Raw genomic sequence first — 57444 nt, forward strand, 5'->3', positions numbered from 1 at the left:
GTAGGTCATCGTCAGGCACTTATACCGCAAAGAACCCAGCCAAACGGCTGGGTTTTTTGTTGCGCGCTCGAAAGCGCGCCATGACCAGCCCCGGGCATCCTGTGCTCGGGGCTTTTTGGTTGTGTGGGTGGTGTCAGACGTTGATGAAAGACGTCGTTACCACTCGATCGACTCGCCTGCCCAGTCCCAGAAACTGCCAGTCTCTTCCGGCGACCGTTTGGCCATCACGTCGATCAGCTGTTTCGCCACGAAGTCAGCGGTAAACAGCTTACCGCTTGGAACCCGGGCTTGGAACGGCTTCGAGAGAGACGTATCTGTCGTGCCTGGGTGCAGGCAGAGAACGATCGACTGCTTATTCAACCGTGTTAGCTCAATCGAGGCGGTCTTCATCAACATATTGTGCGCGGCTTTGCTGGCACGGTAGCTATACCAACCGCCATACCCATTGTCAGTGATGGAGCCGACACGGGCTGAGAGGCTAGCGATGATCGTGGGGTGCTTCCCTTGCAGCGAGGGCTTGAGCGCGGCAATTAGCAGCGCAGGCGTTGCCGCATTGATGTGCATGACGTGGGCGAATGCCTCGTCATCCAGTTGCTCTAGGCGCTTTTCAGGCTGTATACCTCGGAAATCATCATGGAGTAGGCCCACCGCATTGAAGAGTAAGTGAACCGGTTGGCCGTCTAAGGCGCTACATAGCGCCTCTCGGCCTGATGGAGTAGTGATGTCTGCAGCCAGCGCATCGAGTTTGGGGTGATGTGCAGCTATCGCTGAGCGGCTAACTGCGATGACACGCCCCGTTTGAGGGGATGATAAAAGGCATTGCAGCATTGCATGACCAATGCCGCCATTGGCGCCTGTAATGACTGCGTTAAAGCCTTCGGGGAGATGAGGAAACATGACACGCTCCAATAATGAACACTCTTGTTCTCATTGAAGCGCTTTGTATAGATTTTGTCTAGGATGGCCGTTCAAGCCGATGCATTGATACGACCTGGCTGGGCGCTGTTACGACCATTCGGCTTATACAGTGTTTTTTCGGCAATTTGTCGAATGTAGTCGAGCATCTCTTGGTTATGCTTCATGCGTAACGACAGCATTTGGCCGGTCAATGCATTCATTCGTGAGACGCGTTCACTCTTTTCGAGCAGGCTTTCCCATGTCGGTAGGCACGCTGCGTCAGTAGCGGCTTGGTTGGCTCCCAGGGCACCTTCCGGATAGCCAAGCTTGGCTTGGACGCCACGGCGCAACATTTCCATGCGCTCCAACTCGTCCAGTAGTGCCTGCTTTTTAGCAGCGATCTGCGTTAATACGTCACCGTCGATACTGCCTTTGGTCAGCTGCTCCTGCTCATTGGAAAGTAGCGCAATGAGATCTTCAAGGCGCTGCAACTGGCTGGAAAGAAGGCGTGAAAGGCTCATAGGATAAACGTTACAGGTCGTTCAAATTGGCGATAAGGCCATCTGCGATACGATCGGCACGCACTTCGAGTCGACCTTCACGGATGGCATCACGAATCTCTTGGACCTTAGCCATGTCGATGTCTTGGCTGTCATCGATACTAGATGGGCTAAGCTGAGTCGTTTCACGGGTCGAATTACCCGTTTCCGGTGGCTTAGTGCCACCAATTTTTTGAGCATCATCACGCTGCTGCGCGGGGGTGTTGCGAAGCAGCGGATTGAGATTATCGATTTTCACGTTGTTGGCCTCATCGTCAACGTTGGGGCGCCGCGCGCTATATTACTTTTATCGGCTTTCTATAGAGAAACTTTAGATGATCGACTAAAAATCCACCATTAAAGTCCCTTGGCCAATCACTCGCGCGTTCATGATGTCACGAGGACCAAAACGTACACGGATGGTTTCACCTTGGGCACCATCCGCAAGTGCCTCCCCCTCCCGGGACACGCGAAAGCCGGTACCTTCCGCTATGACCGTGACACGCTGGCCACGTTCCACGAGGCTAGGGGCTTGTAAAAAATGTGCTTGGAAGGTGCTGCCGCTGCGGATAGGCCGCTGCGCGACCTTGCCCACGACCTCATCTTCACTCGTGAGTGCTTGAGAGGAGAGATCGCTCAAGTTGCCTTCACGCTGAGTCAGCATGGCTGCTGTAATCAAGGCTCCGCGCTCGATATCTTGGCTCGCTACGATATAACGACCAATCACGTCCACCTGCGCCTGCAGATAGCGGGTCTGGCGGCCTGCTTCACCGCAGCGAACGCCCACAGATACACGACCGATAGGAGCCTGATCCGCATTGGGTAAAAATGGGGTGGGCTGCAAACAGGCGGGTAGGTGCGGTGACGGCGGTGCGATATCGATGACCACTTCCTCGCCCAGCGCTTGAGCTTCTTGGTACAAGAACTGCTGCACGGCATCGACCAGTGCTTGGTCTGTCGTTTGTGCCCAGGCGGGCTGAGGCGCGCCGACATACAAAAGTAATAACAAACCATTAAAAATTGCTGAGCAGCGTGCAGCAAAATGCAGCAAGTGGCGCATGGGAAAGTCGCTCAGGTTAGAGGAACAGACGGCTAGCATCAGCCCGGGAGTGTAATGCAAAAGTACCTCCCGCATCATGGGAAATGCTGGTGTAAACGGTAGCTGTTCCATGCTTTAAGGTGAAAGCCGCACGCCTATCATTCATCATCAACAATTTCCGATTTATTTTTGCCTCTCAGCGAGCGAGGGTCGGCATGATTGATCAGCTTGAATCTGCCTTTAACTTCCATCAGCAGGCACTGGGGTTGCGGCAGCAACGGCACCAAGTGCTAGCCGCTAACATTGCCAATGCCGACACGCCTAACTATAAGGCGCGGGACATCGACTTTGCCAGCGAGCTGAAGAAAGCCGTGGACGGCAGCCAGGCCCAGCAGCAGAACGGTGGGTTGGCATTGGCGCGTACCTCCGATCGCCATTTGGCGGGTGAGGGGCCTGCCTGGCAAGGCGCAGGAAGTGCAGATTTGCTGTATCGAATTCCTGACCAGCCAAGTCTCGATGGCAATACCGTCGACATGGATCGCGAGCGAACACAGTTTGCCGACAATGCGGTGCGCTATCAGGCTGCGCTCACCATCATGAACCGTCGTATTCAAGGCCTGAAAAATGCGATGCAGCCTGAATAACCTAGTGATAGGAGAAGAATAAGCGATGTCGATGTTTTCAGCGTTTGATATTGCCGGTTCGGCCATGAGCGCCCAAGCCCAGCGGATGAACGTCACGGCGAGCAACATGGCGAATGCCGATAGTGTGGCAGGGCCCGATGGAGAAACCTACCGCGCCAAACAGGTCATGTTCGAAGCTCAGGCCCAGAATAACCGTTATGGGGTGGGGGGCGTACGGGTCACGGAAGTGCTGGAAGACGACTCTCCGCTACGGATGGAGTACATGCCGAACCACCCCGCAGCGGACGAAGAAGGCTACGTTGCCAAGCCCAACGTCGAGCCGGTGCACGAGATGGTCAATATGATTTCTGCGTCACGCTCTTATCAAGCCAACGTAGAAGTTTTCAACACAACCAAGCAAATGATGGTTCAAACGCTATCGCTCGGTGAGGGCTAACGATGAATATTGACACGAGTGTCGTTAATAGCATTAACAGCAATGGTTCTACTTCCGGCCTCTCCACGCGTCAGTCCGCCGAACTGCGCGATAGCTTCATGACGCTACTGATCACACAGTTGCAGAACCAAGACCCGCTCAACCCGATGGAAAATGCGGAGATGACGTCTCAGCTCGCGCAAATCAATACGGTGAGCGGCATCGAAGAGCTGAACGATACCTTGAACGGCATTACCCAGCAGATGGATGCGGCGCAAACGCTGCAGGCGGCTGGGTTAATCGATAAAGCCGTACTGGTGCCAGGCAATAACGTGATGGTCAGCGTCGATCCTGACAATGGTTCGTACGCTACTCCGTTTGGCATTGAGCTCGATTCCCCAGCTGAGCAGGTAGAAGTCACGGTGACCAGTCAGTCCGGTGAAGTGGTTTATACCAATCAACTGGGCAGTGTAGCGGCGGGGGTAGAGTCATTTAGCTGGGGTGGCACGACCAACGGGGGCGATGCCGTTCCTGAGGGCGCTTATCGAGTTAATTTCAAAGCTACGAATGCCGAGGGTGAACTGCTGGAGTCGCGCGCATTGAATTATGCCTTGGTACAAGGCGTTTCGCCTGGAGCAGGTGGCAGTGACGTACGTCTTGACCTCGGTGCGATATATGGCCAAGTGACACTCGACCAAATCAAGCAAATTCTTTGATTACTCGCTAATCGATACTTTCTTCAGGGGAACATCATGAGTTTTACACAGGCACTTAGTGGCTTAAACGCTCAGCAGGAAAAACTCGGCGTCGTTGGCAACAACATTGCTAACTCTCAGACCGTTGGTTTCAAAAGCTCCAACGTGCAGTTTGCCGATGTCTTCGCAAACTCGCGCGTGGGCTTGGGGGTTCGGACCTCCGCCGTGTTGCAGAACTTCAGTCAGGGCAACATCGAGTCCACCAGCCGTAACATGGATCTGGCCATTGCCGGTGAAGGCTTCTTCCGTTACCAACAGCCTAATGGTGAAATTGGCTATTCGCGCAATGGTCAGCTGACCATGACGTCGGATGGTCGGCTCGTGAATGCCCAAGGGGCTCAGATCATGGGTTACCCCGCCGATGCCGAGGGCAACGTGCAAGAGGGCGGTAACGTGGTGCCCATGGAAATTCCACCTGGCGATTTGCCTGCAAACGCCACGACTGGGCTGGATATCTCGTTAAACCTGAACTCTGGCCAGCCAGTGATTGCTGCCGCGTTCGACGCGGATAATGCGAACACTTATAACTACTCTACCAACGCGACGGTCTTCGACTCCCAGGGTAACGCGCGTAACCTTTCCGTCTACTTTACTAAAACTGCCGCTAACGAGTGGGAAGTTAATGGGCGTTTGTCAGGTGGCCCCGCGGATGGCGGCACCTATGATGTGGCCCTGGGTAACCTGACGTTTACCCAAAACGGCACGTTACAGGCGGACAATTCCACCAATGCTTTGTTCAACAACAACGAATTTGGTGCCGGTAACCCGCTGGCAGCCCTGGATATCGAGCTGAGCTTTGAAGGGTCTACCCAGTTTGCCAGCGAATCCACGGTCAATGACACCGTACAGGACGGCTATACATCAGGTGCGCTCGTTGGTATCACCATCGAGGAAGATGGCACCATCATGCGCAACTACTCGAACGAAGAGTCGCGCGCTGCTGGCCAGGTGACATTGGTGACTTTCCGTAATCCAGAAGGTCTGCGCCCTGAAGGTGAAAACTTGTGGGCAGCCACTGGAACCTCTGGTCAAGAGCTGCTGGGTGCGCCGGGCGCTGGCTTGCGCGGTTTAATCCAGCCAAGTGCGATTGAAACATCCAACGTGGATATGGCCCGTGAGCTGGTCGATATGATCGTGGCTCAGCGTGCCTACCAGGCAAACTCACAGACCATCAGTACTCAGGACGAGCTCCTGCAAACCATCATTAATATTTAATGAGTGGGCCAACGGGTAAGGAGTAAACGTCTTGGATCGCATGCTATACACCGCCATGAGCGGCGCAAAACACACGATGGACCAACAGTCGGTAGTGAGCAACAACCTATCGAACGTGTCGACCGCTGGGTTCCGCGCTCAGCTTCAGGCCGTGCGCTCGGTGCCCGTGCAGGGCGATGGCGCACTACCCACCCGGGTCTCGGCAGTAGCCACGACGCCGGGAACCGATTTCTCACAAGGCCCTATCGAGCGTACTGGACGTACGTTGGACGTGGCCATGCAGGGAAATGCTTGGATGGCGGTGTTAGCAGACGACGGGACCGAGACGTATACCCGCCGAGGCGACTTGCAGCTCGACAGCGATGGGGTGCTGTTGAGCGTAGGTCGGCCTGTCATGGGAGATGCCGGTCCCATTGCGGTGCCGCAGGGCGCGCAAATTTCATTTGGGGCCGACGGTACGATCAGTGCCATTCCTCAGGGGGAAGGGCCTGAAGCAATCGTGGACGTTGGCCGTATCAAACTCGTCACGCCGGATGAGCAGGGATTAGAACGCGGCGACGACGGACTTTTTAGAGCGCCACCCGGTGAGGATGGTGCGCCTGGCGTGCTGCAAGCGGATGAGGATGCTCGTTTGGTCAGTGGTGCGCTGGAAGGCAGTAACGTGAGTGCCGTCGATGCCATGGTATCGATGATCGACGTGGCGCGCCGTTACGACATGCAAATGAAAATGCTCAGCTCGGCGGACGAGAATGCCCAGCGAGCCAACAGTATTCTCGCTATTCAGGGCTAATCGCAGCCACTCAGCCAAGGGAACCTACGTATGATCAAGTCTTTGTGGACTGCCAAAACCGGACTAGAGTCTCAGCAAACCAAGCTGGATGTCATTTCCAACAACCTCGCGAACGTCAGTACCAATGGCTTCAAGCGTTCGCGGCCTGTTTTCGAAGACCTGCTTTATCAAAACATGCGCCAGCCGGGCGCGCAGAATAACATTCAGGACCGTCTGCCTTCCGGTATGCAGATCGGTACCGGGGTGCGTGCCGTGGCTACGGAGCGCTTGCACACGCAAGGCGGCTTGGAAGAAACGGGCAACTCCCGCGATCTCGCGATCAATGGTGAAGGCTTTTTCCAAGTGCTTTTGCCAGACGGCACGATTGGTTATACCCGTGACGGCAGTTTCCAGCTGAACGAAAATGGCCAGATGGTCACGGCGAACGGCTATCCGCTCGAGCCAGCGATCTTCGTGCCGGCCAATGCGCTATCGGTGTCGATCGGTGAAGATGGCACGGTGAGTGTGCGTCAGCCGGGAATCGCTCAAGATGCCGATATTGGCCAAATTAACGTGGCTTCCTTTATCAATCCAGCGGGTTTGGAAAGCATCGGTGGCAACCTTTACCTGGAAACCGGTGCCTCGGGGGCGCCGAACCAAAACGCGCCGGGTAATAACGGTGCCGGTCGACTGTTCCAAGGGTACGTCGAGACCTCGAACGTCAATGTCGTCGAAGAGATGGTCAACATGATCCAAACGCAGCGAGCTTACGAGATCAACAGTAAAGCTGTCTCGACCAGTGACGAAATGCTAGCGCGCTTAAGCCAGCTCTAATGCCACTGTTCGTCAGAGCTTCTTAACGGATCGCGCTATGTTGAAATCAAACCTTATGTTACGCCGCGTCGTGCTGGCTAGCTTAGCGCTGCTGGTGCTGCTGGCCGCAGGGTGCGCGCAGATACCCCGCGCGTCCGTCGTGGGCGAGCAAGAGCAGATCACCATCGTCGATCGGCCACCGCCGGTGCCTAACGGCTCCATCTATCAGGCGCGCCGGGGCTATCAGCCGCTATTCGAAGATCGTCGCCCCCGTACCATAGGCGATATTCTCACCATCGTGCTCGATGAAGAGGTAAGCGCGAGTAAGAATGCCCAATCCAACGCCAACCGCTCCGGCAGTGCGAGTCTGGACTTAGCCCAGCTTCCGGATGTGCTGGATACGTTGGCCGAGTACGGTTTCGATATCGAGGGCGCCAGCGATTTTGCGGGCGGCGGCGGCTCTCAGGCGAACAATACGTTTACCGGTACGATCACCGTCTCCGTATTAGAAGTGATGAATAACGGCAACTTGCGGGTACGCGGCGAGAAACAGATCGCGATCAATCAGGGCACCGAATTCATTCGCTTCTCGGGCGTCGTGAATCCTCGTACGATCACCGCGCAAAATACCGTGCCGTCGACTCAAGTGGCCGATGCACGGATCGAGTACGTGGGCGATGGCTATATCAACGAAGCGCAGCATATGGGGTGGCTGCAGCGCTTTTTCCTGAATGTGTCGCCGTTCTAGGCGTGTTAACGAGCTCGACAACAGAGACCTGGTGAAATGGCTATGCAGTGGAAAGCGTATCAACGTCTAACAGCCACCGTGCGTGTCGCAGCGTTCGTGGCACTCTGTTTGGTGATGTTGCCGGCCCACGCTGAGCGCGTGCGTGAGCTGGCAAGCTTTGCAGGCGTTCGTGATAACCAATTAGTCGGTTACGGTTTGGTCGTGGGTCTCGACGGAAGCGGTGACCAAACGACCCAAGCGCCCTTCACCAGTCAGAGTTTGACCAACATGCTGTCGCAGTTGGGTGTGACGGTGCCGCCGGGTACCAACCTGCAGCTGCGTAACGTGGCCGCCGTCATGGTCACAGCAGATCTGCCCCCCTTTTCTCGTCCAGGCCAACGTTTGGACATCGTCGTGTCCTCCATTGCCAACGCGAGCAGTTTGCGCGGTGGCACGCTGCTCATGACGCCCCTCAAAGGTGCCGATGGTGATACGTATGCGATTGCCCAGGGCAATATGCTGGTAGGCGGTGCGGGGGCACAAGCGGGCGGCAGCAGTGTGCAGATCAACCAGCAGGCATCAGGCCGTATTCCCAACGGTGCCCTCGTCGAGCGAGAAGTGCCGTTGAACCTGGGAGGCAACGGGGGAGTATTGGAGTTGCAGCTCAACGATGCCGACTTTGGGACCGTGCAGCGTATGGTTTCTGCGATTAATAGCGAGTTTGGGCAATCCGTCGCCTATGCACGCAATGGCCGTGTTATCGCTTTGGACGGCCCTATGGATGCCAATGAGCGGGTCAACTTCATGGCGCGCGTCGAGAACGTCCAGGTGACACCGACCGAGGCGCCCGCCAAAGTCGTGCTGAATGCACGCACTGGCTCCGTCGTGATGAATAGTGCAGTGACGCTTCGTCGTGCTGCCGTCGCGCATGGCAACCTCTCCATCATGATCGATACCCAGTTTGGCGTCAGCCAGCCTAACCCCTTAGGGGAGGGCGAGACCGTGGTCGTGCCGGACGCGGATATCGATATCGAACAACAAGAAGCCTATCTACAAATCGTCGAAGGCGCGGATTTGGCAGACGTGGTGAACGCATTGAACGCGTTGGGGGCCACTCCTCAAGATTTGATGTCGATTTTGGAAGCGTTGAGAGCGTCAGGCTCTTTACGTGCTGAGCTGGAGATCATCTGATGAGCATGGGGGATATGACCAGCCAGTTTGCGCTGGATATGAACGGGTTCCAGCGGCTGCAGCACAATGCCCGCGTCGACCCTGAAGCCGGTGTGCAAGGTGCGGCACAGCAATTCGAAGCTTTGTTCATCCAAATGATGGTCAAAAGCATGCGTGATGCCACGCCGACCTCGGGACTGTTGGAGAGTCGCGATACTACGTTCTATCAATCCATGCTCGACCAGCAGTGGTCCCAAGTCATGGCTTCCCGTGGCATTGGTCTGGCCGATGCGCTAGTGGAGCAGTTGCAGCGTCAAGGCGCGGTTGGACAAGCCAGCAACCCGGACCAAGAGCTTCAGGCACTGATTGCAGGCATCCCCCGTGGGACGCCGCGCGTGTTAGACAATCCGCTACAGCCTAACAACGCCCAGGCGCCTGCCAGTACGGCCAGCGGGCGTTTTTATGACGAGCTGGACGCTATTCGCCAACAGGAAGAGGTGAGCAGCGCCCCCGCCGCGTTAGCAGACGCCCCGCGTCCGGCGGCGTCTTCACATGAGCATGTCGAACGGTTCGTGCAAACGCTGGCCACGCCTGCGCAGGCGGCCAGCGCCGCTACCGGTGTGCCTGCCGAGCTTATTTTGGCGCAGGCAGCCCTGGAGACAGGCTGGGGGCGGCATGAAATAGCCACCCAGCAAGGCCGCAACAGCTACAACGTATTTGGCATTAAAGCGGGTAGCCAGTGGCAAGGCAAAACCACCGATATCGTGACCCACGAGTACGTGGACGGTCGCCGTACGCAAGTCGTCGATACTTTCCGTGTGTACGACTCTTTCGAGCACGCCTTTACCGATTATGCCAACTTGATTGGCAACAACCCTCGCTATGCGGGTGTTTTGCAAGCGGCCAATGCCGAGCAGGCTGCACGTGAGCTGCAGCGTGGCGGTTATGCGACCGATCCGCGTTACGCCGATAAGCTGGTATCGGTGATGAATACCATGGGCCCATTAAATGCCGCAGGAAGCCTTCTAGCGGATTCTCGCTAGCGACACCTCAAGTTTGTCTGCGTATTGCCGATAAGTAGAAAATCGGCCTAAGGAATTGAACCATGAGCATGTTTTCGATCGGCTTAAGCGGCCTCAACGCGGCGCAGAATGCCCTCAATACCACGAGTAACAACATCAGTAACGTCTATACGCCTAGCTACAACCGCGAGCTGACCCAGCTTGGTGAAGGGCGTGTGGGTGGGGGTGTCCGAGTCGATGATATCGAGCGCCAGTTCAATACCTATGTGGCCGATCAGCTCAATAACGCCAAGACCCAGTCCAGCGCGTTAGATACGTACTACAACCAAGTCTCGCAGATCGATAACCTGCTAGCCGACCGGGATGCGGGTCTTTCCCCGCTCATGCAGACGTTCTTTTCTTCGCTGGAAGATCTGGCAAGCTCCCCCTCTGATCCTGCGGCACGCCAGGGAGTGCTTGGGACGGCGAACACGCTGAGTGCGCAGTTCCGCTCGTTCGATGGCTACTTGCAGGACATGCAGAGCAACATCAACAACCAGATCAAAGATGAGATCACTCAGGTCAACAATACGGTGGAGCAAATTGCCGGTCTCAATAAAGAGATTGCATTGGCTCGCGCACGTACGGGCGAAGCGCCCAACAGCTTGTTGAACCAGCGCGACTTTCTTGTCTCCGAGCTCAACGAGCGCATGGATTTACGGCTGAACGTGCAGGATGGCAAGACGTACAACATTAGCTTGCCTAACGGTCAGCCGCTCGTCACGGGGACCAGCTCGTTCAAATTAGAACCCGTGCAGGCCGACTACGATCCCCAACGGACGATCGTGGGATATCGCGATGGAGGCGGTAACCTGATTCAGTTGGACGAGTCCACGGTCAAAGGGGGCGCGCTGGGGGGATTGATGACATTCCGGTCAGAAACTCTCGATAAAACGCAGAACCAGGTTGGTCAGCTTGCCGTATCGCTATCCGTCGCATTTAACGAACAGCACAAGCAAGGCGTCGATTTGGACGGCGAGCAGGGCGGCGACTTCTTCAATGTGCGCGCACCACAAGCCTACAGTTACGAAGACAACAGCCCTGTAACGATCGACGCCATCGAATTTGATGCTGATGCTATCGATCAGCTACGTGCAACGGATTACACCGTCAGTTTTGCAGGTGGCGCACCTACCGTGACTCGTAACGATAGTGGTGCAGACGTCGATATCGGTACAGGCTGGGACGCTGCCAATAATACGCTATCGTTTGGCGGCATCTCCATGACGTTTAGCAATACGCCGGCCGACGGGGATCAGTTTGAGGTACAACCCGTTCGTCGAGCCGCTAACGGTATGGAAGTGAATCTTATTGATGCTGATAAAATTGCCGCGGGCTTACCTATTAACCCTAATGACGATCCTGCAGATTGGATTGCCGCAGGCGCGGGTGATAATAGCAATGCATTATTGCTCCAAGATTTGCAAGGTCAGGATATTGTTGGCGGCAGCGCGTCCGTAAGCGGTGCCTATGGCGCGCTTGTCAGTGACGTGGGTAATCGCACCAACATTACCCAGGTCAATCTGGATGCACGCCAGGGCCTGACGGATCAACTACGCGCCGTACAGCAGTCGGAGTCTGGGGTGAACCTTGACGAAGAGGCGGCCAACTTGATTCGTTACCAACAGTTCTATCAAGCCAATGCCCGTGTGATCGATACCGCCGGTACGATCATGGACACCATTTTGAATCTGCGTAATTAATAGGAGCTTAGGCGATGCGTGTCAGTACGGTCACGATGTATGAGCAGAGTACGGCTTCTATCAATCGTCAGCAAAATGACTTTTTGAAAGTGGGGCAACAAGTTGCCAGTGGGCGGCGTGTCGTCAATCCGTCGGATGACCCACAAGCGGCATCCCGTGCGGTAGGTGTCGACCAGTCGAAAGCCATCACACAGCAGTACGAAGACTCTCGTGTATCTGCGCGTAACTCATTGGCACAAACGGAAAGCATTCTCAACAGTATTAGCGATGCGGTGACTAGCGCCAAGACGCTGCTGATCCAAGCGTCCAGCGATACGTTGAGTGATGTTGACCGTGAATCTATTGCCAGTGAGTTGAAGGGTGTTTACGAGACGATGATCGGTCAGGCAAATGCCACCGATGGTAACGGCCGCTATATCTTTGGTGGTTACAAAGACGACGCTCCGCCCTTCGTTAAGTCTGCCGCTGGCAACGTCCAATACAACGGTGATACGAACGCGCGCGCTCAGCGCGTCGATGCGTCTCGCCTAATGCCCGTGACGGAAAATGGGGCGACGATTTTCCAAGGAGTGCCAAGCGGCGCAGGCTATATAGCCAAAGCCGAGTCAGCCAACCAGGGCAGCGTGACGTTCAGTGGTCCACAAGTGACCAATGTCAACGATCCAGATTATGGTGAAAGCTTCCGCGTTCTTTTCGACGAAGATGGAGGTGGTAACCCGACTTACACCGTCGAGCAGTTCGATGGGGCTGCTTGGCAGCCAGTCGCCGGTCTTGAGGATCAAGCTTACGACGAGTCAGCAGGCGAGCAAGTGAGTTTTGGAGGGGTGAGCCTGACTCTGAAAGGGGCGCCTGAAGTTGGCGATGAAATCCTAGTCGCTCAGCCTGGCAGTGATCAGCTTTCGGCCGATCTGTTTCAAACGATGGAAGCGGCTATCCGTGTACTAGAAACGCCAGCAGAAAATGGCACGCAGAAAGCAGCCCTGCGGAATACGCTGAACACGTCCATGCGTGAGTTGGATAACTCGTTGGACAACGTATTGACGGTCCGTGCCTCCGCCGGTGCCCGGCTCAACGAGCTAGACGTCATCGATGCAGTTGGCAGTAACCGCATGCTCAACTACGAACAAACGCTTTCGGACTTGGTTGATCTCGATTATGCCGACGCTATTTCCGAGTACAGCTTGCGCCAAGTAGGCCTTCAGGCGGCTCAGAAAGCGTTCGTAGACATCAAAGGCATGTCGCTGTTCGACTTCATGTAGTCTTCCAGCGTGTAACGTCTTATGGAAAGCCTCGGCCATCATGCCGGGGCTTTTTAGTTCAAGGGCGCCATCGTTTCGATAAGACTTTGGGTGAAGCTGATGCCTTGGCTAAACAGCTGTTGCAGAAAGCTGCCAATATCACTCATCAATACCATTAGCAGGACGATGCCAACGGTCAACGACGTGGGAAAGCCGATATTGAAAACGGTCAGCTGCGGCGCTGAGCGGTTCAAGATACCTAGCGATAAGCTAATAATCAGCAGCGAAGCCACCAACGGAAGGGCGAGCAGCATGCCGGAGGCAAAAATTGTCCCTGCATACCTTGCCAGCAGCTCGAAGGCATTCGGATTTAAACTGCCAACCCCGATGGGGAGCGTTTGAAAGCTCATCACCAGCGTCTCTAGTACCATCAAATGCCCATTAAACGCGAGAAACATCAGCAGCGTGATCATGTAGAGAATACGTGATAGCACCATGATGTTCGTGCCGCTCGACATGTCGAAAAAGCTCGCAAAGGCCAGACCCATCTGTAAACCGATAAACTCACCGGCGGCCTGCACGACAGCAAATACGACATGCATGACCAGCCCAATCGCGATGCCGATCAGCATTTGTTCGATGATGATGCCAAGGCCTGCCCACGACATGAGCGGTACGGCGGGCATGGGAGGCAGCACCGGCGCAATGACGATGGCAATGACAGCCGCTAACGACACCTTTGCTGGTGTGGGAATGCTGGAGTGTCCCCAGAGCGGGGTGGCCGTCATAAACGCCGTAATGCGTACGAAAGGCCAAAAGAAGGCAACCAGCCATCCTTGTAACTGTGCAAAGGTGACCTCGACCACTGCTTACATCACCATTGCAGGGATATTGGTGAACAGGCGCGTTGTGAAATCGGTAATCAAGCCAATGAGCCAGGGGCCCGCCAGCACTAAAACGGCAAAAACAGCCAGAATCTTGGGAATGAACGTGAGCGTCATCTCGTTAATTTGAGTGGCCGCCTGAAACAAGCTGATAATGAGGCCCGTAAAAAGGGCGGCGAGTAGCATGGGGCCTGCCAGGAACAGCGTTACGCGCATGCCTTGATAAGCGACGCTCATCACCATTTCGGGTGTCATGGATAGATGCTCCTTGCCGCGCCCCGCGACGTTAAATCATGTAAAAACTTTCTGCTAGCGAGCCAATGATGAGCTGCCAGCCATCGACCAACACGAAGAGCATGAGTTTGAAAGGCAGTGAGATGGTGACAGGAGGCACCATCATCATCCCCAGCGCCATCAGCGTACTGGCCACCACCAAATCGATAATCAAAAAAGGAATGAAAATGGTAAAGCCAATTTGAAACGCCGTTTTGAGTTCGCTGGTGACAAAGGCGGGGAGCAATACGCGCATCGGTAGCTCCTCTGGACCTTGCAGAGGGCCGATATCGGCGAGGCGAACGAACAAAGCAATATCAGGTTCCCGTGTTTGAGCCAGCATGAACTCACGAAATGGGAGTTGAGCACGCAGTAGAAACTCTTCGAAGTTGATCACCTCATCCGTTAGAGGCACCCAGGCGGTGTCGTACACCTGATTCAACACGGGAGACATGATAAAAAACGTCAGAAACAGTGCAATACCCAGCAGCACCTGATTGGGCGGCGTTGCCTGTGTGCCCATGGCGGTACGCAGTAGGCTAAGCACGATGATAATGCGCGTAAAGCTGGTCATCATCAACAGCATCGCTGGCAAGAAGGCCAGAGAGCTTAAAAAAAGCAGCGTTTGTAACGAGAGTGACCACTGCTGCCCGCCATCTTCGGTGGGCTGTGAGACGAGGCCGGGTAACTGCTGTGCTGCGGCGGGGAAGGCCATCAGACCGCCCGCAAGCAGTAGCGCAAATAGCCACCAGCGACGCGAAAAGAGCCGAGCAACATACGAAACGTGTGTCATGGTGAGTGCTGAGAGTCTGAAGGGGAGCGGTCGCTTTTGTCACGGTTCTTGGCCAGCGCATTGGCCAAGCGCTGAGCGAAACGAGACGGCGGAGTTTCGGGTGTGTGGGGGCGGTTTGCCGGTGCCGGCCGCTCATGCAACTTGCTGATGCGACCACTGCTCACGCCCAGTACCAGCCACGTGTCTTCCACTTCGACCACGACGACGCGTTCGCGGTTACCCACTGCGGTGGTTCCGACGATCCGCAATCGCGCGCCCTGGTCGAAACGATGCTGTTGCCAGCGCTTGAGCAGCGAGGTGCAGAGCAGAATGATCGCAATCACCAGCGCAAGCGCAGCGGCGGTTTTGCCCAGTGCCGCCATACCAATGAGAGCGTCGCCGCCGCTTAGTGCATCCACCGAGGATTGGGCGCTGGAGGTTGCCACGCTCATCGGTTGAGTTTATGAATCCGCTCGGAGGGCGTAATGATTTCCGTAATGCGGATACCGTATTTGTCTTCGATGACGACCACTTCGCCCTGGGCAATCAGATAACCATTGATCAGGATATCCATAGGCTCCCCGGCCAGGCCTTCTAGCTCGATGACGGAACCCTGTGCCAGCTCTAGCAGCTGTTTGATCGTAAGCTTCGTACGACCCAGCTCCACCGTCAGCTTGACCGGAATATCCATGATCATTTCGAGATCACGAGAAGGGGCGCTACCCTGCTCACCGCTCAGCGGGCGGAATACCTCGTCGCTGGCGGATTTGGCCTGGGGCGGCTCGGGTTCCGGCTCATCCTCTGCATCGGATTGCTCGGCTGCCTCCTGTTCCGCCATGGCGGCTGCCCAGGGGTCCTCGTCTTCGCTGGCGGCATCCGCGTCAGAGGAGGGCTCTTCTTGTTCAGACATGGCTTCCGCCCAATCGTCATCAGAGACTTTTTGATCGGGTTTGTTAGGGTCAGTCATGCTTTGGATTCCTTGGCTTTCTGTCGCGTTGAACCTTTAATAAAGTCCTTGGACGATACGTTATTCATAGCAGCATGGTCGATCATACGTAGCACCCGTAACGCGCGCTGCTGACGCTGACTACCGTACTCGCACTCCATGACGGGGACCCCATCAACGCGTGCAGTAATCGTGCTGGGAATATCCACCGGCAAGACATCCCCCTTTTTCAGTCCCATTACCTGAGCGATACGGCTGGGAATTTGTGCAAATTCCGCGACCAGCTCCACCTCCGACTGGCGTAGCTCGCTGGCCATTCGGCGTGACCAAGAACCGTCGCTATCGTGATTGCTGTCGTTGATCGGGTTGACCAGCAAGTCGCGCAGCGGCTCGATCATGGCGTAGGGCATGCAGACTTGGAAGCTGCTCGAGAGATTGCCAACTTCGATGTTGAACTTGGTATTCACCACGATTTCGTTGGGTGAATTGGTAATGTTGGCAAACTTCGACTGTACCTCGGAGCGTAAAAAGTGGACATCGATCGGATAGACCACTTTCCAAGCTTCTTGATACGCATCGATGGCAAGATTCAATAAACGCTGAATAATGCGCTGTTCGGTATTCGTAAATTCGCGCCCATCCGACTTGGTAACGAAGCGTCCGTCGCCCCCAAACAGGTTGTCTACCACCATGAAGACCAGGTTTGGTGGGAAAACGACAAGACCCGAGCCACGCAGCGGTTTCATCGACACGATGTTGAGGTTGGTCGGCACCGGTACGTTGCGTGAAAAGTCACTGAAGCTTTGGTAGCGCACTGACTCGACAGTAATGTCAGAGCTACGGCGAATCAGGTTGAACAGCCCGTTGCGGAAGTAACGAGCAAAGCGTTCGTTGATAAAGTCGAGCGCGTGCAGACGCTCGCGAATGACCCGGTGTTGTGTCGACGGGTCATAGGGGCGAATCCGCGACTCATCCTGGGTTGGAGACGACGTTGCCGACGGCTCGTCATCTCCGCTGACGCCTTTGAGTAAGGCATCGATCTCTTCCTGGGACAGTAGATCGTCCTGCGACATGAACGGCTCCCGTTCCCTAGGCTATTGCACAATAAATTCGGTAAACAGCACTTCCCGAAGATCCAAGGGAGGCTGGTTTTCCGTTAGCGGAACGCTCAATCGGCGAATGATCTCTTGGGCGAGCGTCTCTTTACCTTCGGTCGAAGTCAGCTGTTCTGCCTGCTTGCCGGATAAAAGAATCAGGAGACGGCTACGCACTTGCGGCATGTGCTCTTCGATGAGCGCCTTGCTCTCCTCGTTACCAACACGCAGGGTAATGCCTGTATAGAGAAGGCGTGACCCGTAGCGGTCATCCGCTAAGTTGACGGTAAAGGGCTCGATCTGGGTAAACACCGGAGGGGTGTGCTCCACCGTTTGCTGCTGAGCGTCACCCTCGGCGCTGTTATCGCGCTGGTCGAGTACGAGATAGATCGCTGCTGCTGCTCCTGCAGAGGAGAGCAAGACAAGAACGATCATTACCCAAAGCAGTTTTTTTGATCCGCCGCTTGATTCTGCCATTGTTGTTCCCATGATGTTCACGCATGACGCTAGCCAAGCATTATGCCTAACGCGAGTGATGGTGAAGAAACGAACAGGCTTCCTTGGGGAGCCTATCTTTTGGTTTAGCTAGTTAATCCGATCATTACTACGTACGTCATGACCAAGGCATACGTTGCTTTACGCATACAGGTCGACTCGCCCATCCAGCGTCACGGGCGTGCTTTCCGACGTAGGCGCTCCGATGTCGCCCTCTACGCTGCTGCCATCACCCGAGGCACCGCCACCGCTTTGTTGGGCGAAAGCTTGCTCGTTGGAGGCATTTTGCTCACCTACAGAGGTCTCTCCTAGCGAAATTCCCTGTTCTGCCAGCGCTTCGCGAAGCTGTGGAATCGCTTGCTCTACGACTTGGCGCACCTGCGCATGAGCCGACAGGAAATGTGCTTGAGCGCCATGCTCGGTCATCTTCAGTGAAATGGAGAGCGGTCCTAGCTCGGCTGGGTGCAGCTTCATTTGAATGTGTTGCTCACCGCCTCGCTGGGCAAATTGCACGAGCTGCTGACCAAGCTGTGATGGCCACGCAGGATGCGACACTGGCGTCCCAATGGATGAGGGCAGGGACGTGCTCGATGACGCGGCGATAGGTGTCGAAGCTGGGGTGGCACCGTTGGCGGTGCCCGGTAAGTTCAAGGCTAGCTCGCCTGCACTGCTAAACCGCGCAGTTCCCTCGCTTGCACCACTGCTGACCGCCAGAGCGCTCGCGATGGCCTCGCTACTGATCCCAGGGTGAGGCGGGGGTGTTGGCAGCGTCGGTGCCGTTAACGTGCCAGGGGTGGCTGGCTTGCCCTCCGTGGGGGAATGGGCGGGCGTGTGACTGAGTAGCGCGGCAATTTGCTGATTGAGTGTGTCAACACGCTGGCGAGACCCCGCCGTGTCCGTGTTTGCAGTGAGCTGTTGATAGGCGGTCACCAGGGCGGCAGCGTCCTGGTGGCTGATCGCTAACTGCTCTGCAATGTCGGCAATCGACAAGGTGTCTGTCGTGGATGCGCTCGATTGAGCTGGCGAATCGCTAAACGCTGCGACCAACGAGAGACGGCTGGCGATTTCATCCAGCGCTGACAGAGAAACATCGGTCGTGCCGTCGAGCACGCCTGGCAGCATCGCCAGCTGCTCTGCAGAGGGTTGCTCTGTGTTTTGCAGCTGCGCAAATAGCGCTGCCAAACCTTCTTGATCAAGCTCAATGCCCAGTGAGTCTAGCAGTGCCGCGAACTCTTTTAGATCGGTCGTTGCCTGCGAAGTAGGTGCCGAGCTGGCAGAAAGCGCTTGGGGCAATCGCGGTTGTCCTTCGTTGGCCTGCAGCATGGCTTGACGAAAAAGGCCGTTCGAGACGCTTTGAGCCCCCGTCGTCTGCGACGTCGACGCGCCACTTCCCTGACTAGGATTCGCAGAAAGTAACAGTTGAATATTCATGAATAGGCTTCCTGACGCGACGCTAAAGGGGTTTATCAGACTGCTGACGAGCCAGACGGTTAGTCACCATGTCATCGCTCACTTTTTGCTCGTGGCGTGCTTGGCGGCGGTGCTCCTCTAATAACCGACGCGAGGCCAGTGTATCGTAAGAGGAGAGTTTGCGCTGCTCCTGCTGCCAGTGCTGTTGGCTTTGTTGCACGCGTTTTTGCTGCGCCGCCAACGCTTGCCGGGCACGGCTCAGGGCGGCGTCCAGCGACGCCAAGAACTGTTGATAGTTGTACATGGTAGCGGGGTCGATACCGTCACGCATGGCCTGCTGTAAACGCTCGGCATACTCGACGCGATAGCGGTTGAGCGAGTGTAACTGTGCTTCGGTTTGCTGCTGCGTTTGACGCTCTTGCGCCAGCAGTTTGCCGGCTTGATCGCGCGCATCGCGCGCGAGATCTGTCAGCATATCGAGCTGTTGATGACTCATTTAGCCTCCCACTACCGTGTGCAGGGCTTGGCGTGACTCTTCAAGCGTCGCACACTCCTCGATATTTTGTTGAAGGAATCGCTCCAAGTCAGGAAAGCGATTGACGGCTTCGTCTAGCCGAGGGTCATGTCCTGGGCTATAGGCACCTACGCTAATCAGATCGCGATTGCGCTGATAGCGTGAAAAAATCTGTTTGAACGTGCGCGCCTCTTGCTGCTGCGCTGGCGTCACGATGGCGGTCATCGCACGGCTGATAGAGGCTTCTATATCGATGGCAGGGTAGTGACCAGCCTCGGCTAGCGTGCGAGACAGCACGATATGGCCATCCAAGATCGCCCTGGCCGAGTCGGCGATGGGATCCTGCTGGTCATCCCCCTCGGTGAGCACGGTATAGAACGCCGTAATCGAACCGCCACCTCGCTCTGCATTGCCGGCTCTCTCTACCAAACCAGGCAATTTGGCGAAGACGGACGGCGGATAGCCTTTCGTGGCGGGTGGTTCGCCAATGGCGAGAGCGATTTCCCGCTGAGCCATGGCATAACGCGTTAAGGAGTCCATGATCAGCAGCACGTTGCGACCGGCATCGCGAAACCCTTCGGCGATGCGCGTTGCATAGGCAGCCCCTTGTAAGCGCTGTAGCGGCGACGTGTCAGCAGGGGCGGCGACAACCACTGCTCGTCTACGCCCCTCTGGCCCCAAAATATTGTCAATAAAGTCCTGTACTTCGCGACCACGCTCGCCAATCAAGCCCACCACGATAACATCGGCTTGGGTATAGCGCGCCATCATGCCCAGCAGAACCGATTTACCCACGCCGGAACCTGCGAATAGCCCCATGCGCTGGCCACGACCCACGCTTAGCAGTGCATTGATGGCGCGAATGCCAACATCGATTTGTGATTCGATGGGCGCACGTGACAGCGGATTGAGCGGCCGAGATTGGAGCGTCGTGCGGGGAGCTTCCTCCACGCCTTCACGATCATCGAGCGGATTGCCATTACCATCCAAGACTCGCCCGAGTAGCTCGTCACCGATCGGGAAGCGGCGCGCACTGTGACCATTGCCATCGACCAGGGGAGTGACGCGTGCGCCCGGCATCAAGCCGGAAATTTCTTCGAGGGGCATCAGGTAGAGCTTATCGCCCGAGAAGCCGACGACTTCGGCTTCGGCATGCTTATCGCTGTCGTTCAAGCGGCCATCTGCGCCCGGAAGTTCGATCTGGCAGGCGCTGCCAACGGCGACGCGTAAACCGACCACTTCGATCACCATGCCCGTTGCACGCACCACACGACCGCTAGTGCGGTAATACGGCAGCCGACCAACGCGCTGAGTCGTGCGCTGAAGGGCTTTTTGCCATCGCTGTTGATGGGGGCAACGGAGGTGGTTCATCGCATTACCCCGAGGATGCCGCGCTATGGCGTTTACGGAGCTGGGCCTGAACGCTGTGCCAACGGCTCTCGAACGTGGCATCCAGTTCGCCCTGGGCACTGGTCAGGCGGCAACCACCCCGAGTCAGTTGGTCGTCTGGTTGCAGCGTCCAGCCGGCGGCTTCCAGTTCGCTGCCTAAGTGCTCGGTGACCAGCTCGTGATCGGCGGGGTTGAGCCACAGTCGCTGTTTACCCACCAGTGGAGGCTCCGTGTGCAGCAGTTCCCGCACGATGGCGAGGATATGCTCGGGGTGCGCGTCTAGTGCGTCGCCTGCTAGCTGCTTACCGGTGGTCAACGCCAGCTCTGCCAGATCGTGGGCGATGGTTTCGTCGAGACGCTCGAGGGCCTCCGAAAACTGTTTGGCCAAAGCCGCTAGCGGGGTCACGCTCTTGCGAATCTGTTCATTGAGTTCTTGCGCGGCGTGCTCACGCCCTTCGCTTAGCCCTTGGGCATAGCCCTCGTCGTGGCCACGCGTCAACCCTGCCTGATACCCCTCCTCTTCGGCAGCTTGGCGAAGACGTTCGTAAATCTCTTGGCGCTCTTGCTCTTCACGGGCACGCGCCTCTTCTGCGGCGCGCCGGGCGGCCTCGACTTTACGCTGGTGCTCGCTTGGCACGGCGGCGCGGCTGTCAGGCTGTGCACGGCTGGGCGCTGCCAGCTCGTCCATCTGCCAGCGCCGCCACTCGCCGTGGCGATCAAACTCTGGCGTATGCGTATTAGACATACTCGTCGTCTCCGCCCGCTAGGACGATCTCTCCGGAATCGGCCAGACGGCGGACGATCTGCAGGATCGCTTTCTGCTCGGTTTCTACCTGAGAGACGCGAATGGGGCCACGGGCTTCCATGTCTTCGCGTACCAAATCGGCGGCGCGCTGGGACATGTTGCGCAGGAACTTGTCCACCAACGCGTCCTGGGCACCCTTGAGGGCCACCACCAAGGAGTTGGTTTCGACTTCCTGTAGGACCATCTGAATGGCGCGGTTGTCCAGGTCCAGCAGGTTCTCGAAGAGGAACATCTCGTCGATGATCTTCTGGGCAAGGTCTTCGCTGTGCGAGCGAACGGTTTCGATGGCCACCTCTTCCTGAGAAGAGTTCATCAGGTTGAGGATCTCTGCGGCCGTTCTTACGCCGCCCATCTTGCTGCGCTTGAGGTTTTGACCGTCGAGCATGCTGGTGAGTACCTCGGTGAGCTCTTGGAGAGCCGCTGGCTGTACGCCACTGAACGTCGCAATCCGTAGGACGACATCGTTACGCAGCTTCTCTTCGAACAGCTCGAGAATATCGGCCGCCTGATGGCGGTCCAGGTGTACCAGAATGGTGGCAATGATCTGCGGGTGCTCGTCGCGGATGAGTTCGGAGACCATGGACGCTTCCATCAGGTTCAGGGCATCGATACCTGAATTTTCGCCCGTGGTTTCGAGAATGTCTTCGATGAGGCTGGTAGCCCGCTCACTGCCGAGCGCTTTGGTCAGCACCGAGCGAATGTGCTCGCTCGAGTTGAGGTTCAGCGCCACGAACTCTTCGGTTTCACGGTGGAACGCTTCCAGCACGGCTTTCATGTCTTCATGCGAAACTTGGTGAAGCCGTGCCATTTCGGTACTGATCTCTTGCACTTCGCTGGCGCTGAGGAACTTGAAGACCTCGGCGGCGCTGTCTTCATCCAGTGCCAGCAGGAGAATGGCACTTTTACGTGCGCCGCTCATTTCAGCAATGCTAGTCATTGGCGTTCATCCAGCTGCGAATGATCATAGCGACCATGCGGGGATCTTCCTGGGCCATCTCCCGCAGGTCGTTAAGATTGTGTTCGTAGAGCGACGTTTTACGACGACGCTTGGGCTTGTTGCTGTAGGTGTCTTCCTCGTCGCCCTCGCCTTCGCTGCCTTCTTGCTCGTCCTCTTCACCGCCTACGCTGGTGTTCAGCGTGCCGCCAGGCATGGCAGCCGCCATGACCGGGGGTTGCGTATAGCGTTTGATCAGCGGACGCAAAATCAGCCAATAGAGCAGTAGGGCAGCGATAGCAACAAGAAGGTAGCGACCCAAGGTCGCTGCCATGGCGATGTTGTCGGGGTGTTGCCACCAAACAGGCTCGACGCGAGTGTCATCGTCGCCAGCAAAGGGCGTATTCACCACTTCGACCTGATCGCCTCGCAGCTCAGAGAAGCCCATGGCCTGCTGAACCAAGCGCTCGATTTGTGCGATCTCTTCGGCGCTGAGGGCCACTTGCTCTACTTCGCCCTCTTCGTTCGTGACGTTACGGAAGTTGACCACGACCGCTGCGGAGAGTCTTTGCACTTGGCCCAGACGGTGCTGAATGTGTTCGATGCTACGATCGACTTCATAATTCACGACGTCTTCTTGGCGCAGATTGCGTAACGCGCCCGGTTCGGCCTCGCCGTCTCCTTCGCCATCGCCCTCTTCGGCATCGGGCTGATTGATCGGGGAGGGCGCCACACCCGGCGGGGTGTTGCTGAGGGCGCCGGGAATGCCGGTGGCAAGAGGGTCTTCGCCATCATAAGAGAGGCTCAATTGACGGCTGCGCACGGCTGATTCGTTGGGCGCCTGGTTGGGGCTATAGCGCTCGGAGGTCTGCTCACGACGTGAAAAATCGATCTGCGCGGCTACTTGGGCGCGCACGTTATCACTGCCCATGATGGGCGACAGGATGTTTTCGATACGCTGCTGGTAAGAGCGCTCGACTTCCGTGATGTACGCCAACTGAGTGCCGTCGAGGTCACCTCCCTGGGCGCTGTTGGCCGTGAGGAGACGCCCGTTTTGATCGACGACGGTGACGTCTTCGATGGCAAGCTCTGGCACGCTGCTGGAGACCATATGAACGATGGCGCTCACTTGTCCCTCGCCCAGCACTCGGCCCGGCAGCAGGGTCAGCACCACCGACGCTTTAGCAGGCTCGCGGTCGCGGATGAACACCGACGGCTTCGCCATGGATAGGTGAACCCGCACGCTTTCGACGGGGCCAAGCGACTCGATGGAGCGAGCAAGCTCGCCTTCCAGGCCGCGTTGGAAGTTGACCTGCTCAGCAAACTGACTGATCCCGAACGCCTGGGTTTCCATGAGTTCAAGGCCAAGATTGCCCCCTTGCGGGAGACCCTGCTCAGCCAGTTGAAGGCGCAGCGTGTGCACTTGGTCGCTCGGGACTAGCAGTGCTTGGCCGCCCTGGCTGAACTGGTAAGGAACGCCGCGGGTATCTAGCTCAGTGATGATTCGGCCGCCGTCGGCTTCGCTGAGATTGCTGTAGAGCACCCGGTAGTCGGGACTGCTGGCCCACATGAAAAGGGCCGCCACCACCGCGATGGATGCGGCAGCCGCCACCAGTACCACCACAAGCGGATTGCCGCGCAGCTGTTTCATAGTGCGCTCAAAAGCCGATGGGTTGCTGGGTTCGTTCTCTGCGGCTCCGCTACGCGGAGGGCTTTGTGTCGTGCTGTTTTGACGGCCTGCCGTCGCACCCGTTTCGCTCATGCGTCCCTCCACAAGGGAAGGCAAAACGGGGGTCGACCAAGGCGCATCACCAAAGAAGGCATAGGCTATATCCGTCAATCGCGGTTATCCGCTGAAAGAATGAAGCGGAATTGTGATGGACGCCATTATCCGGGGGTGCGTCGACCATAAATGAACGAAAAGCTTGGCTTTTCACACGCATTTGTTCGTATGAGGCTTTTCGTACCGATGATAGGCTTGCGGCATTAAATGAACACCCGCACATTGAGGCAAGCGTATGAGTTCACCTTCCATACAGTCTGCGCTGCAGCAGATGCAGGGGCTCGCCGCCCAAGCGGCCCAGCCGATCAAGGGCGAGCAACTGACGACGGCGGTCGGGCAGTCTGGCTTTGGCAGCGAGCTACAGGCCTCTATCCAGCGCATCAATCGTTTGCAGCAGTCGGCGAATGCAAAAGCCATGGCCTTTCAGGCTGGCGAGCCGAACATCGAGCTCAACGATGTCATGGTCGACATGCAAAAAGCGAGCGTGGCCTTCCAAATGGGGATGCAGGTGCGCAACCGCTTAGTAACCGCCTACCGCGATGTCATGAACATGCAGGTGTAATGCGACTGACTTAGGTCGACGGGACATGAGGTCGGCATGGGCATAGGGCAGTTGACGGTCTGTTATCGCTTGATGGTAGCGCTCATCCTTGGGCGCTCGGTCTGGATGAGAGGGTCGGATGCCTTGTTGTTACGCCTGTAGCGAGATGAGCTTGCCTTGTAACTCCTCCAGACGCTCAGCCATCTGCAGTATCTCCTCGGCGGGTATCTGACGTATGACATCGCCCGTTTCACGATCGATGACCCGGGTGATGATGCGTGAAGAGTGTTCGCTGATATCGAACTCTAGCCCTCGCGGGCGCATGACGTCATTGATGCGCTGGAGGGGCTCGACCAGGGCGTCTTTCGTGGTCTGTTCGGCGTCCGAAGGTGCCTCCGTGACGGCCGTGATCTTGGCGGAGTGAGTGTCGATGCGTGAGCGCTCCTGGGGTAGAGCAGCGACGACCGGGGGTGTGGTTGAGTCGATGATGAGTGGGCCCATGTACAACGTTCCTCTTTAAGCTAAGCCTGTCATGGCTGGGTAACGTAACCGAGTAAAGGCGCGAGGCCGTTTACCGTTCGGTGATGAGCCTCTTCAGAAGTCTATCGGCGTATTTGCCGCCAACTTTATAGTTTTTACTATAGACGAAAAGAAAGTGTTATTAGCCCTATGGCGGGCATACGGCTCCATAAAAGCTTCTGTTATGCTCTGCTGCTTTGTGATGAGTGTTAACGCATAACGCGTTCGGGGAAAGCGAGGCACGCATGGAAGTCCAGCAAGATGAGTACGAGAGCGTCACGAGTCCGTCGGCCATTAGCTCTCTGTTAAATACCATGATCGAGAGCGGCGGCGTTTCTCTGTGCTTGGCAACTCCTGATGCGCGGCCCGAGCCTATCGTGTTGATGGAGCAGCACGAGGGCGACACGCTCGTCATGGATCTGTCGTCCGTTGATTATCTGCTCAGTCGTTTGCAGCAGGGGGAGCAGTTCTTCCTACGTGGTCAGTCCCAGGGGAAAGTGGTCAGAACGCCGCTTCTCTCGTTGACCGAAACCCGCCGTTCTGGCGGTCGTTTTTTATGCTGTAGTGATTATCCGGCCTCGGTTGACGTGTTGCAGCGTCGTGAATCTTACCGTGCCGAACTGCGCATGGGCATGGTGGTTGCGGCAACCGTTTTTGGAGAGGGGGGCGACAGTGCGTTGGGGGAGCTGCGCGACCTATCTCAAGACGGCTGTCAGCTCGAATTACCGCTGACGGCCAGCGGTGTCCTGGCCGAGACCGATGCGCCGCTGAAGCTCGCTTTTACCTTTCCAAACGGCACTTATTTTGAAGTTCACGCGGTCGCCCGTCACCAAAAGACCGATCCTGAGCGCCACTTGCTTCGCGTTGGCTTCCGTTTTGCCGGTTGCACGTCTGAGCAAGAGCGGCAGATTTGGTACTTCGTCTGCGAGATCGAACGCGAGGCATCGCGCTATCAGAAGGACGTTCAGGAAGAGCGTCAGCCGTCGCCACTTTTCGAGCAGCCCGGTCGGCGGACGCCGGATACCGAGCATGTAGGACGACGCGATATTCGCCGCTACGCGACGCCGATGGCGCGCCGCTTGGTCAAAGTGGCGGCGTATTTGGATGCTCAGCTGCTGCTGTTACAGCAGGGGAGTGACATCGATTCGCGCCAGCTGTCGCGCAACGCAGATCGTTTGTTGATGCTTCACGAAGAGGATCGTGAGGGCTTGCTATTTGCCTCTCGCTGCCTCTCTCTGGAGCCACTGCTGGTGCGCCACGGGATTGCCGTCGCGGTGCATTTGCTGGATTTGGTGGGCGATAACATGCCCCGAGAAGTGCGCAAAGCGATCGTGGCGAGCGGACTGGTGCACGACCTGGGCAAGGCGCTGGTCCCTCAAGTGGTGTTCAAAGCGCCCCACTTCGAGGCGAACCACCGCCGCGCGTTAAGCGAGCACGTATCACTGCTATTGGCGCGTTTGCATACCTGTCAGTGGCTGTCTGCCACCGTGGCGCAGGCGGTGATTGGCGGAATCAATGAGCGTCTCGACGGCAGCGGTTATCCAGAAGGGTTGACGGGAGACGATATCAACGAGCTGGCGAAAGCGAGTGCGATCGTCGACGTGGTTGAAGCTATGCGGCGTGATCGGGCCGATCGTCCTGCGCGCACGGCTCAGCAGATCTATCGTCATCTTCTCGCGCATCCTCACCAGTTCGACCCGCGCTGGATCAAGCGTTACATCGAGCATTTCAAAACGTTGCCGGTGGGCTCGCTGGCGCTCTTCTCGAGCGAGCAGTTGGCCTGGATTCTACGCCTCGATGAGAGTGGCGCGCCGTCGGAGGTGGTGCTGACGCAGCAGTCAGAGCCGCCCATGCGTGACACTCTGGGAGCGGTTGTTCGCGGTGATGTCTTGGAGCGTTTGGGTAAACCCATTCGAGAAGTGGCGGTCTCAACGTAAAGCACCAGTGCAGTGCAACCGGCCAAAATTAAAACGTAATTAGGCTTAAAGTCCGCGCTGCCTGCGCCGATATATTCAGTAAGTGAGCAAGCACGCTCAACTATCAAGATGAAACAGCCGTTTGCCGCGATGGGCGCGGCTGTGGTTTTACCTCAAACAGGAGTGCCCGCTAATGACTTACACTCGCGGTGGCGCCGCTAACGGACGTGGTGCAAATGCGTATGCCCGTGTCGGCGTTGAAAGTGGTGTTATGTCTGCTGATCCGCATCAGCTGATCGTGATGCTCTTTGACGGTGCTCAGGCAGCCATCCGTGCGGCGCGTATTCACATGCAGGCTGGTAATCGGGCAGAGAAAGGGCGCTCGATTTCCAAAGCCCTCGATATCATCAATAACGGTTTGGCAGCTGCCCTCGACCAAGAGAAAGGCGGTGTGATTGCCGAGCGACTTGCATCGCTCTACGACTACATTGCTCGCTTGCTGTTGACGGCTAACCTGCGCAACGACGAAGAGAGCCTCAATCAAGCCGAACGGTTGCTTGAAGATATCGCTTCCGCCTGGCGTGAAATCGGTCAACAGCAGAGTGCATGAGGCAAGCATGGCAGCTTCCGAAACAGCCCATCGTCATTCGCAGCAGGCACTCCTGGATGCCTATGCAAAGCTGTTGGTGCGCGTGCACTATATGCACGAGCTCGCCAACGCAGAAAAGTGGGCAGAACTGATCGAGCAGCGCAGCAACTATGTAGTGCTGGTCGAAGAGGTGCGTGAATTAGATGTCACGGTGGTGCTCGATGCTCAGGCCAAGCAGCGCAAGTCCGAGCTGTTGGAGCAAATCCTGGAGCACGATGTCGAGATTCGCCGCCGTTTGGTCGCCCGACGCGATGAGCTTGGTAAGTTGATTGGCGTGACCCAGCGTCAGCGCGACCTGCACCGTGCGTATGCGCCGCAGCAGGGAGCATACAACGGTTACGAGAGCGACCCCTCTCGCGATAAGGGGGCATCGTGAGTGGCATTACGCCGCTTATCGACACTCTTTTACATCAAGTGCTTGGTCGCCAAGCCGAGGTGTCCACGCAGCGTGCGCTGAATGCCCCCGTGCAACCTGTGTATGCCGGTGACGGTCCGCGAGCACTGCAAGGAGATGCCGGGCTGGATGGGCGCCCACTGGCACCGCTACTCGGTGACCTAAAGCGCCTGCCAGGCTCTCCCGATGGGTTTCGTCAGGCGCCTCCTGGTACGCTGCCCGGTAATGCGCCCAGCTCGACACAAACCCACTTTAGCCCTGCCGCACGCACCATCGCCGATGTGTTGCTGCGTTTTCCTGCGCCTCCCACCGTGCTGCGCCCCCAGGCCCCGTTAATGTCGACGCAGGAGCCGCCTTCGGCACCCGTAGTGGCCAATCGGTTAGAGGCGAGCATTCGTGATAGCGGGCTCTTTTACGAAGCGCATCTCAAGCGCTGGTTTCAAGGCGATACCTCTCGGCAGCAGTTGATGCGTGAGCCGCAGATGCAGCCAGGGCCTCGCCCTGCCGCTGTTTTCGTACCCAGTTTCACGTCGGCAGTGCTGAGTGCCACCGCCACTGCGCCCGCCTCGGCGCTGGTGACAAGCACCGCGCCATTCACCATTTTGCCGAATACCCCACTGACCCCTTTGACAGGCAATCAACCGTTGCTGGAGCGGCCCGCCATGTTGCCGCCCAGCCCCAATGCCGTGCCATCGCCCCTGACGAACAGTCGAGAGCCCCCCCAGTTGCCTGTCGCCCTGCCGGCAAGCAGCGAATGGGACGTGTCGAGTCGTGGGCCAAGAGAGATTGTGCACGAGAGTCTTCAAGGGCTGGTGCGTCAACAGCTAGAGATGATGGTAACGCCGACGCTGCGTTGGGAAGGTGATGTTTGGGCGGGCATTTTTATGGCGCTCGTCATCAACCTGCCCGGCCGCGACGGGCAAAAAGAGGGAGCGGGTGGCGAGGGCGAAGCCGACGAGGGGTGGCGTTCTGAAATGCAGCTCGATGTTCCTAACCTGGGGCGTTTCAACATTGCACTTGCACTTTACCAGGGAGCCTTGACGATCAACCTAACGGCCGAGGACGCCGAGACGCGGCAGCGCCTGGAAGAGGGGGTGGGCGCGCTGGAACAACGATTGAGCGCGTTCGATTTTCGTAAAGTTAAGGTCATGGTTAGACATGTAACATTGGAGAGCGATGATGGCGACCTCGGGTGATCGACGCCGCCAAGCCGTCGCGCTGGCCTATCAAGAGGGAGAGCAAGCCCCGCGTGTGGTCGCGAAAGGGTATGGCGAACTCGCGGAGCGCATCATGGCGGAAGCGCAGCGCCAGGGGATTTACGTACACGATGCCCCTGAGTTGGTAGCGCTACTGATGCAATTGGACTTGGATGCAGAGATACCCGCCAGTTTGTACCAAGTCGTCGCTGAGCTGCTCGTCTGGGTCTTCGAGCTATCGGACGGAGGGCTGAATCAGCGTGAAAGGCTCAAGTAGCCAATACAAGCGTTGTATGCAACCATGATACTGGGTAAGAAAAAGTCATCAATGGCGCCAGTATAATGGTCACAATGTCGCGCCTGTGTCGTTCGATGGGACACTATGAGTCAAACAAGCTTTCTCGATGAGATTCAAGAAATTAACTTAGCGTATTTGCTACTTGCGCAGCGCCTGCTAAGCGAAGATCGCGAGGCGGCCATGTTTCGCCTAAAAATCGACGGCGAGCTCGCCGACCTTTTGGTATCGCTCAATGCATGGCAGCTCACCAAGCTTGCGCGGAGCAATCAGTTGGTATGCCGGTTCAGCCATTCGAGTGGTCAACGGCTACGCGAAATTCTCGAAAACCCCAGGGATCAAGGGCTATCAGGCCTGCATGCGTCGCTGTTATCTGCCTGTGAGCCGATGACATCGCTAACGTCAGGAGAGTCGAAGTGAGCCAGAAGAGCTTGGTTGATGAAATGCACCAAGTGCAGCTGGCAATCGAGCTGATTGAGTTAGGTGCACGTTTGCAGGTGCTGGAAACGGAAACGGAGCTGAGCCGCACGCGCCTGATCAAACTTTATAAAGAGGTGCGGGGCATGTCGCCGCCCAAAGGGATGCTGCCATTCTCTGCAGATTGGTTCGTCACTTGGCTGCCCAACGTGCACTCCTCTTTTTTCTACAACATCTATGTCGGGCTGTTGAAAGGCGCGGGCTGTGAGCGCATCGATGCTTTCGTCAAGGCGTATCGCTTGTACGAAGAGCAAATCTCGCTGGAGGATGTGGAGCCAGTATTAGGGTTAACGCGCGCTTGGACACTGGTGCGTTTTTTTGAAAGCGATCTGCTACAGCTGACCACCTGCACGCGCTGTGAAGGCCACTTTGTCGCTCACGCCCACAGTCCGACGCACGATTACGTGTGCGGTATTTGTCAGCCCCCCTCGCGTGCTGGCAAGACCCGTAAAGCATCGCGTTGAACGTATAAAATTGTCACGCCCCTAGCGGCGAGGCCGAGAATTAATAAACTACCTCTTTAACGGTTAGATAGCGGTAAAAGGCGGTGGTACTTTTTCATTAAACAGCGCACTCGTCTTAGTATGATGTGGCTAAGTAGCACTTGGGATGGAGCGGTGCCTGTGTGGTCAAGCCTGAGGCCCTGCTCTTTTTGAAAAAACTGATATCGCAAGGACTCTGCTTGTGCTGATTCTTTTAGGTTATGTGGTCGTACTGGTGTGCGTATTCGGCGGCTATGTACTGGCAGGTGGCAGCTTGGGGCCGCTGTATCAGCCGACGGAGCTGCTGATGATCGGTGGGGCGGGCGTGGGGGCGTTCATTGCCGCCAACAACGGCAAGGCCATCAAAGCAACGTTCAAAATTCTGCCGCGGCTAAAGCGAACCAAAAAATATAACAAAGCGCTCTATATGGAATTAATGGCGCTGCAGTACAAAATTCTCTCCAAGGTACGCCGTGAGGGGATGCTTGGCATCGAGCGCGATATCGACAACCCCGAGGAAAGCCCGCTGTTTCAAGAGCACCCGTCGGTGCTGGCAGACCCGCATATCATGAACTTCTTGACCGACTATCTTCGCCTAATGGTGAGTGGCGGTATGGAGCCCATGGAAATCGACGAGCTGATGCTGCATGAGATCGAGGTCTTCGAACAGGAAGCGCACGTGCCCATCGACGCCATTGCCAAAGTGGGTGATGCCATGCCTGCGTTCGGCATCGTGGCGGCGGTCATGGGGGTCATCAAGGCGTTGACCTATGCGGACGCCACCGCTGCGCAGATGGGGGAGATGATCGCACTGGCACTGGTCGGTACGTTCCTAGGGATTCTGCTGGGTTACGGCTTCATCAGCCCGATTGCGAGCTACGCCGACCGTCAGGCCAAAGAAGCGGAGAAAATGCTGCAGTGTATCCGCGTCACGCTGCTGGCGAGCCTGCATGGCTATGCGCCTCAGCTTGCCGTCGAATTTGGCCGTAAAGCGCTGCATACCGCAGAGCGCCCCAGCTTCACCGAATTGGAAGAGTACGTGCGCGACGCCAAAAAGGGCGGTAATGCATGAGTAAGGGTGGGGATAAGCGTCCGATTGTCATCCGGCGCAAAAAAGTGGTCCATGCCCACCATGGGGGGGCATGGAAGATCGCGCTGGCGGACTTTATGACCGCGCTGATGGCGCTCTTCTTGGTGATGTGGATTCTGAGTGTGTCCAGTGAAGAGACTCGGCGGGGCGTGGCGGAGTACTTCAGTACCCCACTCGTCACGGCCATTACCGGGGGAGATATGTCGGGAAGCACCAGCGTCATTCCCGGTGGTGGGCCTGACCCTACGCACAGCGATGGTGAGCGCGCGCGCATCGACGTGCTGCAGCACACTCGCCCCAGCGCTCAAGAACGACGCTTCTTCGATGACTTGCAAGAGCGTATCGAGCGCGCCATCGAGCGTGACCCGGAGCTGCGTGAACTGCGTAACCAGATGCGTTTCGACTTAACCCGGGAAGGGTTACGGATTCAGCTACTGGATACCGAGCAGCGCCCCATGTTTGAGTTAGGGAGCGATCAGGTAGCGCCGTACATGCGCAGCCTGCTGCGTACCATGGCTCCGTTGTTGAACGATTTACCTAACGATCTCAGCATCAGCGGTCACACCGACAGCGTTCCTTATGCCGGTGGTTATCGCGGGTACAGTAACTGGGAGCTCTCCAACGACCGTGCCAATGCGTCGCGTCGTGAATTAGTGGCCGGTGGGCTTGATCCAGATCAGCTTTTACGCGTATCGGGCTTTGCGGATCGCGTGCTGTTGTCTGACACTGCGCCCACGGATCCGATCAATCGTCGTATCGAGCTCGTCGTGCTGCTGCCAGAGATCGCCGAAGCCATTCGCAACCCAGGCATTCTCTCGGCGGACGACACCCTGCCAGAGGGCGAGGTGCCCGAGGCACTGCTTCCCGACGACGCCTTGCCCAGTGACACGGCGCTCGATGAGCCGGTACCAGCAGAACAAGTGCCACCAAATACGCCACAGGTCGACGATGAAGGGTAATCGCGGCTTGTCACAAAAAAATATGACGTTCACGTGGAGCGGTGCATGGATATAGCGGATTTTTTTGACACCTTTTTTGAAGAGGCTGAAGAGCTGCTTGCCGACATGGAGCAGCACTTACTGGAACTGGATGTCGATGATCCGGATAGCGAGCAGCTAAACGCTATCTTCCGCGCAGCCCACTCTATCAAAGGTGGCGCAGGAACCTTCGGTTTTAGCGTGCTACAGAAAACCACGCACATTTTCGAAAACCTGTTGGATCATGCTCGCAAAGGCGAACTGACCCTGCGTGCGGAGCACGTGGATACCTTTTTAGAGGCCAAAGACATCATGCACGAGCAGCTCGATGCCTACCGCAACGAGGAAGAGCCCAATCAAGAAGCGTATGAGCGAATCTGCCAAACGCTGCAGCAAATTGCCCTCGAAGAGATAGGCAAAACGCTCGATGCTCCTGCGGCTGCCCCTGCACCCAAACAAGAGGCGCCCAAAGAAGAGAAAGAGACCGCGTCCGCGAGCAGTGGCGGTGAGCAGAGGCTCAAAGTGGCGCTTCTGAACGTCGGTGATAAAGATCGTGGACTGCTCGTCGAAGAGCTAGAGCAGCTAGGCGATATTCAATCCCAGTCGGGGGACGAAAAGCGCTACGAAGTCACGCTGACGGGTGGCGTCAGTGCCGATGATATCGAAGCGGTCATGTGCTTCATCATCGAGCCGGATCAAATCGAAATCACGACGCTGGGCGAGGCAGCCCCCGCTGCGGCACCAGCACCCGACGCGCAAGCCGACAACGTCACCCCTGCCGCAGAAGCACCGGTAGTTGAAGAGAAACCGGCCGCACCGGCTCTGGAAAAAGCGCCTGCCAAAGCACCCGCCAACAAATCGACGAAGGCTGCGCCCAAGAAAGCGGCTGCTGAGTCCTCCTCCATTCGTGTCTCGGTGGATAAAGTCGACCAGATCATCAACCTGGTGGGCGAGCTGATCATTACCCAGTCCATGCTCGATCAAACGGTTAGCGACCTGGGCGACCAGTCGGTGGGCAACAGCTCACTGCAAAATGGCATGAGCCTGCTGCAGCGTAACGCGCGTGATCTGCAAGAAGCGGTCATGTCGATCCGTATGATCCCCATGGAGTTCGTGTTCAGCCGTTTCCCTCGCGTAGTACGTGACACCGCTGGCAAGCTCGGTAAAGAGATCGAGCTGGTGACGGAAGGAAAATCCACCGAGCTGGATAAAAGCTTGGTCGAACGTATCACCGACCCGCTAACGCACTTGGTGCGTAACAGCTTGGATCACGGCATCGAAATGCCCGATGAGCGCGAAGCGCTGGGCAAGCCACGTACCGGCAAGCTGGTCCTCTCTGCCCGCCATCAGGGGGGCAACATCCTGATTGAAGTGCGCGACGACGGTGCCGGCATGGATCGTGATCGCTTGCTGGCCAAAGCCCGTGAAAACGGCTTGAACGTCTCGGACACCATGTCGGACGAGGACGTCTATCAATTGATCTTCGCTCCCGGCTTCTCCACGGCGAAGGAGGTGACCGATGTCTCCGGCCGTGGCGTGGGGATGGACGTGGTCAAGCGGAACATTCAAGGAATGGGTGGCCGGGTAGAAATTCAATCCAAGAAAGGCGAAGGCACCAATACACGTATCGTGCTGCCGCTGACGCTGGCCATCTTGGACGGTATGTCGATCAAAGTCGGCAACGAAACCTTTATTCTGCCGCTCTCTACCGTGCTTGAGTCGCTGCAGCCTGCCAAAGGCGATATGTATGCCATGGCCGGAGACGACGTGGTACTCAAGGTGCGCGATGAGTACCTCCCGGTCATCGCCATTCACGAAGTGCTGGACGTCGAAAACGCCATTACCGACCCGACCAAGAGCATTGCCGTGATCGTCCAAGGGGAAGGGCGGCGTTACGCCATGCTGGTGGACGAGTTGATCGGCCAGCAGCAGGTCGTGGTAAAGAACCTCGAAGACAATTATCGCAAAGTGCCCGGCGTATCGGCCGCTACCATCTTGGGGGATGGCAGCGTTGCGCTAATTCTCGATATCACTGGCTTACACCGTTTGAGCCGGGCCAAAAAAGAAGCAGGGAAAGTCGCTAATCCACCCCATCTCTCTTATTACAAGGAGGCTGAGCCGTCATGAGTCAAGCATCTAATGAGGCGGTGCTAGCCGCCGCCGAAGCGGAAAATCGCGAATTTTTGGTGTTCTCGCTGGGCGATGAAGAGTACGCCATCGATATTTTGAAGGTGCAGGAGATCCGCGGTTACGAAAACGTGACCCGGATTGCCAATGCGCCCGACTTCATCAAAGGGGTGACGAACCTTCGCGGTGTGATCGTGCCCATCGTGGACCTGCGTATCAAGTTTCACCTGGATAACGTCGAGTACGGCGGCCAGACCGTGGTGATCGTCGTCAACGTGGCCGATCGTATCGTCGGTATCGTGGTCGATGGCGTCTCCGACGTCATGACCCTGACGCCGGATCAAATCAAGCCGGCGCCCGAGTTTGGCGTCACGCTCTCCTCCGATTTCCTGAGCGGCCTCGGTAGCCTAGACGACCGGATGCTCGTCTTGGTCGATATCGACAAACTGCTGACCAGCGAAGAAATGGCACTGGTCGACAGCACCAGTAACCGCTAACGACCTGCCACGGGGCACACGGAGCGTGCCCGTCTCGAGCCAATGAACAACCCGCTCTGGCGCCATGGATAGCGCTGGCCAGTACGGTTGTGTTTGGAGAAAAGCGTGTGACACAGCTAGTACGTCAACTGATGAGTAACATGACCGTCCGACTCAGTTGGGGGCTGGTGCTCGCCACCTTCAGCGTTTGGGTACTCATCGCCTGTGGGATTGGGCTTTATGCGCTGCATCATGGGGCGAACATCGTCCAGAGTGCCAACGACCCGCAGGCGCAGCAGCTGGCGTTCAGCGCCTTTGCCACCCAAATTCGCTGGGTGTTGATCGGCGTGGTCGCCATGACCTTGCTCACGGTCGCGGTGGTGGTGTGGGGCGTGAGCGCCAACGTGCTGCGCCCGCTAGATCGACTGGTGGGTTATTTCGAGCGCATGGCGCAGGGAGATCTCAATCAACAGATCCGCTCGCCCGGTAATAACGAGATCGGCAAGCTCTATAGCGCGATGGCGCACATGCAAGGCTCGCTCTCCGAGACCGTTGGTGTCGTCCGGCGCAGTGGAACGACCATCTTCGAGCGTTCGCAGCATATTGCCAGCGGTAACAACGACCTCTCCTCGCGTACCGAACAGCAGGCCTCCTCCCTCGAAGAGACCGCGTCTAGCATGGAGCAGCTCGCCTCGACCGTCAGTCACAATGCCGACAATGCCCGTCAGGCCAGCCAGTTAGCGGGTGACGCGACACTCACGGCACGGCGCAGCGGCGAGGAAGTCAGTCAGATCGTCGATACCATGCAAGAGATCAGCGCCAGTTCCCATCAGGTCGCTGACATCATCACGCTGATCGATAACATTGCCTTTCAAACCAACATCCTGGCGCTGAATGCGTCGGTCGAGGCGGCGCGCGCTGGCGAGCACGGCAAAGGGTTTGCCGTGGTGGCTCAGGAAGTGCGGAGCCTTGCTAGCCGAAGCGCCAGCGCGGCCAAAGAGATCCGCACGCTGATCGATACCTCGCTCGGCAAAGTGGATGTCGGCACCCAGCGTGTCAATCAGGCAGGTCAGACCATGCAGGATCTGGTGGCCGCCGTGCAACGCGTCAGCGATATCATGGATGAAATTGCGTCCGCCTCCGAAGAGCAGAGCAATGGTATTGGTCAGGTGAATCAGGCCGTTGCCCAAATGGACCAAGTCGTGCAACAGAACGCGCAGTTGGTGCAGCAAGCCGCTCGCAGTGCCAACGAACTCGAAAGTGAGGCGGCGCGTCTGCGTGAAGCCGTCGAACGCTTCCAAGTAGCAGGCTCCGGTCAAGCGCTGTCACACACCCGAGCGGCCGCGCCGGCTATCGCCCCCGCGCCTCGCGCCCCCCAGCCTGTTGCGAAACCCGTCGCGACCACCAGCACCGACGAATGGGAAGCTTTTTAAGAGGGCGGCATTTTCCGCCACCAGAATGACCCGAAGACGTGCCACAACATCAACAATAAGGCAGCATGATGCGTAACAACCAGCCAGTGACTCAACGGGAAGTTGAGCTTAAACAAGACGATTTTCTTGTCTCACGCACGGATTTGAAAGGGCGGATTACCTACGCCAATCCGGCGTTCATCGAGATAAGCGGCTATCAGCACGACGAGCTGATCGGGGCACCGCATAACCTGATTCGTCATCCGGATATGCCGTCGCCCGCGTTTGAAAATCTTTGGAAAACCGTTCAGGCCGGTGACACCTGGCGGGGACTGGTGAAGAACCGCTGTAAGAACGGCGACCACTACTGGGTCGACGCCAGCGTAACGCCGATTGTGGAAAACGACCAAGTGATTGGTTACACCTCGGTTCGCGTGCAGGCAACCCGTGAGGCGATTGCGCAAGCGGAACGGCACTATGCCGACATGCGTGAGGGGCGCCAAAAGCGTCTCTACCTCGATAAGGGTCGTGTACGCCAGAAAGGGGTGTGGCAGCGTATCAAGCGCACCCGGCTCGACACCATTCGTGCCAAGTTGATCGGCATGGTGGTGGTCGCGGGAGCGCTACTGACGGCCAGCGGAGGATTAGGGCTTTACGGCCTGAACGTGGCGGGTGATCGGTTGGGCGAGCTAAACGACGACGGACTCAGAGACGTTATTCGGTTACAGCAGATCGACCAAACCATCGCTCAGACCCGTCAATCGATGATCGAGCCCGAGCGTATGGAACTGATCAACCAGCGCTTCGAGATGGGCGAGGCCGTTGCTGACAATGCCGCTGAAGTGGCCAGTGTGTGGGAGGCGTTCTACCGCCGCGACGTGAACGCGACACCGCTTGCCGATGCCTTCAACGAACAGTTGCAAGCCTTCTTGACGAACGGCATGAACCAAGCGGCAAGCGTGCTACAAGCCGAAGAGACGTACCAAGCCTTCACCGGCCTGGACGGGGTGATCAACGTCATGAATGAGGATGGGCGTGCCCTATCGGGCATGGTCAACGAGCTGATAGCGCAAAAACAGGCGGCCGCCGAGGCCATGGCCGCAGATGCCGAGCGTGGTCAGACAGCCATGTTCACGGCACAGGCCGCGATGCTGGGCATAGGACTATTGCTGCTGGTGCTCATCAGCGTCGTGACGCTGCGCTCGATCATTACGCCGCTCAAGCGCGCCTCGCGTTTCACGCTGCAAATTGCCGGTGGCAACCTGGCGGCCCGCGTACCGCCCAAACGGCGCGATGAGATTGGTCAGTTGATGGACTCGCTCAATACCATGCGCAAAAGCCTGAGCAGCATCATTAGTGACGTGAAAGGGGGCATCGAAGTCGTCACGCCAGCCGCCAAAGAGATCGCCAGCGGTAACGAAGCGCTTTCGTCGCGTACCGAGCAGCAGGCCGCATCGCTGCAGCAAACCGCCTCGAGCATGGAGGAAATGACCACGACGGTACGGCAAAACAGTGATAATGCTCAAGAAGCGCGGCGGCTGGCCGATAATAATGCAACAAGGGTTACACAAACCGGCGAATTGATGACACAACTGGTCGCCAATATGCAGCGGATTACCCAAAGCTCACAGAAAATGACCGAGATCATCAACGTCATCGATTCGATTGCCTTTCAGACCAATATTTTGGCCTTGAATGCATCGGTAGAGGCCGCTCGCGCTGGTGAGCATGGCCGGGGATTCGCCGTAGTGGCCGAAGAAGTGCGCAAGTTGGCCGGACGCAGTGCTGGGGCATCGCAAGAGATTCGTTCGTTGATTGACGCATCCAACCAGCAAGTCAGTGCGGGTGCCGGTCTGGTGGAGAAAGCCGAAGCAGCCATCGTTGACGTTGCTGACGCCGCCCGCAGCGTGACCCACATCATGCACGATATCTCGGCAGCCTCCGAAGAGCAGAGCAGCGGGATTGCGGAGGTCAATCAGGCCGTCGCAGAGATGGATCAAGCAACACAGCAAAACGCCCTGCGCGTTCAAGAAACGGCGCAAGCGGCAATGGCATTAGAGCAGCAGGCAAGCCTGTTGGCGCTATCGGTGGAAGCGTTCCGGCTCACGAGTCAGGGGCCGTTGACGCCGCCAGCCGGTCAATCTGGCATGGCCGCTTTACCGAGCGCCAAGGCACCGCCTGCGGCAGACAAGATCAGCAGCGCCACAACGCCTGCGCCGAGTCATAAGAAGCGGCAGATGGCCTCTGTAGAGGAGTGGGAAGAGTTTTGACAGACCAACGCGAACGGGGTAGCGACGCCGGCCAATGGGCGTCCAGTGGACAGATCGAGCGTGATCTGGTGCTGACCGATGCGGATTTTGCGCGTATTCGAGAGTTGATTTATCAGCGCGCAGGCATCGTTTTGGCCGAGCATAAGCGTGAAATGGTCTACAGCCGCTTGGCCAAGCGGCTGCGTCATCACGGCATGACGCGCTTTACCGACTACCTGTCGCGGCTGGAGCGTCAGCCTGACGCGAAAGAGTGGGAAGCGTTCACTAACGCGCTGACGACCAATCTCACGGCTTTTTTCCGTGAGTCACACCACTTTCCGCTGCTTGCCGACCACATCAAGCACAAGCCTGATCCCGTCACCATTTGGTGCTCGGCGGCATCGACGGGGGAAGAGCCCTACTCCATCGCCATGACGCTGTTGGAAACCCTGGGGCCCAAAGCGTCCCAGGCCAAGGTCATTGCCACGGATATCGACACCGAAGCGTTGGCCAAAGCGCGTAAGGGCATCTATCCCCAGGAGCAGGTGCGCAAACTCGACGAAGCGCGGGTTAAGCGGTTCTTTCAGAAGGGGACCGGCAACCATATCGGGCTTGCCCGTGTGCGGCCGGAGGTGTCGGCACTGGTAGAGTTCATGCCACTCAATCTATTGGCACCCCAGTGGCCGGTCAAAGGGCCGTTCGATGCAGTGTTTTGCCGTAATATCATGATTTATTTCGATAAAGACACGCAGGCCAAGATTTTGAAGCGGTTCGCACCGCTCATGAAGCCCGACGGTCTGCTTTTTGCAGGGCATTCCGAAAACTTCTCGTATATCAGCGATGCGTTTAAGTTGCGCGGGCAGACGGTTTACACCCTCGCGAAATAAGTGAACAAAAGATGCGCGCTTCGCTCGGCCGTGGGCGTTATCCCCCCACGAGCGACGCGGCAATGGCTACCGTAAGAGGAGGCGTGCTTTGAGCGCAGCCAAGATTAAAGTGTTGTGCGTCGATGATTCGGCGTTGATTCGTGATTTGCTGACGGAAATCATTAACTCACAGCCCGACATGGAAGTCGTCGCCGTTGCGCCTGACCCCATTGCTGCCCGTGATTTGATCAAGCAGCACAACCCTGATGTGCTGACGCTGGATGTCGAGATGCCGCGTATGGACGGACTCGACTTTTTGGAGCGCTTGATGCGTTTGCGCCCGATGCCGGTGCTGATGGTGTCATCGCTGACGCAAAGCGGTTCTGAAATCACCCTGCGAGCGCTGGAGCTGGGCGCGCTGGATTTTGTTGCCAAGCCGAGCCTGGGCATTCGTAGCGGCATGATGGAGTACGCCAACGAGATCGCCGATAAGCTCCGCGCTGCCGCACGCTCTCGCCCACGTCAGGCGCGTCATAAGAACACGCCCCCGCCCAGCCAGTTAAAAGCGCCGATGACGACCAGTGAAAAGCTCATCATCATCGGCGCCTCCACGGGAGGTACCGAGGCCATCCGCGCGGTACTGGAGCCGCTGCCCGCCAACGCGCCTGCCATTTTGATCACTCAGCACATGCCGGGGGGCTTTACCCGCTCTTTCGCCGAGCGTCTGGATCGTTTGTGCCGCATCACCGTGAAAGAGGCCACCGACGGCGAGCGTGTGCTACCCGGTCACGCTTACATTGCGCCCGGCGATCAGCACCTGGAGCTGGCGCGTAGCGGTGCGAACTACGTGGCCCGGCTCAACGATGGACCGCCGGTGAACCGTCACCGTCCGTCGGTCGATGTGCTGTTTCACTCGGCTTCGAAGCATGCCGGTAAGAACGCCATCGGCGTGATTCTCACTGGGATGGGGAAAGACGGCGCGGCGGGGCTGTTGGAGATGCGCCAGGCAGGCGCGCCCACCATCGCCCAGAACGAAGAGTCCTGCGTGGTGTTCGGCATGCCTCGTGAAGCGATTGCCGTTGGGGGCGCCGTCGAAGTCGTCGCGCTCGACGACATCCCGTCACGGTTGATGGCGCTCATCGCCGCCTCCGGTCGCGCCCAGCGCGTTTGACGACACGATAACGATCATCACCAGGACAGATATTGACAAGGGAAGCTACAACAATGACTCGCTTGCTGCGCAATCTCAGTATTCATGCCGCCGTCGTCACGGCACTTACATGCTTCGTCGCCCTCATTTTGGTGGTGGCCGGGCTAGGGGTCATGGCCGACCGTAACGCGCAAACCAATCTGGCTACGCTCAATTTGATTGGCAATGAACAGCTCAACGAGCTGAACCGCGCGGATTCGCTGCTCAATCAGGCCATGCTGGCGATGGAAACGGCGTCGAATCTGTTGATGGTGGGGCGTACGCAGCAATCCAACGAGCAGGTCGATGTGGCGGCCAACCGCATCGAGCGGGCCGAGCAGCGCTTCAATAAGTTCGCGGCCGCACCACGTACGCCCCAAGGGCAAGTATTGGGTGAGGCGGTGGATGACAATTTCCGCACGGTACTCGAGCTGGTCAAACAGCAGCACGCCAGCTTCGAGTTCATGGATATCAATACCTTCAATCAGTTGCGCGGTGAATTGGCAGAACCCCTCAGCGAGCTTGCTGAAAGCACCACGGCGTTTGTCGAGTACGCTTTTGATCGCGTCGACACAACGCGTACCGATGCCGAGTCCCAGGGCGATACCTTTACGCTGATTAACGCTCTTGCCGTTGGGTTGGCCCTGCTGGTCACGCTGTTGATCTATCTCGGCTTGCGCCGTACGGTCATTGCGCCGTTGAACAATGCCGTTCAACGGCTGGATCGTATTGCCGAGGCGGATCTGACCCAGCCATTGCCCGAAGCCGGTAAGAATGAAATTGGACGCCTTTTCGCGGCCATGGCGACCATGCAACAGAACCTCAGCGCGACCGTGACACGCGTACGCGAAGGCAGCCGCGAGATTCACCACGGTACCCGAGAAATCGCCAGCGGCAATGCGGATCTCTCGTCACGCACCGAGCAGCAGGCTGCTTCGATCGAGCAAACGGCGGCCAGCATGGAGCAGATGACCGCGACCGTGAAGCAGAACGCTGACAATGCCCGTCAGGCCAGCACCTTGGCTGCGGACGCCTCGACCACGGCCGAGCAGGGCGGCGACGTGGTTCAGCAAGTGGTCGAGACCATGCAGGGTATCTCCACGAGCTCGCAGAAAGTGGCCGACATTACCAGTGTGATCGATTCGATTGCCTTTCAGACCAATATTCTAGCGCTCAACGCCTCCGTCGAAGCGGCGCGGGCCGGTGAGCAGGGGCGCGGCTTTGCCGTCGTGGCGGGCGAGGTGCGCAACCTCGCTAGCCGGAGTGCCGATGCCGCAAAAGAGATTAAAACGCTGATTGACGCCTCTGTTAGCCAAATCAACCAGGGCTCTTCTCTGGTAGAAAAGGCGGGTCAAACCATGACCGACGTGGTCACGGCGGTGCGCCGCGTGACCGATATCATGGATGAGATCTCCGCTGCGTCTCAGGAGCAGAGTGATGGTATCGAGCAGGTGAGTCAGGCCGTTGGCCAGATGGATCAGGTGACGCAGCAAAACGCTGCGCTGGTGCAGCAAGCCTCTGCCGCTGCGGCGTCGCTCGAAGAGCAGGCGAATCGCTTAGAGGAAGCCGTCGCGGTCTTTCAGGTGGTGAGCGCCCAGTCCGCGCGCAGCGCGTTACCGCCGCAGCGTGTCGCGGCGTCGAGCGCGCCTAGCAAACCCGCGCTGGGGAAAGCAGCACCGTCTGCCGCTACGCCGTCGCCGCGTCAAGCGACACCCCAACACCACGATGAGTGGGAAGAGTTTTAACCCTGACTGAATTGACAGTCACCCAATACATGATGTTAGTGAGAGGATGACCCATGGCCGATAAGAACATGAGCTTCTTGGTAGTAGACGACTTTCCCACCATGCGCCGGATCGTCCGCAGCCTGCTCAAAGAGCTTGGCTTTACCAACGTGGATGAAGCCGAAGATGGGCAAGACGCGCTCAACAAGCTGCGCGCTGGCAACTTTGAGTTCGTCGTGTCAGATTGGAACATGCCGAACCTTGACGGCCTGGAGATGCTGAAGGAGATCCGTCAGGATGATGCGTTGAAAGACCTGCCGGTTCTCATGGTGACGGCGGAAGCCAAAAAAGAGAACATCATTGCTGCCGCACAAGCAGGTGCCAATGGTTACGTCGTCAAGCCGTTCACTGCCGCCACCCTGGAAGAGAAGCTGAATAAAATCTTCGAGAAAATGGGTAAATGACGCGGCTGAGCCAAGGTGCTCGGTTAACGAGGAGACAACACAATGAGTCAGAATGAGCAGGGTGGTTCTGCCCAACTGTCCGAAGAAGCCGCTGAAGACCTGATCTTTCGTATCGGTAAGCTCACCCGCATGCTGCGCGACAACATGCGTGAGTTGGGCTTGGACAAAGAGATCGAGAAGGCTGCCGAAGCGATTCCCGACGCCCGTGACCGACTGCACTATGTGGCGACGATGACCGAGCAGGCTGCGGACAAGGCGCTCAATGCCATCGACCGTGCGCAGCCGCTGCAGGACCAGCTCTCTGAACGCGCCGAAGCCTTGGATAAGCGCTGGGCCGAGTGGTTCGAAGCGCCCAAGGAGTTGGATGACGCCAAGGCGCTGGTCAAAGAGACGCGTACCTACCTGGGCGATGTACCGCAGATGACGGCAGCGACCAACAAAGAGTTGCTGGACATCATGATGGCGCAGGACTTCCAGGATCTCACCGGTCAGGTCATCAAGAAGATGATGGACGTGATCCGCGAGATCGAACACCAGCTGGTTCAGGTGCTGATCGACAACGTGCCCGGCGCAGAAGCGCGTGAAACGATGCAGCGCAAGGCCGAAGATCAGTGGAAAAACGAGAACGCTCGCCGTAACGAAGACCTTCTCAACGGGCCTCAGGTAAAAGAGAACGCCCCCGATATCGTCACCGGACAGGATCAGGTAGACGACTTATTGGACGAATTAGGCTTTTAATGCCGGGTTATTAGCACATTGTAACCCCCTGCATCTGGCAAAATAAGACCTCAGTTCAGCCGTCCTCAAGGGCGGCTGTGCTTATGGTATGCCTTATTTTGGTCAACCGACCACTCGTCAGCCGGATGACAGCATGGCAGATAACGACAGCGATCAGGAAAAAACCGAAGAGGCCACGCCCCGACGCTTGGACAAAGCACGGGAAGAGGGTCAGGTGCCTCGGTCCCGAGAGCTGACGACCTTCATGATGCTGCTCGGAGGCGTGCTGGGTCTGTGGGGCATGGGGCAGATGCTCTACGACCAGCTCGGTATGGTGATGGAGCAGGCGTTCTTGTTCGAGCGCCGCCACGCCATGGAAAGCATGCCGATGCTGGTCAACGCACTCGACTTGGGCCAGCGAACGCTGATAGCGATGCTGCCGCTCTTCCTTCTGCTCACGGTCATTGCGCTGGTTGCGCCCGCTCTGCTGGGCGGCTGGCTCGTCTCCGCCAAATCCCTGCAGCCCAAATTTTCGAAGCTCAATCCCATCAAGGGGATCAAACGCCTCTTCTCCACCCAGGCGCTGGCCGAGCTGGCCAAGGCGATTGCCAAGTCGGTGCTGGTGGGGAGCGTGGCGTTTAGCTTTTTATATTTTAATATGGGGCGCTTCTTAGGGTTGATGGATCAGCCCGTTCAGCAGGCGCTGGTGAGCGCGCTGAACATGGCCGCGCTCGCGGCAGGGCTCATCGTTTTGTCATTGATCGTGGTGATCCTGATTGACGTGCCGTTCCAGCTTTGGAACAACGCCAAGCAGCTGCGCATGACCAAAGAAGAGGTGAAGCAGGAGCACAAGGACTCCGAAGGCGACCCTCACGTCAAAGGGCGCATTCGCCAGCAGCAGCAGGCCATGGCACGTGGGCGCATGATGAGCAAAGTGCCCGAAGCCGATGTGATCATCACCAACCCGACGCATTATGCGGTGGCATTGGTGTACCAAGAGGGGCGCATGGGGGCTCCGCGGCTAGTGGCCAAAGGGGCGGATGCCGTGGCGGCCCGCATCCGTGACATAGGCGAAGAGGCCGGCGTGCCGCGATTGGAAGCAGCGCCTCTGGCGCGTGCCCTGTATCATCACGTGGACTTAGAGGCCGAGGTGCCCGCAGAGCTATACACCGCCGTGGCCGAGGTCATGGCCTGGGCCTACCGTCTGAAGCACGTTGCACAGCAAGGAGGCGAGGTGCCCCCCACTCCCGATAATTTACCGGTTCCCCCGGAAATGGACAGTCCCGGCCGTCGCGCCGGTGGCAATGAGGCGCAAACATGAAAGGCTTAAGCCAGTTGATCAATCAGCGACCCTGGATGAACGACGTGAGCATGAAGCTGCTCGCTGGCCCGCTGCTGATTTTAATGATTCTGGGCATGATGATTCTGCCCCTCCCGCCGTTCGCGCTGGATCTGCTGTTCACCTTCAATATTGCGCTGTCGATCATGGTGCTGCTGGTCAGCATGTTTGCCGAAAAGCCGCTGGATTTTGCGGCGTTCCCGGCGGTACTGCTATTCACGACGCTGCTGCGACTCTCTCTAAACGTTGCCTCTACCCGCGTGGTGCTGATGGAAGGGCACGAAGGCGGCGACGCGGCGGGCAAGGTCATCGAGGCGTTTGGTACCTTCCTCGTTGGCGGTAACTTCGCGGTGGGGTTGGTGGTCTTCCTCATTCTGGTCATCATTAACTTCATGGTTATCACCAAGGGTGCCGGGCGTATTGCCGAAGTGGGCGCTCGCTTCGTGCTCGATGCCATGCCTGGCAAGCAGATGGCCATCGATGCCGACTTGAACGCTGGTCTGATCGGGGAAGACGAAGCGAAGAAGCGCCGTGCCGAAGTGGCCCAGGAAGCCGACTTCTACGGCTCCATGGACGGTGCCAGTAAATTCGTCCGCGGTGATGCAGTGGCGGGTCTGGTCATCATGGTGGTCAACATCATTGGCGGTTTGCTGATCGGTATGATGCAGCACGACCTGGGCTTTGCCGATGCCGCGCGTACCTACACGCTGCTGACGATTGGTGACGGCTTGGTCGCACAGATTCCGGCGCTGGTCATCTCGACCGCTGCAGGCGTCACCGTCTCCCGCGTGAACACCGAGCAGGACGTGGGTCAGCAGATGATCAGCCAGCTGTTCGTCAATCCCCAAGTCATGATTCTGGCGGCCATGGTCATGGGCTTGCTTGGCCTTGTGCCCGGCATGCCGAACTTCGTGTTCCTGGTCTTCACTGCGCTGCTGGGCGGTTTGGCGTGGTATCTGATCCGTCGCAAAGAGCATAAGCTGGTCAAAGAAGAGATATCCACGGCACCACCGCCGGTTCAGGAAACGCCAGAGGCCAGCTGGGAAGACGTCCAGCTGGTGGATACGCTGGGCCTGGAAGTGGGCCACCGTTTGATTCCGCTGGTGGATTCACGGCAAAAAGGCGAGCTGTTGGGGCGTATCAAAAGCGTGCGCAAGAAATTCGCCCAGGAGGTGGGCTTCCTGCCGCCGGTGGTGCATATTCGCGATAACTTAGAGCTGCCACCCAACACCTACGTGCTTTCCATGAAGGGTGCCGAAATCGGTCGCGCCGAGGCGCAGCCCGGTAAGTGGCTCGCCATCGACCCTGGCCAAGTGTCTGGGGAGCTGCAGGGCACACCGACCCAAGACCCCGCCTTTGGTCTGCCCGCGGTATGGATCGACGCCAATCAGCGCGAGCATGCCCAGGTCTACGGTTACACGGTCGTGGATGCCAGCACGGTGATTGCCACGCACCTGAACCACTTGTTACATCGCCACTCTCCTGAAATGTTGGGCCGACAGGAGGTGCAAAAGCTGCTGGACAAGCTGGGCGAAGATCAAAAATCGCTGGTCGAGGAAGTGGTGCCCAAAGCGATCTCGCTCACCGTACTGCAGCGGATTCTGCAGAATTTGCTGGACGAGGACGTCTCGATTCGCGACATGCGCACCGTATTGGATACCCTGGCCGAGTACGCTGGGCAGCAGAAAGACCCCAACGAGCTGACCGCGCTGGTGCGTATCGCGCTGGGTCGCGCGATTACCCAGCAGTGGTTCGCAGGCCAAGAGACGCTGCACGTCATGGGCCTCGATGCGCAGCTTGAACAAGTATTGATGCAGGCCATGAACGGTAACGGTGCCATGGAGCCGGGACTGGCGGATACGCTGATGAATCAGGCGCAGCAGGCGCTGGAGAAGCACGAAGGCAGTGGTGAAGCGCCGGTCCTGGTCGTTCAACACTCGCTGCGAGCGGTGCTGTCGCGCTTTTTGCGCCGCCGGATGCGCCACCTGGTGGTCATGTCCCAGGCCGAGATTCCCGACGACCGCACCCTGCGTGTGACCACCCTGGTGGGTGGCCGCTAAATTGGTAACAGGTGACATATGAGCGTGAGACGTTTTGTCGGAGCAAATAGTCGCGATGTAATGCGCCAAGTGCGCGAAGTACTGGGCGACGATGCGCTAATCGTCGCCAATCGCCGCACCGAAGGCGGCGTTGAAATTCTGGCCATGGCCGACGACGCTGTCGATCAGTTCGACCCGTCGCCGACGACCCCCGTAGAGCCCCCCCGTGAAGCACCGGCTCCCGCCTCAGCCCCCGCTTTCTCGCTGCCGACGCAGCCGGACCCGCTGGAAGCGATGAGCGAGCGCCTGCTGCGGGAAATGCAGGATATGCGTGAGCTGCTCTCCCGCCGTCAGCCGGTCGCCGACCCCTCGCGCGGCGCACAAACGACCTACGAGCACCTGCAAGAGCTGCTGGCGCGGGTAGGCTTTAGCGCCGAGCTGAGCCATGAGGTGCTCGAAGCGCTGCCCGACGAGCTGATGACACGGGAAGGCAGCCAGGACGCTGCCACCGCCTGGCTGCGCGAGCAGCTCATGGCGCGCCTGAAGGTGCTCACGCACGAAGAGCGCTTTTTCGATCAAACCGGTATCGTGGCACTGGTAGGGCCTACCGGTGTCGGTAAAACCACCACCACGGCCAAACTGGCGGCGCGCTTCGTGATGCGCCACGGCACCCGACCCGTGGCCCTGGTGACCACCGACAGTTTCCGGATCGGTGCCCACGAGCAACTGCGTATCTACGCCCGGCTGCTGGATACGCCCATGTATGCCCTCGACGTCGAGCAGCCCATCGACGAGCTGGTAGGGCGGCTGCAAGGCAAACAGTGGGTGATCATCGACACCGTCGGCATGAGCCAGCGGGATCAGCGGGTCATCGAGCAAATTGCGCATTTACAGGGCGGACAGTCGACCGTCAGGCTGGTGCTGCTGCTCAATGCTGCCAGTCAGCCGGAGACCCTCGAAGAAGTGGTGCTGCGCTATCGTCAGGCGGCACGTGCCGCTGGAGCCGAACTCGACGACTGCATCATCACCAAGCAAGACGAAGCCGGGCGGCTGGCACCCGTGCTGGATATCGTGATGCGCCACGGTATGCGCGTGCTGTTTGGCTCATACGGCCAGCAGGTGCCCGAGGACATGGCCGTGGCAACGCCCTCTGGGTTGATCGATCAAGCGCTATCTGCCCGTGCTTCCAACGTTTCGGCGAACCGGTCCGCGCCGGTGAGCTTGCCGCGCTGGTCCCGGGACGTGCTGGGCCAAGGACGCAGGCTGTCGTCGGTCCTGACGCGGTTGCGTCAGCGGGTCGTCGATTTTCATCGGTTAGAGGCCGCCTGGGACATCGCGGCGTTGCCCAGCGTAGTGCAAGACCAGCGCCTGGAGGCGCTGCTGACCGGCGCGCAGGCCACCCATGACGCGATGGGCATCGTGTGGTCGCCAAGACGCAACGAGCGTGGCTGCGACTGGTCGATGCCGGACGTGGCGCTGAACGAACAGGGCGCTTGGCTGGCGCTAACGCGTTTACAGCACCGCCAACCGGCGGGATGGCAGCCACGCTTGGCGCACTGCCCGACAGACATTGCCGTCCACTTGCTGCCCGCTCTACCGGAGCCAGACACGCTGGCATGGCTCGCCGACCAACACTTGACCTGGGTCAGCGCCGTGTCCGCGAGTCAACGCGTACACTGTCAGGGCGAGCGCTACACCCTGCGCACGCTGTTTCAAGAGAGTACGCTCACTCACGCCGTGAACATTCGGTTTCGCGGGCAAGGCATGCAGCTGCTGACCGCCTACGTGGAGGCGACAGATGCCGCTGGCAACGCCGTGCTGGCCTGGGTCGGCGAGGTTCGCGATCCAGAGAGCAGCAAGCGCGTGGTGCGCCGCTACTGGCTGACGCCTGCCCGACTGGGAAGCGATGTGCTATCGCTGCTGGTCACCCAGTTACAGAGTGACGGGTTGTCGGCGCTCACCAAGCGGGCTTGGCAGCAGTTGAAAGAAGCGGATGGCGGCGAAGTGAGCAGTGAGCTGCGGCTACTCATGGCCAGCGGTGCCGCCGCAGTGGCGGGCCATTTGGACCTGGCCGATGACGAAGCGGCCCAAGCCTTACGGGCCGATCTGCTGCGTCTGCTAGGTACCCAGCGAAAACGCCGCGACACCGCGCTGCTGGACGCCTTGGTGCACGTATTGATGGCCCGCGATGCCATTCGTCAGCTAGGCAGTGTCAGTCGTGAGGGCTTGGTATGAGCGGTCAAGATCAAGCGGCGGGCCTGCGTAAATGGGCCGATCTGCAGCGCCAGCAGCGGGCCGCAGAGGACGAACCGCAAGATGCCCAGGACGCAACAGCGGCTCCTGCCGCGCCCGTCACTGCCGAAGAGGCCGCGGTGCATACCCAGGACGCCTTGGCACCCACGGTCGCCTCGGCCGCCGAGCCCGCGACGGTGACGCCACCGCGCCCTCAAAAACCGCTGGTCGTGGTAGGGCTCCCGAACACGGGGGCCGCGCAGGTGGATAAAGTGCGCGGCCGCTTGGGGCAGTGGTCTGCGTTGGGCCGCCAATGGGCAGGCGACCCCCAGGATTGGAAGATTCAGGTGGTCATGGCCGACACGCCGTCGCTGGCCACGCTGGCGAAGGCGCATGCCCGCTGGGCGCTATGGGTCAGCAGCGATGCCGATGCCTTCGCCAGTATGTATCGGGTGCTTCGCCAAGTGCGGGAGCACGGCGGCCCGCGACGTCTGCTAGCGCTCCACGAGCCGCACCTACCGCGCCAAGGGCTGCTGGAGAATTTGCGTGATGCCGCCGCGCACTACTTGGACATCGAGCTGCTACTGCTGGCGCGCTGAACGGCTGTCCGCCGAGGTGAAAATGATGCAGCATGGGGACCAACGTATGAGACCGATGGCCTTACCGGTGTGGAAAAACGTTGTACAGTCGTGCATTGGGCGGTTAGCGCTCGCCGCAATGCTGAGTGCTGCCCTGCTGTCGCTTGACGTACAGGCGGCGACCCCCGGCAGCTGGAGTCGCGACGTACCGGGCGTACTGGTGGCTATGAGTGACCGCACCAGCAACAGTCAGGCGATTGCGCCACCGGCAGGCATCCCGTTGGGGGCGGCGACCCTGTCCCGTGTTCAGTGGCGGTTCGAGGCGCCTCCCAGCCAGCCTATCAACGCGTGGCTGTGTCACCCAGAGCGCTGTGTAGCACTGTCGGGCATGCGTGGCAGCACCACCGCGCTGGAAGGTGCGCTGGCGAATGCGCCGCTGCACTTCCGATTTGCCCTGTCCCCCGGCCAGCGGCCGGTACGCGTGCAGGGTTTACAGGTGATAGTGAACTATCAGTAAAGGTCGTTTAGCCGCGAGGCACGAGGATGTATACAGCACAAGGCAGGATCAAACAGAGTGAGCTGTTAACCCAATACATGCCACTGGTGCGACGTCAGGCCTTAACGCTGCAGGTAAGGTTGCCCGCGAGTATTGAGCTAGATGATCTGATCCAGGCGGGCATGGTCGGGCTGTTGGAAGCGCTGGGACGCTTCGACGCTGCCCAGGGCGCAACGTTTGCAACGTTTGCCAGCCAGCGGATTCGCGGTGCCATGATGGATGAGCTGCGCACCCGCGATTGGCTGCCGCGCAGCGTGCGCCGTTCGGCGCGGGCGGTGGATGACGCAGTGCGTCGTCTAGAGCAGCGGTTGGGGCGTCCTCCTGAAGAGGGCGAAATTGCCCGCGAGCTGGAGATGCCGCTGAGCGAATACCAACAGCTGTTGAACGACACCAATAGCGGCCAACTGCTGCCGTTCGAAGAGCTGGTCGCCGATGGCGGCGAGCCCGCCGGGGACGATGCCCAGCACCGGCCGTTCGACCAGCTGCTCGACGAGCAGCAGCGGCAAACGCTGATCGAGGCCATCGAAGCACTGCCCGAGCGTGAAAAGCTCTTGATGGCGCTCTACTACCAAGAAGAGATGAATCTTAAAGAGGTCGGTGCCGTGCTGGGCGTCACCGAGTCGCGGGTGTCCCAGTTGCACAGCCAGGCGGTGAGCCGCCTGCGGGCGCGCCTGCACGAACACGATTAACCCTGGAACTCACTAACCCTAACCGGCGAGGAGCCGTTGATGAACCCATCTACGCTGATCGGTATCTTTGCCAGCATGTTGCTGCTGGTGAGCGTGCTGTTCTTTACCGCAGAGTCGCCCGAAAGTTTTATCAATTTGCCGGGTTTGGCCATCGTGATCACCGGTACGCTGGCGGCGACCTTCATCAGCTATCCGTTGAAGGAAGTATTGCGGGTGGTTCGCCTGGTGGGCTTGGTATTTCGCCGTGAAAATACGTACGTGCGCGACGACATCAACGAACTGGTCGCCATGTCGCGGCTATGGTTCAAAGGCGATGTGCGTGCCGTAGAGCGGGAGCTCGAGCACACCCGTAACCCGTTTCTGCGCACCGGCATCCAACTGGTGATCGCCAACACCAAAGAGGATGAGATTTTCGACATGTTGCGCTGGCGTATCGCCCGCTTGAAAGCCCGCGAACACGCCGAAGCGCAGATTTTTCGCACCATGGCGACCTACGCACCCGCCTTCGGGATGATTGGTACGCTGGTGGGGTTGGTCAACATGCTCGAAGTGATGGATGCGGGTGATCTGCAGGTCATCGGCCCGCGTATGGCGGTGGCGCTATTGACCACGTTCTACGGCATTTTGTTGGCCAATCTCGTGTTCAAGCCCATTGCGGTCAAACTAGAGCGGCGCACCGAAGAGCGTTTGATCACCATGAACATGGTGCTAGAAGGCATTTCTCTGATCACCAAGCGTCGCCTGCCATCGTTCATCGAAGAGACGCTCAACTCTTTCGTGGCGAACTACCATGATGAAATCCGTGACGCCAACGTCAAACCGCGTCCCGACGTAGGCTCCGCACTCAAAGGGTAATGCCATGCTCGACCGCGACTCACGGCATGCCCTGGAGCTGCCCGCTGCGGCGGGGGAGAGCGACGAAAGCTGGTTGACCAGCTATCTGGATGTCCTCACCCTGCTCATCACGCTGTTCGTTCTGCTGCTGGCCCTGACGCCGCCGGACGGTGGCGAAGGGGACGACAGCGATGCCATGCGTGCCGCCAACGCCGTGACATCGCTGCCGCTGGCCAGTCTCGCCACCGGTATCCACCCCCGTTATGATGGCTTGCAGCCTCAAATGGCAGGGCTGGATATACCCGGTGTGAGCGTCTCCCAGGGTCAAGAAGGGGTGACCCTGCGCATCGATGACAGCCTTTTGTTTCCCAGCGGGAACGATGTGCTAACGCCTCAAGGGCAAGATGTGTTAGAACGGCTCTCCTCCGTACTGGAGACCTTCGACGGTCAAATCTCCGTTGAAGGCCACACCGATAATGTGCCTATCTCGACGTCGCGGTTTCCTTCAAACTGGGAACTGTCGGTAGGGCGTGCCATTGCGGTCGTGCGCCAATTAGAACGGCAAGGCATTGCCATTTCACGTATGCGGGCGGTCGGTTACGCCGACACCCAACCCATGGAAAGTAACGCTACCTCGGAAGGGCGAGCAGCCAACCGGCGCGTTGAACTGTTGCTACGGCAGCAGGTCGAGGGGTAAAGCACTATCTCGAGGCTATCTTCGTGTCGAAGCATCACTCGCTACTCCAATCGTTTGGCGCCGTCATGGTGCTCGATGCTGAGAGTAAGCACATTCAAGCGGTCAGCCGTCATTTGACCAAGCTGCTAGGGGTGGTGGATCAAGAGCACCAGGCGCTGACGCCTGCCAGCGTCCTGGGTAAACGATTGAGTCAGCGGTTGCGCCAAGAGCTTCAAGGGCAGCAGCGGCTGGCGAGCCCCCTGGCCTTCCGGCCACCGAATACCACCACGCGGCTGCAGATCCACGCTCACCGCACCCATCACCATGTGATCGTCGAGCTCGAACCTCTTAATCCGTTGGGCAAACGGCGACTGCTAGGCACTGTCAACGAGCGCTTGATGCGTTTGGCCGAAGCGACCCATCAAGAAGAGCTGTTGGATGTGCTGGTGAGCGCCGTGCAGCAGTTGACCGGCCACGACCGTGTGTCGGTGTGCCATTTCGATAGCGACTGGCACGGGCTGATCGTCGCCGAGGCGCAAGGTGGTCCTTTGCCTGCGCTGCTGGGGCAGCGCTTCCCGGCCAGTGACTTCCCCGTCACGCTACGCCGAACCTACGAACGGCATCCCGTTCGCCTGATTTATGACGTTTGTGCCCCCGCCGAACCGCCGCTGCCGTGTACGCCAGATGGTGAGAACGTCGATCTGCGCCACTGTTTTCTACGAGCCCCTGCGCCGGAGCGCCAGCGCTACTTGCAGCGGCTAGGCGTACGCGGTTCGCTGAGCCTGGCCATGCAGGGCGATAATGGGCTATGGGGCCTGCTGTTTTGTCACTCGGCAGCGCCGCATCCCGTATCGCCCCCGGTGCGCGATGCCGTACGCACGCTGGTGCAGATGGCGACCCAGCGGCTGTTGCTACTTCGGGCGCGACAAGAGGCCCGCTATTTGCAGCGCGTGCAGGATAGCCTGGTGCTATCCACGAATGCCCGGAGCGAGCCGCAAAGTCCCGCCGACTTGTTGGAGGCTCAGGCAGAGACGTGGTGCTCGCTGTTCCGCGCCCACGGTGTGGCGCTGTGGTTGAAAGGCAGTATTTACGCCTGTGGTCATACTCCCGAAGCGGCGGTGATTTGCCAGTTCGTCAAACGCCTGGAGAAAGCCCATCGGCATAGCGGCCCCTGGTGCACACGAGGGGCTGCAAGCGAGCCGCTGACCGCATCGCTGCGCATGCCCGAACAGTGCGGCATTCTGGCCGTACCGCTACCCATGAGCCCTGCCCAGCGTGGCTGGCTGATGTTCTTCCGGCCCGAGCAGGTGGAAACCCTCTACTGGGCAATGCAGCCGACCTCGGCACCGTTACCGTCGGTGATGGTCGCGCCGTCGGCGGCCTGGTGCGAAGAGGTGGTGGGCAAGAGCGAGGCGTGGCAGCGCGTCGAGCGACTGGCCGTCATGGACTTGGGGGAAGATCTGACTCTGGCCATCTCCGCCTATGAGATCAGCACGCTGAACATGCATTTAGAGCGTGAGCGTAAAGCGCTGGCCGCCGCGAACCAGCGCTTGGAGCAGCTGGCGCACTTCGATCCGCTCACTCAGGTGTGGAACCGCTACCGTATCGAACAAGCCATCGATGCAGAGCTGGTGGCGGCCAAGCGATACGGCGCGGCCTTTGCGCTGCTGCTGTTCGACGTGGATCACTTCAAACAGATCAACGATACCCATGGCCACAGCGTCGGCGACGACGTGCTGGTGTCGCTGGCGCGCCTAGTGGAGACGTCCCTGCGCGGCTGCGACCACCTGGGGCGTTGGGGCGGCGAAGAGTTCGTGGTACTGGCGACCCACTCGGACATGGACGCTGCCGTCGGCCTGGCGGAGCGGCTGCGTAGCCTCGTCGCGACGCTGCACGTCAATGGTCTTGAGCAACCCATCACGGTGAGCATTGGCGTGGCGATTTGGCAGCCAGGCGATAGCTGTAAAACGCTCATGGCCCGCGCCGACGTGGCCATGTATCGAGCCAAACGCAGCGGACGCAACCGGGTAGAGCTGGCCGAAGAGCGCGTGCTCTAAGGCGCGCTGGGTGCCTCGGCAGCCGCGCCAGCGCATAGCGCCTGCATCCGCGCCAAGGCTTCGTCTGCCCCCGCCAGGCTAAAGGTCATGTACCACGGCTCCTGCTCGTTCTGATCGAAGCCCAGAAAGAGCTGTTCCCCCGTTTGCATCTCCTCGATCAGCTGCGCCATATCGCCCAGATAGAAGTGGGCGTAGAAACCGTCATCACCGCGTTCGGTGATGAACTCGGCCATGGTATCGACAATTGGCTGATCATCGATGCGCAGCCGCGTGGGCACGAGGTTTACCGCGCGACTCTCTCCTTGCTGCTGTTCTAGCGTGACCCGCATCTCTAGCCAAGGCAGATCGCAGACGCCTTGGGTCGCGTTCACGCTGAGCGTAGCGTCGGAGTAGCTGTGGGTTTCTACGGCACGGAAGTGACGTTCGTCGCCCAGGGTGAGGGCCATCGACTGCCAGTGCTCGTGACGCTCGGTGGCGTTGACATTGAACGTCGCTGCCTGCGTCAGCGCTGGACTGGCGAGAAGTAGGGCGGAGAGGGCGTAGGGGATAGCGTTAAGGGCGCGTGTGAGGTTCATAGGTCGTATCGTCATCGAAATCCCTAAGCCTATAGCGTGTTGGGAATAAGCAAAAGGGTAAGGTGCTGATTTTTCTATATCTAGTGTGTTTGATGAAAAAAGTCGGCCCATATAGTAGAAAGTCGGGTCTATACTCCTTGGCGATGCCTCGTATAATCGGGCTGTTCTCAGCCGCTATTGATCCCTCGTGAAGGAGTTTCGTGACATGAACACCGCAGCCAAGGCGATGAAGACATCCAGTGAGGTCCCTCTACAGGCCCCCTCTAGAGAGATCTGGGATGCCAAATATCGGTTGAAAGATCGCCATGGCCAGCCGGTGGATCAGGACGTCTCGGCGACGTTCGAGCGCGTAGCGCGGGCGCTGGCGGCCGTCGAGGGAGATCGCGCTGACGAGTGGCTGCCCAAGTTCCGCTGGGCGCTGGAGAACGGTGCCATTCCCGCCGGGCGCATTCTCTCCAATGCCGGCGCCGAAGCCTATAAGCCCGCCGTCAGCCTGATCAACTGCACCGTGTCGCGCACCATTCGGGATTCCATGCGCGATATTCTCGATTCCGTGGTCGATGCGGGAATGACGCTGAAATCAGGGGCCGGGATCGGCTACGACTTTTCCACTCTGCGCCATAAGGGCGCGTTCGTGTTTGGCGCAGGCGCGGGCACCAATGGCCCGTTGGCCTTCATGGATATCTACGACAAGATGTGTTTCACCGTGGCATCTGCCGGGGGCCGTCGCGGTGCGCAGATGGGTACCTTCGATGTGGGCCACCCTGACGTGCGGGCGTTCATTCAGGCCAAGCGCGAAGCCGGGCGGCTGCGTCAGTTCAATCTGAGCCTGCTGATCACCGACGAGTTCATGGAAGCCGTGAAGCACAACGCCGACTGGCCGCTGGCCTTTCCGCTGCACCCAGGTGAAAAAGAGGACGTGAGCGCTGACGACATCATTTACCGCGACTGGCCGGTGGTAGAAGAGGGCTACACGGTGGATGATCAGGGGCGCGTGGCCTGCCGTATTGTCGAGGTGATCAAGGCCCGCGAGCTGTGGGACACGATCATGGCCTCCACCTACGACTACGCCGAGCCGGGCTTCATCTTGATCGATCAGGTCAATCGCATGAACAACAACTGGTTCTGCGAAGATATCCGCGCGACCAACCCTTGCGGCGAGCAGCCGCTACCGCCAGAGGGAGCTTGCCTGCTGGGCTCGGTCAACCTGACCAAGTTCGTGATCGAACCGTTCGGCGCCGAGCCGCGGTTTGATTGGGAGCGCTATCGCAACGTCGTGGCGATCTTTACGCGCATGCTCGATAACGTGGTGGACATTGCTGGCCTGCCGCTTCCCCAGCAGCAGCGTGAAATCGAAGCCAAGCGTCGCCACGGCATGGGCTTTTTGGGTCTGGGCTCGACGCTGACGATGCTGAAAATTCCCTACGGTTCTCAAGCGTCGTTGGCCTTCACCGAAGAGGTGAGCCGTCATCTGGCGTTAGAGGGATGGAAGCAGGCCCTGGTGCTTTCTAAAGAGAAGGGCATGGCGCCAGTGCTCGAAGAAGAGCACACCATTACGCCCAAGATGATGCGCGAGCGCCCACAACTGGCCAGCGACGGTTACGAGGTAGGCGACAAGGTGCCGGGCCGCATCCTTCACGCCCGCTACAGTCAATACATGGCCAAAGTGGCCGAGCTGGAGCCGGAGCTGGTGGCACAGCTTGCTGAACACGGCGCACGCTTTACCCACCACAGTTCGATTGCACCCACGGGTACAATCTCGCTCTCCATGGGTAACAACGCCTCGAATGGTATCGAGCCGTCGTTCTCTCATCGCTATTTCCGC

Annotated in this window: 59 protein-coding genes (1 of these 59 only partly in view); 40 read left to right on the top strand and 19 right to left on the bottom strand. The window is 58.4% G+C overall.

What is annotated here, in order from left to right; translation table 11 throughout:
- Positions 1-156 precede the first annotated feature (156 nt).
- The 4 genes from NH398_RS16030 to flgA all read right to left on the bottom strand — a co-directional run bounded on the left by NH398_RS16030 (position 157) and on the right by flgA (position 2556).
- The gene (locus tag NH398_RS16030) at positions 157-897 is read right to left on the bottom strand and encodes an SDR family NAD(P)-dependent oxidoreductase (RefSeq protein ID WP_253019251.1); all 741 of its coding nucleotides are present in this window, start codon (positions 895-897) and stop codon (positions 157-159) included.
- Between the two features lie 71 nt (positions 898-968).
- Positions 969-1418 carry a flagellar export chaperone FlgN gene (flgN, locus tag NH398_RS16035; protein WP_253019252.1) on the bottom strand — a complete coding sequence of 150 codons (450 nt, stop codon included), beginning with the start codon at positions 1416-1418 and terminating at the stop codon, positions 969-971.
- A 10-nt stretch (positions 1419-1428) separates the two neighbouring features.
- Positions 1429-1695, bottom strand: coding sequence for a flagellar biosynthesis anti-sigma factor FlgM (gene flgM, locus NH398_RS16040; RefSeq protein WP_159340579.1), 267 nt, complete (start codon positions 1693-1695; stop codon positions 1429-1431).
- 84 nt (positions 1696-1779) lie between these two features.
- Positions 1780-2556, bottom strand: coding sequence for a flagellar basal body P-ring formation chaperone FlgA (flgA, locus tag NH398_RS16045; RefSeq protein ID WP_253019253.1), 777 nt, complete (start codon positions 2554-2556; stop codon positions 1780-1782).
- 134 nt (positions 2557-2690) lie between these two features.
- Here flgA and flgB point away from each other — a divergent pair, with 134 nt between their 5' ends.
- From flgB to flgL, 11 genes are all read left to right on the top strand, one after another.
- The gene (gene flgB, locus NH398_RS16050) at positions 2691-3119 is read left to right on the top strand and encodes a flagellar basal body rod protein FlgB (protein WP_159340580.1); all 429 of its coding nucleotides are present in this window, start codon (positions 2691-2693) and stop codon (positions 3117-3119) included.
- A gap of 25 nt (positions 3120-3144) precedes the next feature.
- Entirely contained in the window at positions 3145-3555 is a 411-nt protein-coding gene (gene flgC / locus NH398_RS16055) for a flagellar basal body rod protein FlgC (protein ID WP_159340581.1), read from the top strand.
- Between the two features lie 2 nt (positions 3556-3557).
- On the top strand, positions 3558-4250 hold the full coding sequence (locus NH398_RS16060; RefSeq protein WP_159340582.1) for a flagellar hook assembly protein FlgD: 693 nt from the start codon (positions 3558-3560) through the stop codon (positions 4248-4250).
- Positions 4251-4286: 36 nt separating this feature from the next.
- Positions 4287-5504 carry a flagellar hook protein FlgE gene (gene flgE / locus NH398_RS16065; RefSeq protein ID WP_159340583.1) on the top strand — a complete coding sequence of 406 codons (1218 nt, stop codon included), beginning with the start codon at positions 4287-4289 and terminating at the stop codon, positions 5502-5504.
- Between the two features lie 31 nt (positions 5505-5535).
- Positions 5536-6294: a flagellar basal-body rod protein FlgF gene (flgF, locus tag NH398_RS16070; protein WP_159340584.1), complete on the top strand. Its 759-nt coding sequence runs from the start codon at positions 5536-5538 to the stop codon at positions 6292-6294.
- Between the two features lie 30 nt (positions 6295-6324).
- Positions 6325-7107 carry a flagellar basal-body rod protein FlgG gene (flgG, locus tag NH398_RS16075; RefSeq protein WP_159340585.1) on the top strand — a complete coding sequence of 261 codons (783 nt, stop codon included), beginning with the start codon at positions 6325-6327 and terminating at the stop codon, positions 7105-7107.
- A gap of 37 nt (positions 7108-7144) precedes the next feature.
- On the top strand, positions 7145-7834 hold the full coding sequence (locus NH398_RS16080; protein WP_253019254.1) for a flagellar basal body L-ring protein FlgH: 690 nt from the start codon (positions 7145-7147) through the stop codon (positions 7832-7834).
- A 36-nt stretch (positions 7835-7870) separates the two neighbouring features.
- Positions 7871-9004 (top strand): flagellar basal body P-ring protein FlgI, encoded by a 1134-nt coding sequence (locus tag NH398_RS16085; protein ID WP_285264135.1) that lies wholly within the window; start codon positions 7871-7873, stop codon positions 9002-9004.
- Positions 9004-10026, top strand: coding sequence for a flagellar assembly peptidoglycan hydrolase FlgJ (gene flgJ / locus NH398_RS16090; protein ID WP_253019255.1), 1023 nt, complete (start codon positions 9004-9006; stop codon positions 10024-10026). Before NH398_RS16085 ends, flgJ begins: the two co-directional genes overlap by 1 nt.
- Positions 10027-10088: 62 nt before the next feature.
- The gene (flgK, locus tag NH398_RS16095; protein ID WP_253019256.1) at positions 10089-11747 is read left to right on the top strand and encodes a flagellar hook-associated protein FlgK; all 1659 of its coding nucleotides are present in this window, start codon (positions 10089-10091) and stop codon (positions 11745-11747) included.
- Positions 11748-11761: 14 nt separating this feature from the next.
- Entirely contained in the window at positions 11762-13006 is a 1245-nt protein-coding gene (gene flgL, locus NH398_RS16100) for a flagellar hook-associated protein FlgL (RefSeq protein WP_253019257.1), read from the top strand.
- A 53-nt stretch (positions 13007-13059) separates the two neighbouring features.
- Here the strand turns inward: flgL and fliR are convergent, their stop codons facing one another.
- The 13 genes from fliR to fliF all read right to left on the bottom strand — a co-directional run bounded on the left by fliR (position 13060) and on the right by fliF (position 24263).
- Positions 13060-13851 (bottom strand): flagellar biosynthetic protein FliR, encoded by a 792-nt coding sequence (fliR, locus tag NH398_RS16105; RefSeq protein WP_159340591.1) that lies wholly within the window; start codon positions 13849-13851, stop codon positions 13060-13062.
- 3 nt (positions 13852-13854) lie between these two features.
- Positions 13855-14124 carry a flagellar biosynthesis protein FliQ gene (gene fliQ, locus NH398_RS16110; RefSeq protein WP_044629584.1) on the bottom strand — a complete coding sequence of 90 codons (270 nt, stop codon included), beginning with the start codon at positions 14122-14124 and terminating at the stop codon, positions 13855-13857.
- A 31-nt stretch (positions 14125-14155) separates the two neighbouring features.
- Entirely contained in the window at positions 14156-14935 is a 780-nt protein-coding gene (gene fliP, locus NH398_RS16115; RefSeq protein WP_159340592.1) for a flagellar type III secretion system pore protein FliP, read from the bottom strand.
- A complete protein-coding gene (gene fliO, locus NH398_RS16120) occupies positions 14932-15366 on the bottom strand; it encodes a flagellar biosynthetic protein FliO (protein WP_159340593.1) in 435 nt (144 codons plus the stop codon). Before fliO ends, fliP begins: the two co-directional genes overlap by 4 nt.
- Positions 15363-15881, bottom strand: a complete 519-nt coding sequence (gene fliN, locus NH398_RS16125) for a flagellar motor switch protein FliN (RefSeq protein ID WP_159340594.1) — start codon at positions 15879-15881, stop codon at positions 15363-15365. The genes fliO and fliN overlap by 4 nt, the downstream gene beginning before the upstream one ends.
- Positions 15878-16933: a flagellar motor switch protein FliM gene (gene fliM / locus NH398_RS16130; protein ID WP_159340595.1), complete on the bottom strand. Its 1056-nt coding sequence runs from the start codon at positions 16931-16933 to the stop codon at positions 15878-15880. The genes fliN and fliM overlap by 4 nt, the downstream gene beginning before the upstream one ends.
- Before the next feature lie 21 nt (positions 16934-16954).
- Entirely contained in the window at positions 16955-17431 is a 477-nt protein-coding gene (gene fliL, locus NH398_RS16135; RefSeq protein WP_159340596.1) for a flagellar basal body-associated protein FliL, read from the bottom strand.
- 159 nt (positions 17432-17590) lie between these two features.
- Positions 17591-18880 carry a flagellar hook-length control protein FliK gene (locus NH398_RS16140; RefSeq protein WP_253019258.1) on the bottom strand — a complete coding sequence of 430 codons (1290 nt, stop codon included), beginning with the start codon at positions 18878-18880 and terminating at the stop codon, positions 17591-17593.
- 22 nt (positions 18881-18902) lie between these two features.
- Positions 18903-19355, bottom strand: a complete 453-nt coding sequence (fliJ, locus tag NH398_RS16145) for a flagellar export protein FliJ (RefSeq protein WP_159340598.1) — start codon at positions 19353-19355, stop codon at positions 18903-18905.
- Positions 19356-20744, bottom strand: coding sequence for a flagellar protein export ATPase FliI (gene fliI, locus NH398_RS16150; RefSeq protein ID WP_253019259.1), 1389 nt, complete (start codon positions 20742-20744; stop codon positions 19356-19358). It abuts the gene before it with no gap.
- A gap of 4 nt (positions 20745-20748) precedes the next feature.
- Positions 20749-21507 carry a flagellar assembly protein FliH gene (gene fliH, locus NH398_RS16155; protein WP_253019260.1) on the bottom strand — a complete coding sequence of 253 codons (759 nt, stop codon included), beginning with the start codon at positions 21505-21507 and terminating at the stop codon, positions 20749-20751.
- Positions 21500-22504 carry a flagellar motor switch protein FliG gene (gene fliG, locus NH398_RS16160; RefSeq protein WP_159340601.1) on the bottom strand — a complete coding sequence of 335 codons (1005 nt, stop codon included), beginning with the start codon at positions 22502-22504 and terminating at the stop codon, positions 21500-21502. The genes fliH and fliG overlap by 8 nt, the downstream gene beginning before the upstream one ends.
- Complete coding sequence (gene fliF / locus NH398_RS16165; RefSeq protein ID WP_253019261.1) at positions 22497-24263, bottom strand: flagellar basal-body MS-ring/collar protein FliF; 1767 nt, start codon at positions 24261-24263, stop codon at positions 22497-22499. Before fliF ends, fliG begins: the two co-directional genes overlap by 8 nt.
- A gap of 256 nt (positions 24264-24519) precedes the next feature.
- On the opposite strand from fliF, the gene fliE reads away from it, so the two are divergent.
- Entirely contained in the window at positions 24520-24846 is a 327-nt protein-coding gene (gene fliE, locus NH398_RS16170; protein ID WP_159340603.1) for a flagellar hook-basal body complex protein FliE, read from the top strand.
- A gap of 129 nt (positions 24847-24975) precedes the next feature.
- Here fliE and NH398_RS16175 read toward each other — a convergent pair whose 3' ends face one another.
- Entirely contained in the window at positions 24976-25326 is a 351-nt protein-coding gene (locus tag NH398_RS16175) for a flagellar protein FlaG (protein WP_253019262.1), read from the bottom strand.
- 263 nt (positions 25327-25589) lie between these two features.
- Here NH398_RS16175 and NH398_RS16180 point away from each other — a divergent pair, with 263 nt between their 5' ends.
- From NH398_RS16180 to NH398_RS16310, 27 genes are all read left to right on the top strand, one after another.
- Positions 25590-27281 (top strand): HD domain-containing phosphohydrolase, encoded by a 1692-nt coding sequence (locus NH398_RS16180; protein ID WP_253019263.1) that lies wholly within the window; start codon positions 25590-25592, stop codon positions 27279-27281.
- Positions 27282-27453: 172 nt separating this feature from the next.
- Positions 27454-27870, top strand: coding sequence for a flagellar export chaperone FliS (gene fliS / locus NH398_RS16185; RefSeq protein ID WP_253019264.1), 417 nt, complete (start codon positions 27454-27456; stop codon positions 27868-27870).
- A gap of 7 nt (positions 27871-27877) precedes the next feature.
- Positions 27878-28285, top strand: coding sequence for a flagellar protein FliT (gene fliT / locus NH398_RS16190; RefSeq protein ID WP_159340607.1), 408 nt, complete (start codon positions 27878-27880; stop codon positions 28283-28285).
- Entirely contained in the window at positions 28282-29499 is a 1218-nt protein-coding gene (locus NH398_RS16840; protein ID WP_253019265.1) for a flagellar hook-length control protein FliK, read from the top strand. Before fliT ends, NH398_RS16840 begins: the two co-directional genes overlap by 4 nt.
- Positions 29483-29776, top strand: coding sequence for an EscU/YscU/HrcU family type III secretion system export apparatus switch protein (locus NH398_RS16200; protein ID WP_159343668.1), 294 nt, complete (start codon positions 29483-29485; stop codon positions 29774-29776). The genes NH398_RS16840 and NH398_RS16200 overlap by 17 nt, the downstream gene beginning before the upstream one ends.
- A gap of 105 nt (positions 29777-29881) precedes the next feature.
- Positions 29882-30214, top strand: coding sequence for a flagellar transcriptional regulator FlhD (flhD, locus tag NH398_RS16205; RefSeq protein WP_253019266.1), 333 nt, complete (start codon positions 29882-29884; stop codon positions 30212-30214).
- Positions 30211-30735 (top strand): flagellar transcriptional regulator FlhC, encoded by a 525-nt coding sequence (gene flhC / locus NH398_RS16210; protein ID WP_159340610.1) that lies wholly within the window; start codon positions 30211-30213, stop codon positions 30733-30735. Before flhD ends, flhC begins: the two co-directional genes overlap by 4 nt.
- 220 nt (positions 30736-30955) lie before the next feature.
- A complete protein-coding gene (gene motA, locus NH398_RS16215; RefSeq protein WP_253019267.1) occupies positions 30956-31825 on the top strand; it encodes a flagellar motor stator protein MotA in 870 nt (289 codons plus the stop codon).
- Complete coding sequence (gene motB, locus NH398_RS16220; RefSeq protein ID WP_159340612.1) at positions 31822-32802, top strand: flagellar motor protein MotB; 981 nt, start codon at positions 31822-31824, stop codon at positions 32800-32802. The genes motA and motB overlap by 4 nt, the downstream gene beginning before the upstream one ends.
- Positions 32803-32847: 45 nt before the next feature.
- Complete coding sequence (gene cheA, locus NH398_RS16225; RefSeq protein ID WP_253019268.1) at positions 32848-34947, top strand: chemotaxis protein CheA; 2100 nt, start codon at positions 32848-32850, stop codon at positions 34945-34947.
- Entirely contained in the window at positions 34944-35444 is a 501-nt protein-coding gene (gene cheW / locus NH398_RS16230) for a chemotaxis protein CheW (protein WP_044629561.1), read from the top strand. The genes cheA and cheW overlap by 4 nt, the downstream gene beginning before the upstream one ends.
- A 131-nt stretch (positions 35445-35575) precedes the next feature.
- Positions 35576-36856, top strand: coding sequence for a methyl-accepting chemotaxis protein (locus NH398_RS16235; protein WP_339119593.1), 1281 nt, complete (start codon positions 35576-35578; stop codon positions 36854-36856).
- A 68-nt stretch (positions 36857-36924) separates the two neighbouring features.
- A complete protein-coding gene (locus NH398_RS16240; protein ID WP_253019290.1) occupies positions 36925-39105 on the top strand; it encodes a methyl-accepting chemotaxis protein in 2181 nt (726 codons plus the stop codon).
- A complete protein-coding gene (locus tag NH398_RS16245) occupies positions 39102-39971 on the top strand; it encodes a CheR family methyltransferase (protein ID WP_159340614.1) in 870 nt (289 codons plus the stop codon). Before NH398_RS16240 ends, NH398_RS16245 begins: the two co-directional genes overlap by 4 nt.
- 88 nt (positions 39972-40059) lie before the next feature.
- Complete coding sequence (locus NH398_RS16250; protein ID WP_253019269.1) at positions 40060-41121, top strand: chemotaxis response regulator protein-glutamate methylesterase; 1062 nt, start codon at positions 40060-40062, stop codon at positions 41119-41121.
- A gap of 53 nt (positions 41122-41174) precedes the next feature.
- Positions 41175-42884, top strand: a complete 1710-nt coding sequence (locus tag NH398_RS16255; RefSeq protein WP_253019270.1) for a methyl-accepting chemotaxis protein — start codon at positions 41175-41177, stop codon at positions 42882-42884.
- Between the two features lie 53 nt (positions 42885-42937).
- Entirely contained in the window at positions 42938-43327 is a 390-nt protein-coding gene (gene cheY, locus NH398_RS16260) for a chemotaxis response regulator CheY (protein WP_139527816.1), read from the top strand.
- Positions 43328-43369: 42 nt separating this feature from the next.
- Positions 43370-44065 (top strand): protein phosphatase CheZ, encoded by a 696-nt coding sequence (cheZ, locus tag NH398_RS16265; RefSeq protein WP_159340616.1) that lies wholly within the window; start codon positions 43370-43372, stop codon positions 44063-44065.
- Between the two features lie 133 nt (positions 44066-44198).
- A complete protein-coding gene (gene flhB, locus NH398_RS16270; protein ID WP_159340617.1) occupies positions 44199-45365 on the top strand; it encodes a flagellar biosynthesis protein FlhB in 1167 nt (388 codons plus the stop codon).
- Complete coding sequence (gene flhA, locus NH398_RS16275) at positions 45362-47443, top strand: flagellar biosynthesis protein FlhA (RefSeq protein ID WP_159340618.1); 2082 nt, start codon at positions 45362-45364, stop codon at positions 47441-47443. The genes flhB and flhA overlap by 4 nt, the downstream gene beginning before the upstream one ends.
- Before the next feature lie 18 nt (positions 47444-47461).
- Entirely contained in the window at positions 47462-49657 is a 2196-nt protein-coding gene (flhF, locus tag NH398_RS16280; protein WP_253019271.1) for a flagellar biosynthesis protein FlhF, read from the top strand.
- Entirely contained in the window at positions 49654-50253 is a 600-nt protein-coding gene (locus NH398_RS16285; protein WP_253019272.1) for a hypothetical protein, read from the top strand. Before flhF ends, NH398_RS16285 begins: the two co-directional genes overlap by 4 nt.
- A 46-nt stretch (positions 50254-50299) precedes the next feature.
- A complete protein-coding gene (locus NH398_RS16290; protein WP_253019273.1) occupies positions 50300-50749 on the top strand; it encodes a flagellar protein FlhE in 450 nt (149 codons plus the stop codon).
- Positions 50750-50775: 26 nt separating this feature from the next.
- On the top strand, positions 50776-51477 hold the full coding sequence (locus tag NH398_RS16295) for an RNA polymerase sigma factor FliA (RefSeq protein ID WP_253019274.1): 702 nt from the start codon (positions 50776-50778) through the stop codon (positions 51475-51477).
- 39 nt (positions 51478-51516) lie between these two features.
- Positions 51517-52332 (top strand): MotA/TolQ/ExbB proton channel family protein, encoded by an 816-nt coding sequence (locus NH398_RS16300; RefSeq protein WP_159340622.1) that lies wholly within the window; start codon positions 51517-51519, stop codon positions 52330-52332.
- A 4-nt stretch (positions 52333-52336) separates the two neighbouring features.
- Positions 52337-53008: an OmpA family protein gene (locus tag NH398_RS16305; protein WP_253019275.1), complete on the top strand. Its 672-nt coding sequence runs from the start codon at positions 52337-52339 to the stop codon at positions 53006-53008.
- Positions 53009-53031: 23 nt separating this feature from the next.
- Positions 53032-55044, top strand: a complete 2013-nt coding sequence (locus tag NH398_RS16310) for a diguanylate cyclase (protein ID WP_253019276.1) — start codon at positions 53032-53034, stop codon at positions 55042-55044.
- Here NH398_RS16310 and NH398_RS16315 read toward each other — a convergent pair.
- On the bottom strand, positions 55041-55619 hold the full coding sequence (locus NH398_RS16315; RefSeq protein ID WP_253019277.1) for a hypothetical protein: 579 nt from the start codon (positions 55617-55619) through the stop codon (positions 55041-55043). The two genes, NH398_RS16310 and NH398_RS16315, sit on opposite strands and share 4 nt — an antisense overlap.
- Positions 55620-55824: 205 nt before the next feature.
- On the opposite strand from NH398_RS16315, the gene NH398_RS16320 reads away from it, so the two are divergent.
- On the top strand, positions 55825-57444 hold the 5' portion of the coding sequence (locus NH398_RS16320; RefSeq protein ID WP_253019278.1) for an adenosylcobalamin-dependent ribonucleoside-diphosphate reductase. Its footprint extends 492 nt past the window's final position; 1620 of the gene's 2112 nt are visible here — the first part of the coding sequence; it begins with the start codon at positions 55825-55827; its stop codon lies off the right edge, out of view.

Source organism: Halomonas sp. CnH100-B (assembly GCF_024124605.1).
Classification (GTDB): Bacteria; Pseudomonadota; Gammaproteobacteria; order Pseudomonadales; family Halomonadaceae; genus Vreelandella.

Coding starts and splice junctions, on each gene's coding strand:
- fliE (WP_159340603.1), top strand. CDS start 24,520: ATGAGTTCACCTTCCATACAGTCTGCGCTGCAGCAGATGCAGGGGCTC.
- cheZ (WP_159340616.1), top strand. CDS start 43,370: ATGAGTCAGAATGAGCAGGGTGGTTCTGCCCAACTGTCCGAAGAAGCC.
- cheA (WP_253019268.1), top strand. CDS start 32,848: ATGGATATAGCGGATTTTTTTGACACCTTTTTTGAAGAGGCTGAAGAG.
- NH398_RS16085 (WP_285264135.1), top strand. CDS start 7,871: ATGGCTATGCAGTGGAAAGCGTATCAACGTCTAACAGCCACCGTGCGT.
- NH398_RS16300 (WP_159340622.1), top strand. CDS start 51,517: ATGAACCCATCTACGCTGATCGGTATCTTTGCCAGCATGTTGCTGCTG.
- NH398_RS16060 (WP_159340582.1), top strand. CDS start 3,558: ATGAATATTGACACGAGTGTCGTTAATAGCATTAACAGCAATGGTTCT.
- fliL (WP_159340596.1), bottom strand. CDS start 17,431: ATGGCAGAATCAAGCGGCGGATCAAAAAAACTGCTTTGGGTAATGATC.
- flgK (WP_253019256.1), top strand. CDS start 10,089: ATGAGCATGTTTTCGATCGGCTTAAGCGGCCTCAACGCGGCGCAGAAT.
- NH398_RS16290 (WP_253019273.1), top strand. CDS start 50,300: ATGAGACCGATGGCCTTACCGGTGTGGAAAAACGTTGTACAGTCGTGC.
- flhD (WP_253019266.1), top strand. CDS start 29,882: ATGAGTCAAACAAGCTTTCTCGATGAGATTCAAGAAATTAACTTAGCG.
- NH398_RS16305 (WP_253019275.1), top strand. CDS start 52,337: ATGCTCGACCGCGACTCACGGCATGCCCTGGAGCTGCCCGCTGCGGCG.
- NH398_RS16255 (WP_253019270.1), top strand. CDS start 41,175: ATGACTCGCTTGCTGCGCAATCTCAGTATTCATGCCGCCGTCGTCACG.
- flgC (WP_159340581.1), top strand. CDS start 3,145: ATGTCGATGTTTTCAGCGTTTGATATTGCCGGTTCGGCCATGAGCGCC.
- NH398_RS16080 (WP_253019254.1), top strand. CDS start 7,145: ATGTTGAAATCAAACCTTATGTTACGCCGCGTCGTGCTGGCTAGCTTA.
- NH398_RS16175 (WP_253019262.1), bottom strand. CDS start 25,326: ATGGGCCCACTCATCATCGACTCAACCACACCCCCGGTCGTCGCTGCT.
- flgN (WP_253019252.1), bottom strand. CDS start 1,418: ATGAGCCTTTCACGCCTTCTTTCCAGCCAGTTGCAGCGCCTTGAAGAT.
- flhA (WP_159340618.1), top strand. CDS start 45,362: ATGAAAGGCTTAAGCCAGTTGATCAATCAGCGACCCTGGATGAACGAC.
- cheW (WP_044629561.1), top strand. CDS start 34,944: ATGAGTCAAGCATCTAATGAGGCGGTGCTAGCCGCCGCCGAAGCGGAA.
- NH398_RS16030 (WP_253019251.1), bottom strand. CDS start 897: ATGTTTCCTCATCTCCCCGAAGGCTTTAACGCAGTCATTACAGGCGCC.
- fliT (WP_159340607.1), top strand. CDS start 27,878: ATGGCAGCTTCCGAAACAGCCCATCGTCATTCGCAGCAGGCACTCCTG.
- fliJ (WP_159340598.1), bottom strand. CDS start 19,355: ATGAGTCATCAACAGCTCGATATGCTGACAGATCTCGCGCGCGATGCG.
- motB (WP_159340612.1), top strand. CDS start 31,822: ATGAGTAAGGGTGGGGATAAGCGTCCGATTGTCATCCGGCGCAAAAAA.
- fliQ (WP_044629584.1), bottom strand. CDS start 14,124: ATGACACCCGAAATGGTGATGAGCGTCGCTTATCAAGGCATGCGCGTA.
- flgB (WP_159340580.1), top strand. CDS start 2,691: ATGATTGATCAGCTTGAATCTGCCTTTAACTTCCATCAGCAGGCACTG.
- NH398_RS16235 (WP_339119593.1), top strand. CDS start 35,576: ATGAGTAACATGACCGTCCGACTCAGTTGGGGGCTGGTGCTCGCCACC.
- fliG (WP_159340601.1), bottom strand. CDS start 22,504: ATGACTAGCATTGCTGAAATGAGCGGCGCACGTAAAAGTGCCATTCTC.
- fliS (WP_253019264.1), top strand. CDS start 27,454: ATGACTTACACTCGCGGTGGCGCCGCTAACGGACGTGGTGCAAATGCG.
- fliO (WP_159340593.1), bottom strand. CDS start 15,366: ATGAGCGTGGCAACCTCCAGCGCCCAATCCTCGGTGGATGCACTAAGC.
- fliF (WP_253019261.1), bottom strand. CDS start 24,263: ATGAGCGAAACGGGTGCGACGGCAGGCCGTCAAAACAGCACGACACAA.
- flgE (WP_159340583.1), top strand. CDS start 4,287: ATGAGTTTTACACAGGCACTTAGTGGCTTAAACGCTCAGCAGGAAAAA.
- flhB (WP_159340617.1), top strand. CDS start 44,199: ATGGCAGATAACGACAGCGATCAGGAAAAAACCGAAGAGGCCACGCCC.
- flhF (WP_253019271.1), top strand. CDS start 47,462: ATGAGCGTGAGACGTTTTGTCGGAGCAAATAGTCGCGATGTAATGCGC.
- NH398_RS16285 (WP_253019272.1), top strand. CDS start 49,654: ATGAGCGGTCAAGATCAAGCGGCGGGCCTGCGTAAATGGGCCGATCTG.
- NH398_RS16295 (WP_253019274.1), top strand. CDS start 50,776: ATGTATACAGCACAAGGCAGGATCAAACAGAGTGAGCTGTTAACCCAA.
- fliN (WP_159340594.1), bottom strand. CDS start 15,881: ATGACTGACCCTAACAAACCCGATCAAAAAGTCTCTGATGACGATTGG.
- NH398_RS16315 (WP_253019277.1), bottom strand. CDS start 55,619: ATGAACCTCACACGCGCCCTTAACGCTATCCCCTACGCCCTCTCCGCC.
- NH398_RS16200 (WP_159343668.1), top strand. CDS start 29,483: ATGGCGACCTCGGGTGATCGACGCCGCCAAGCCGTCGCGCTGGCCTAT.
- flgG (WP_159340585.1), top strand. CDS start 6,325: ATGATCAAGTCTTTGTGGACTGCCAAAACCGGACTAGAGTCTCAGCAA.
- fliP (WP_159340592.1), bottom strand. CDS start 14,935: ATGACACACGTTTCGTATGTTGCTCGGCTCTTTTCGCGTCGCTGGTGG.
- flgL (WP_253019257.1), top strand. CDS start 11,762: ATGCGTGTCAGTACGGTCACGATGTATGAGCAGAGTACGGCTTCTATC.
- NH398_RS16140 (WP_253019258.1), bottom strand. CDS start 18,880: ATGAATATTCAACTGTTACTTTCTGCGAATCCTAGTCAGGGAAGTGGC.
- fliM (WP_159340595.1), bottom strand. CDS start 16,933: ATGTCGCAGGACGATCTACTGTCCCAGGAAGAGATCGATGCCTTACTC.
- fliI (WP_253019259.1), bottom strand. CDS start 20,744: ATGAACCACCTCCGTTGCCCCCATCAACAGCGATGGCAAAAAGCCCTT.
- cheY (WP_139527816.1), top strand. CDS start 42,938: ATGGCCGATAAGAACATGAGCTTCTTGGTAGTAGACGACTTTCCCACC.
- NH398_RS16240 (WP_253019290.1), top strand. CDS start 36,925: ATGCGTAACAACCAGCCAGTGACTCAACGGGAAGTTGAGCTTAAACAA.
- fliH (WP_253019260.1), bottom strand. CDS start 21,507: ATGTCTAATACGCATACGCCAGAGTTTGATCGCCACGGCGAGTGGCGG.
- NH398_RS16180 (WP_253019263.1), top strand. CDS start 25,590: ATGGAAGTCCAGCAAGATGAGTACGAGAGCGTCACGAGTCCGTCGGCC.
- flgJ (WP_253019255.1), top strand. CDS start 9,004: ATGAGCATGGGGGATATGACCAGCCAGTTTGCGCTGGATATGAACGGG.